This window comes from Acidovorax sp. DMC1 (assembly GCF_056314325.1).
Genome location: NZ_JBQUYO010000001.1, coordinates 392,968 through 450,270, shown reverse-complemented (window position 1 = coordinate 450,270; position 57,303 = coordinate 392,968). Strand labels below are relative to the sequence as shown.

The 57,303-nt window shown below is 67.0% G+C and carries 46 protein-coding genes and 1 pseudogene; 27 read left to right on the top strand and 20 right to left on the bottom strand.

The genetic code is table 11. The features are described 5' to 3' along the window. Positions 1–19: 19 nt before the first annotated feature. The 3 genes from ACT531_RS02075 to ACT531_RS02065 all read right to left on the bottom strand — a co-directional run bounded on the left by ACT531_RS02075 (position 20) and on the right by ACT531_RS02065 (position 2,961). Positions 20–1,156, bottom strand: a complete 1,137-nt coding sequence (locus ACT531_RS02075; RefSeq protein WP_015012255.1) for a PilT/PilU family type 4a pilus ATPase — start codon at positions 1,154–1,156, stop codon at positions 20–22. Between the two features lie 58 nt (positions 1,157–1,214). After that, positions 1,215–1,850 carry a Crp/Fnr family transcriptional regulator gene (locus ACT531_RS02070; RefSeq protein WP_015012256.1) on the bottom strand — a complete coding sequence of 212 codons (636 nt, stop codon included), beginning with the start codon at positions 1,848–1,850 and terminating at the stop codon, positions 1,215–1,217. Positions 1,851–1,917: 67 nt separating this feature from the next. Further along, positions 1,918–2,961, bottom strand: coding sequence for a type IV pilus twitching motility protein PilT (locus ACT531_RS02065; protein WP_015012257.1), 1,044 nt, complete (start codon positions 2,959–2,961; stop codon positions 1,918–1,920). Between the two features lie 37 nt (positions 2,962–2,998). Here ACT531_RS02065 and ACT531_RS02060 point away from each other — a divergent pair, with 37 nt between their 5' ends. Then, the gene (locus ACT531_RS02060) at positions 2,999–3,718 is read left to right on the top strand and encodes a YggS family pyridoxal phosphate-dependent enzyme (protein WP_476016320.1); all 720 of its coding nucleotides are present in this window, start codon (positions 2,999–3,001) and stop codon (positions 3,716–3,718) included. A gap of 6 nt (positions 3,719–3,724) precedes the next feature. On the opposite strand, the gene ltaE is transcribed toward ACT531_RS02060, so the two are convergent. From ltaE to ACT531_RS02045, 3 genes are all read right to left on the bottom strand, one after another. Further along, entirely contained in the window at positions 3,725–4,795 is a 1,071-nt protein-coding gene (gene ltaE, locus ACT531_RS02055) for a low-specificity L-threonine aldolase (protein WP_476016319.1), read from the bottom strand. A gap of 196 nt (positions 4,796–4,991) precedes the next feature. Beyond that, entirely contained in the window at positions 4,992–6,236 is a 1,245-nt protein-coding gene (locus ACT531_RS02050) for a branched-chain amino acid ABC transporter substrate-binding protein (RefSeq protein WP_110961675.1), read from the bottom strand. Positions 6,237–6,302: 66 nt separating this feature from the next. Next, positions 6,303–7,052, bottom strand: a complete 750-nt coding sequence (locus tag ACT531_RS02045) for a TetR/AcrR family transcriptional regulator (RefSeq protein ID WP_110961674.1) — start codon at positions 7,050–7,052, stop codon at positions 6,303–6,305. Positions 7,053–7,186: 134 nt separating this feature from the next. Between ACT531_RS02045 and ACT531_RS02040 the strand changes: the two genes are divergently transcribed. Next, complete coding sequence (locus ACT531_RS02040) at positions 7,187–8,797, top strand: AMP-binding protein (protein WP_476016318.1); 1,611 nt, start codon at positions 7,187–7,189, stop codon at positions 8,795–8,797. Between the two features lie 68 nt (positions 8,798–8,865). Then, positions 8,866–12,153 (top strand): acetyl-CoA carboxylase family protein, encoded by a 3,288-nt coding sequence (locus ACT531_RS02035; protein WP_476016317.1) that lies wholly within the window; start codon positions 8,866–8,868, stop codon positions 12,151–12,153. Positions 12,154–12,172: 19 nt separating this feature from the next. Here the strand turns inward: ACT531_RS02035 and ACT531_RS02030 are convergent, their stop codons facing one another. Beyond that, positions 12,173–12,784, bottom strand: coding sequence for a LysE family translocator (locus ACT531_RS02030; RefSeq protein ID WP_476016316.1), 612 nt, complete (start codon positions 12,782–12,784; stop codon positions 12,173–12,175). A gap of 99 nt (positions 12,785–12,883) precedes the next feature. After that, positions 12,884–13,693 (bottom strand): helix-turn-helix transcriptional regulator, encoded by an 810-nt coding sequence (locus tag ACT531_RS02025; protein ID WP_476016315.1) that lies wholly within the window; start codon positions 13,691–13,693, stop codon positions 12,884–12,886. An 88-nt stretch (positions 13,694–13,781) separates the two neighbouring features. Between ACT531_RS02025 and ACT531_RS02020 the strand changes: the two genes are divergently transcribed. Beyond that, positions 13,782–14,921, top strand: coding sequence for an aminotransferase class V-fold PLP-dependent enzyme (locus ACT531_RS02020; protein WP_476016314.1), 1,140 nt, complete (start codon positions 13,782–13,784; stop codon positions 14,919–14,921). A gap of 33 nt (positions 14,922–14,954) precedes the next feature. Beyond that, entirely contained in the window at positions 14,955–16,250 is a 1,296-nt protein-coding gene (locus ACT531_RS02015; RefSeq protein ID WP_476016313.1) for a DUF445 domain-containing protein, read from the top strand. 60 nt (positions 16,251–16,310) lie between these two features. Here ACT531_RS02015 and ACT531_RS02010 read toward each other — a convergent pair whose 3' ends face one another. The 5 genes from ACT531_RS02010 to purU all read right to left on the bottom strand — a co-directional run bounded on the left by ACT531_RS02010 (position 16,311) and on the right by purU (position 20,922). After that, entirely contained in the window at positions 16,311–17,036 is a 726-nt protein-coding gene (locus ACT531_RS02010; protein WP_476016312.1) for an LrgB family protein, read from the bottom strand. Continuing rightward, positions 17,020–17,379 carry a CidA/LrgA family protein gene (locus ACT531_RS02005; protein ID WP_476016311.1) on the bottom strand — a complete coding sequence of 120 codons (360 nt, stop codon included), beginning with the start codon at positions 17,377–17,379 and terminating at the stop codon, positions 17,020–17,022. Before ACT531_RS02005 ends, ACT531_RS02010 begins: the two co-directional genes overlap by 17 nt. Positions 17,380–17,384: 5 nt before the next feature. After that, the gene (locus ACT531_RS02000) at positions 17,385–18,884 is read right to left on the bottom strand and encodes an FAD-linked oxidase C-terminal domain-containing protein (protein ID WP_476016310.1); all 1,500 of its coding nucleotides are present in this window, start codon (positions 18,882–18,884) and stop codon (positions 17,385–17,387) included. A 270-nt stretch (positions 18,885–19,154) separates the two neighbouring features. Beyond that, positions 19,155–20,060, bottom strand: coding sequence for a LysR substrate-binding domain-containing protein (locus ACT531_RS01995; protein ID WP_060984772.1), 906 nt, complete (start codon positions 20,058–20,060; stop codon positions 19,155–19,157). A gap of 13 nt (positions 20,061–20,073) precedes the next feature. After that, the gene (gene purU, locus ACT531_RS01990; RefSeq protein ID WP_015012272.1) at positions 20,074–20,922 is read right to left on the bottom strand and encodes a formyltetrahydrofolate deformylase; all 849 of its coding nucleotides are present in this window, start codon (positions 20,920–20,922) and stop codon (positions 20,074–20,076) included. Between the two features lie 72 nt (positions 20,923–20,994). On the opposite strand from purU, the gene ACT531_RS01985 reads away from it, so the two are divergent. Then, positions 20,995–23,316 carry a putative bifunctional diguanylate cyclase/phosphodiesterase gene (locus ACT531_RS01985; protein ID WP_476016309.1) on the top strand — a complete coding sequence of 774 codons (2,322 nt, stop codon included), beginning with the start codon at positions 20,995–20,997 and terminating at the stop codon, positions 23,314–23,316. Positions 23,317–23,321: 5 nt separating this feature from the next. Here ACT531_RS01985 and ACT531_RS01980 read toward each other — a convergent pair. Further along, positions 23,322–24,261, bottom strand: a pseudogene (locus tag ACT531_RS01980) (ChaN family lipoprotein). 71 nt (positions 24,262–24,332) lie between these two features. Here ACT531_RS01980 and ACT531_RS01975 point away from each other — a divergent pair. From ACT531_RS01975 to ACT531_RS01905, 15 genes are all read left to right on the top strand, one after another. Next, entirely contained in the window at positions 24,333–26,288 is a 1,956-nt protein-coding gene (locus ACT531_RS01975; protein ID WP_476016308.1) for a type IV pili methyl-accepting chemotaxis transducer N-terminal domain-containing protein, read from the top strand. Continuing rightward, positions 26,285–27,007, top strand: coding sequence for a response regulator (locus tag ACT531_RS01970; protein WP_476016307.1), 723 nt, complete (start codon positions 26,285–26,287; stop codon positions 27,005–27,007). Before ACT531_RS01975 ends, ACT531_RS01970 begins: the two co-directional genes overlap by 4 nt. A gap of 186 nt (positions 27,008–27,193) precedes the next feature. Continuing rightward, positions 27,194–28,486, top strand: coding sequence for an MFS transporter (locus ACT531_RS01965; protein WP_476016306.1), 1,293 nt, complete (start codon positions 27,194–27,196; stop codon positions 28,484–28,486). 21 nt (positions 28,487–28,507) lie between these two features. Further along, the gene (locus tag ACT531_RS01960) at positions 28,508–29,917 is read left to right on the top strand and encodes a NarK family nitrate/nitrite MFS transporter (RefSeq protein ID WP_476016305.1); all 1,410 of its coding nucleotides are present in this window, start codon (positions 28,508–28,510) and stop codon (positions 29,915–29,917) included. A gap of 34 nt (positions 29,918–29,951) precedes the next feature. Further along, a complete protein-coding gene (locus ACT531_RS01955; protein WP_476016304.1) occupies positions 29,952–33,755 on the top strand; it encodes a nitrate reductase subunit alpha in 3,804 nt (1,267 codons plus the stop codon). A gap of 17 nt (positions 33,756–33,772) precedes the next feature. Further along, entirely contained in the window at positions 33,773–35,296 is a 1,524-nt protein-coding gene (narH, locus tag ACT531_RS01950) for a nitrate reductase subunit beta (RefSeq protein ID WP_476016303.1), read from the top strand. 22 nt (positions 35,297–35,318) lie between these two features. Next, a complete protein-coding gene (gene narJ, locus ACT531_RS01945) occupies positions 35,319–36,020 on the top strand; it encodes a nitrate reductase molybdenum cofactor assembly chaperone (protein ID WP_060984781.1) in 702 nt (233 codons plus the stop codon). Continuing rightward, complete coding sequence (gene narI, locus ACT531_RS01940; RefSeq protein ID WP_476016302.1) at positions 36,017–36,751, top strand: respiratory nitrate reductase subunit gamma; 735 nt, start codon at positions 36,017–36,019, stop codon at positions 36,749–36,751. Before narJ ends, narI begins: the two co-directional genes overlap by 4 nt. Before the next feature lie 27 nt (positions 36,752–36,778). Next, the gene (locus tag ACT531_RS01935) at positions 36,779–37,720 is read left to right on the top strand and encodes a peptidylprolyl isomerase (protein WP_476016301.1); all 942 of its coding nucleotides are present in this window, start codon (positions 36,779–36,781) and stop codon (positions 37,718–37,720) included. A 60-nt stretch (positions 37,721–37,780) separates the two neighbouring features. Then, positions 37,781–38,458 (top strand): carbonic anhydrase, encoded by a 678-nt coding sequence (locus ACT531_RS01930; protein WP_108626385.1) that lies wholly within the window; start codon positions 37,781–37,783, stop codon positions 38,456–38,458. A gap of 99 nt (positions 38,459–38,557) precedes the next feature. Next, positions 38,558–41,005, top strand: coding sequence for an adenosylcobalamin-dependent ribonucleoside-diphosphate reductase (locus tag ACT531_RS01925; RefSeq protein ID WP_476016300.1), 2,448 nt, complete (start codon positions 38,558–38,560; stop codon positions 41,003–41,005). 59 nt (positions 41,006–41,064) lie between these two features. Beyond that, a complete protein-coding gene (locus tag ACT531_RS01920; RefSeq protein WP_476016299.1) occupies positions 41,065–41,742 on the top strand; it encodes a nitroreductase family protein in 678 nt (225 codons plus the stop codon). Between the two features lie 46 nt (positions 41,743–41,788). Further along, entirely contained in the window at positions 41,789–42,202 is a 414-nt protein-coding gene (locus tag ACT531_RS01915) for a hypothetical protein (protein ID WP_060984223.1), read from the top strand. Between the two features lie 8 nt (positions 42,203–42,210). Further along, positions 42,211–42,795 carry a hemerythrin domain-containing protein gene (locus ACT531_RS01910; protein WP_476016298.1) on the top strand — a complete coding sequence of 195 codons (585 nt, stop codon included), beginning with the start codon at positions 42,211–42,213 and terminating at the stop codon, positions 42,793–42,795. 249 nt (positions 42,796–43,044) lie between these two features. Then, positions 43,045–44,127 carry an AbrB family transcriptional regulator gene (locus ACT531_RS01905; protein WP_476016297.1) on the top strand — a complete coding sequence of 361 codons (1,083 nt, stop codon included), beginning with the start codon at positions 43,045–43,047 and terminating at the stop codon, positions 44,125–44,127. A 27-nt stretch (positions 44,128–44,154) separates the two neighbouring features. Here ACT531_RS01905 and ACT531_RS01900 read toward each other — a convergent pair whose 3' ends face one another. The 3 genes from ACT531_RS01900 to ACT531_RS01890 all read right to left on the bottom strand — a co-directional run bounded on the left by ACT531_RS01900 (position 44,155) and on the right by ACT531_RS01890 (position 46,611). Further along, positions 44,155–44,454, bottom strand: coding sequence for a BTH_I0359 family protein (locus ACT531_RS01900; protein ID WP_476016296.1), 300 nt, complete (start codon positions 44,452–44,454; stop codon positions 44,155–44,157). 199 nt (positions 44,455–44,653) lie between these two features. After that, positions 44,654–45,805 (bottom strand): DUF3108 domain-containing protein, encoded by a 1,152-nt coding sequence (locus tag ACT531_RS01895; RefSeq protein ID WP_476016295.1) that lies wholly within the window; start codon positions 45,803–45,805, stop codon positions 44,654–44,656. A 23-nt stretch (positions 45,806–45,828) separates the two neighbouring features. After that, positions 45,829–46,611 (bottom strand): IclR family transcriptional regulator, encoded by a 783-nt coding sequence (locus ACT531_RS01890; protein WP_015012292.1) that lies wholly within the window; start codon positions 46,609–46,611, stop codon positions 45,829–45,831. Positions 46,612–46,713: 102 nt separating this feature from the next. Between ACT531_RS01890 and ACT531_RS01885 the strand changes: the two genes are divergently transcribed. Continuing rightward, positions 46,714–47,724: a fumarylacetoacetate hydrolase family protein gene (locus ACT531_RS01885; protein ID WP_476016294.1), complete on the top strand. Its 1,011-nt coding sequence runs from the start codon at positions 46,714–46,716 to the stop codon at positions 47,722–47,724. Between the two features lie 96 nt (positions 47,725–47,820). Beyond that, entirely contained in the window at positions 47,821–48,798 is a 978-nt protein-coding gene (locus ACT531_RS01880) for a Bug family tripartite tricarboxylate transporter substrate binding protein (protein ID WP_476016293.1), read from the top strand. Positions 48,799–48,917: 119 nt separating this feature from the next. On the opposite strand, the gene ACT531_RS01875 is transcribed toward ACT531_RS01880, so the two are convergent. Both ACT531_RS01875 and ACT531_RS01870 read right to left on the bottom strand, forming a co-directional pair. Continuing rightward, positions 48,918–49,331 (bottom strand): VOC family protein, encoded by a 414-nt coding sequence (locus ACT531_RS01875; protein WP_060985098.1) that lies wholly within the window; start codon positions 49,329–49,331, stop codon positions 48,918–48,920. Positions 49,332–49,459: 128 nt separating this feature from the next. After that, positions 49,460–50,482 carry a zinc-binding alcohol dehydrogenase family protein gene (locus ACT531_RS01870; RefSeq protein WP_476016292.1) on the bottom strand — a complete coding sequence of 341 codons (1,023 nt, stop codon included), beginning with the start codon at positions 50,480–50,482 and terminating at the stop codon, positions 49,460–49,462. Between the two features lie 131 nt (positions 50,483–50,613). On the opposite strand from ACT531_RS01870, the gene ACT531_RS01865 reads away from it, so the two are divergent. The 4 genes from ACT531_RS01865 (at position 50,614) to ACT531_RS01850 (ending at position 54,963) form a co-directional block, all read left to right on the top strand. Beyond that, positions 50,614–51,531: a LysR family transcriptional regulator gene (locus ACT531_RS01865; protein ID WP_476016291.1), complete on the top strand. Its 918-nt coding sequence runs from the start codon at positions 50,614–50,616 to the stop codon at positions 51,529–51,531. Positions 51,532–51,730: 199 nt separating this feature from the next. Continuing rightward, positions 51,731–52,894 carry an iron-containing alcohol dehydrogenase gene (locus ACT531_RS01860; protein ID WP_476016290.1) on the top strand — a complete coding sequence of 388 codons (1,164 nt, stop codon included), beginning with the start codon at positions 51,731–51,733 and terminating at the stop codon, positions 52,892–52,894. Positions 52,895–53,064: 170 nt separating this feature from the next. After that, positions 53,065–54,141, top strand: a complete 1,077-nt coding sequence (locus ACT531_RS01855; protein ID WP_476016289.1) for an alpha/beta hydrolase family protein — start codon at positions 53,065–53,067, stop codon at positions 54,139–54,141. Positions 54,142–54,282: 141 nt separating this feature from the next. Then, positions 54,283–54,963, top strand: a complete 681-nt coding sequence (locus ACT531_RS01850) for a type 1 glutamine amidotransferase domain-containing protein (protein ID WP_476016288.1) — start codon at positions 54,283–54,285, stop codon at positions 54,961–54,963. A 146-nt stretch (positions 54,964–55,109) separates the two neighbouring features. On the opposite strand, the gene ACT531_RS01845 is transcribed toward ACT531_RS01850, so the two are convergent. Next, complete coding sequence (locus tag ACT531_RS01845; RefSeq protein WP_476016287.1) at positions 55,110–57,230, bottom strand: molybdopterin-containing oxidoreductase family protein; 2,121 nt, start codon at positions 57,228–57,230, stop codon at positions 55,110–55,112. Between the last annotated feature and the right edge of the window lie 73 nt (positions 57,231–57,303).

The following is a 57,303-nucleotide window of genomic DNA, read 5'->3' as shown; positions in this document are numbered from 1 at the left end:
TGTGAGGCGGGCTCTGGTGTCACACGATCGCGAAATGCTCGGTGCCCTGCGCCAGGTCGGGCGACTTGGCGCGCTGGCTGTTGAGCTTGATCTGCAGGCGCAGGTCATTGAGCGAGTCGGCATTGCGCAGCGCGTCTTCGTAGCTGATGACGTTGGCCTCGTAGGCATCGAACAGAGCCTGGTCGAAGGTCTGCATGCCCAGGTTGCGGCTCTTCTTCATGATCTCCTTGATCTCGGAGACCTCGCCCTTGAAGATCAGGTCGGAGATCAGCGGGGTGTTGAGCATCACCTCCACCGCTGCGGCGCGGCCCTTGCCGTCCTGTTTGGGGATCAGGCGCTGCGAGATCATGGCGCGCAGGTTGAGCGACAGGTCCATCAGCAACTGTGCGCGGCGCTCTTCGGGGAAGAAGTTGATGATCCGGTCCAGCGCCTGGTTGGCGCTGTTGGCGTGCAGCGTGGCCAGGCACAAGTGCCCGGTCTCCGCAAACGCCACCGCATGCTCCATGGTCTCGCGGTCGCGGATTTCGCCCATCAGGATCACGTCGGGCGCCTGCCGCAACGTGTTCTTCAGGGCGGCTTCCCAGCTGTCGGTGTCCAGGCCCACTTCGCGCTGCGTGACCACGCAGTTCTTGTGCGGGTGCACAAATTCGATGGGGTCTTCCACCGTGATGATGTGGCCGAACGAGTTCTCGTTGCGCCAGTCCACCATGGCGGCCAGCGTGGTGGATTTGCCCGAGCCCGTGGCACCCACCAGGATGCACAGGCCGCGTTTGGTCATCGTCACCTCCTTGAGCACCTGCGGCACGCCCAGGCCGTCAATGGTCGGCAGTGTGAGCGGAATGGTCCGCAGCACCATGCCCACTTTGCCCTGCTGGATGAAGGCGTTGACGCGGAAGCGCCCGATGCCGGCGGGCGAGATGGCGAAGTTGCACTCTTTCGTGCGCTCGAAGTCGGCCACCTGCTTGTCGCTCATGATGGCGCGCGCCAGCGTCAGCGTGTGGTTGGGTGTGAGCGGCTGCGGCGACACCTTGGTCACCTTGCCATCGACCTTGATGGCGGGTGGAAACTCTGCCGTGATGAACAAGTCGCTGCCATTGCGGCTCACCATCAGCTTGAGCAGGTCATTGATGAATTTACTGGCCTGATCGCGTTCCATCAGAAGTTCTCCCGGGGGTGGTCGTCTGCCGGACGATCTTGTGTCGTGGATAGGTGCATCATTTCTGGTTGTCGCTCAGGCGCGCGCTCACCACACGCAGGCGCAGCGACAGTTTGCGCGCCAGCAGGGCAATCAGGCTGGCGGCCAGTTGCGGGTCCTTGGTCATCATGTCGTCCATGGCCTCGGCCGACAGCACGGCGATCTCGCAGTCGGTCAGCGTGGTGCAGGCCGAAAAGCGGATGCCGCTGTCCAGCAGCGACATTTCGCCCAGGATGTCCCCCGGGCGCGTCTCCGCCAGGCGCAGCTGCTCGCCCCAGGGCTGCACGCGGTCCACAGCGATGGTGCCGGTGAGCAGCACCACCATGAAGTTGCCGTACTCGTCCTGGCGGATCACGTCGCGGTTGGAGGGGACGGCCGCAAATTCAAAAAAGCGCTCCATGCGCTCCACGGCGTCCTTGTCGAGGTGCGCCATGTACTTGTCCTTGGCCCACAGGCCTTGCAGCAGCTTGCCGCCCCGGCTGGTGGGCAGGCGCTTGGCACCCACTTCCACAGCACGGGCCTCCCAGGGCACCAGCATGGAGTCATCCACCCCCTGGCCCGCAAACGCGGTGGAGAACAGCACGGAGTCCGTGTGGTCGTCCGATGGCTTGCCGCTGCGGGCTTTCATTTTCAGAAGGCTCAAAATGCCTTTCATATCGCGCTCCGGTATGCGGCGCCTGCAGGGGCCGCAAAGTCGTTCATGGGTGTGTGCTGTCGGGGGCTCAGCCGGGGAAGTTCTCGGGGATTTTGGCCTTGCTGCGTGCTTCGGCCGGGCTGATGATGTTGCGGCGCACCAGGTCGGTCAGGTTCTGGTCCAGCGTCTGCATGCCCACGCTGTTGCTGGTCTGGATGGTGGAATACATCTGCGCCACCTTGGCCTCGCGGATCAGGTTGCGGATGGCGCTGGTGCCCAGCATGATCTCGTGCGCAGCCACGCGGCCGGAGCCATCCTTGGTCTTGCACAGCGTCTGTGAGATCACGGCCTGCAGCGACTCAGACAACATTGCGCGGACCATTTCCTTTTCTTCGGCGGGGAACACGTCGATGATCCGGTCGATGGTCTTGGCCGCGCTGGATGTGTGCAGTGTGCCAAACACCAAGTGGCCCGTTTCCGCCGCTGTCATGGCCAGGCGGATGGTTTCCAGGTCGCGCATTTCGCCCACCAGAATGGCGTCCGGGTCTTCGCGCAGTGCAGACTTCAGGGCCGCCGCGAACGACAGCGTCATCGGGCCCACTTCACGCTGGTTGATCAGGCACTTCTTGGACTCGTGCACGAATTCGATCGGGTCTTCCACCGTAAGGATGTGGCCGTACTCGGATTCGTTGAGGTAGTTGACCATGGCCGCCAGCGTGGTGGACTTGCCCGAGCCCGTGGGGCCGGTCACCAGCACCAGGCCCCGTGGCTTCAAGGCCAGGTCGCCGAAGATCTTGGGGGCGTTGAGCTGTTCCAGCGTGAGGATCTTGCTTGGAATCGTCCGGAACACAGCGGCCGCGCCCCGGTTCTGGTTGAAGGCGTTGACGCGGAAACGGGCCAGGCCTTCGATCTCGAACGAAAAGTCCACCTCCAGGAACTCTTCATACGTCTTGCGCTGCGCGTCGCTCATGATGTCGTACACCATGGCGTGCACCGTCTTGTGGTCCAGCGCATCGACGTTGATGCGCCGCACGTCGCCGTGGACCCGGATCATGGGCGGCAGACCGGCGGAGAGGTGCAGGTCGGAGGCCTTGTTCTTCACGCTGAACGCGAGCAATTGGGTAATGTCCACGGAGTCCCTCTATCGTTTGGTACGCTTATCAAACATTATGACCACGATTGCTAACAACCTCCAACAGGTTATGGGCAGGATCGCCCAGGCGTGCCAGGCCGCCGGGCGCGACCCGGCCCAGGTGGGCCTGCTGGCCGTTTCCAAAACCTTTGGCGCCGACGCGGTGCTGGAGGCAGTTGCCGCTGGCCAGCGCGCCTTTGGCGAGAACTACATCCAGGAGGGCGTGGACAAGATCGCTGCCGTGCGGGCGGCCTTGCCCGGCGCAGCGCTGCAGTGGCACTGCATTGGCCCCATCCAGAGCAACAAGACGCGCCCGGTGGCCGAGCACTTCGACTGGGTGCACACGGTGGACCGGCTCAAGATCGCAGAGCGCCTGTCGGCCCAGCGGCCCGATCACCTGCCGCCGCTACAGATATGTATCCAGGTCAACATCGACGGAGGCCCCACCAAGTCGGGCGTGTCGCCTGCCGAGGCCCTGGACCTGGTGCGCGCTGTCGCAAAACTGCCACGGCTGGTGATGCGGGGGCTCATGAGTATTCCAGACCATGCTCCTGAATTTGAAGCGCAACTGGCTATCCACAGGAGCGCCAGAGCACTGTTTGATCAGATGGCTGCGCTGGAGGTGCCGGGCCTGGAGCACTTCGACACTCTGTCTTTGGGCATGACGGCCGACCTGGAGGCCGCCATCCAGGCAGGCAGCACCCTGGTGCGCGTGGGCACCGGGGTGTTTGGTGGACGGACCTACCCCGCCGCTTGAGCGGGTTCAGCCTGGCAGCCTGAAGCTCGCCACGCAGTCCAGCGCTGTCGTCACATCCGCCTCGCTCACATCCAGGTGCGTCACCCAACGCAGTCGGGTCGCGCCGCCATACAGGCTGCTGGTCACGCGCACGCCGTGCTGCGCCAGCCACGCGGTGAAAGCGGGCGCCACCTCAGCATGCAGGTCGGTGAAGAGGATATTGGTCTGCCACGGCAGCACGGTGATCTTGCCCTGCAGCACAGGGTGGCTCCGGTTGGCTTCGGCCAGGCCTTGGGCCAGACGGTCCAGGCGGGCGTGGTCTTCCGCCAGGCGCCGCACATGGTGCTGCAGCGCATAGTGGCCGGCAGCCGCCAGCACACCCGCCTGCCGCATGCCACCGCCCAAAATCTTGCGGGTGCGGCGCGCCTGCCGGATGAAGTCGCGCGAGCCCAGCACCAGCGAGCCCACGGGCGCGCCCAGGCCCTTGCTCAGGCACAGCGATGCGGAATCAAAGTGGCTGCACAGCGCGCGCGCTTCGTCGTACACATCGGTGCCGTTGCGTGCAGCATTGGCCGTGGCCGCGTTGAACATGCGTGCGCCGTCCAGGTGCATGGCCAGCCCCCGGCTGCGTGCCAGCTGTGCGACCTCGGCGATGTAGGCGGGCGGCAGCACCTGGCCACCGGTGGTGTTTTCCAGCACCACCAGGCGGGTGCGGGCAAAGTGCGGGTCGTCGGGCTTGATGGCGGCGGCGATGTCGGCCAGGCGCAGGGTGCCGTCCGGCTGTGTCTCCACCGGCTGGGGCTGGATGGAGCCCAGCACCGCCATGCCGCCTGCTTCCCAGCGGTAGGTGTGCCAGCTCTGGCCCACGATGGCCTCGTCGCCGCGCTGGCAGTGGCCCCACAGCGCGATCAGGTTGGTCTGCGTGCCCGAGGGGGCGAACAGCGCCGCCTCAAACCCCAGCAGCTCGGCGGCATGGTCCTGCAGTGCGTTCACCGAAGGGTCGTCGGCAAACACATCGTCGCCCAGCGGGGCCTTGAACATGGCCTCGCGCATGGCGGGCGTGGGCTGGGTGACGGTGTCGCTGCGAAAGTCGGGCATGGGCGCGGTCCTTGTGGGTCGGGTCAATGAATGCAATGGCCGACCATATTAGTCGCGTTGGCATCCCCTGCGGCTGCAATGCTCTCGGCCGGTGAAATGGGCGCTGCCTAGGTCGGGGACGCCGAGCAAGGGCCGTCCCGCAGCGAGGGCGTCGTCCCCCTGAGGGGGGAAGACGCCGAAGGCGACTCAGGGGGGGCTATGGTCTGGCCATCTTGCAGTCCGTGCCCTGTGCCAGCTCATTGCCGGTGTAGGCCGCATCGGTGCGGAAGCCGTAGTTCGTGCCTTCCCAGCCCACCTTCACGGCTTTGCCGTCCACCGGCGCAATGGTGTTGACCACCTGGGGCAGCAGCAGCTGGTGGTCCTCACCCCGCATGCGTACGGGGCCCACCACCGATTCCAGCGTCAGGTCTTCCAGCGCGTGGGCCACCTTCACCGGGTCGGTGGACTGGGCCTTGTTGATGGCGGCCGCCAGGAAGCGCGGCGTCATCTCGATACGCGGCGCGAGGAAATCCTTGCCCGTCTTGGCCTTGTAGGCCTTGGCCAGCGCATCCACCTTGGGAGTGTCGGCCTGGCCGGGGTGCCATTCGGCCACCCAGGTCAGCTGGCCTTGCTTGGCCTGCGACACCGCCAGCACCGTGCCCGGGATGGAGCCCGCGCTGTGGTTGAAGTAGCGCAGGTTGTAGCCCGCATCGCCTGCGGCCTTCAGCAGCAGCGTCATGTCCTGACCCCAGTTGCCGGTGATGACCGAGTCGGCCTCGCTGCTCTTGACCTTGGCGAGGTAGGGCGCAAAGTCTTTCACCCGGCCGATGGGGTGAAGTGCCTCGCCCACGAACTGGATATCCGGCCGCGCCAGACCCACCATCTCGCGGCCGTAGTGCGCCCACTGTTTGCCGTGCGCGTAGTCCTGGTTCAGCAGGTACACCTTCTTGATGTCCGGCTGCTTCTTGATGTAGTTGGCAATGGCCTTCATCTTCATGGCCGTGTTGGCCTCGAATTGGAAGTGCCAGAAGTTGCACGCCTTGCCAGTCAGCTCAGGGTCGATGGAGGAGTGGTTCAGCACCAGGATCTCCTTGCCCGGGTTGCGCTGGTTGTGGCGCGCCGCCGCCTGCACCAGTGCCGTGACCACGGATGAACCCGAGCCGCCCGTCACGATGGCCTTGGCGCCCTGGTCGATGGCGGCCTGCAGCGCGCTCTGGCTCTCTTGTGCCGAGAGCTTGCTGTCGAACTGCAGCAGCTGCAGCTTGGTGCCCTTGAGCACGCCGCCCTTGGCGTTGATGTCCTCGATGGCGTATTGCGTGTGGGTGAGCATCAACTCGCCCACGTTGGCAAACGGGCCGGACAGCGGGTCGATGTAGGCGACCTTGAAGGTCTCCTGCGCGCTGGCTGCGCTGACGGCGCACAAGGCGGCAGCGGCCGTGAGGGTGCGGAAGGTGGGGCTCATGCTCGGATCTCCTCGATGGGTGGGATGGTGCAAAAAAGGGGTAGCGCGCCGTCTCGCGGCGTGGGGTTAACCGCTGGCGGCAGGCTTGCGGCGCGCGCTGGCACGGCCCGCCGCCTTGGGCGCGACGGGCTGGTCCGCTGCTTCGCCCTGAGCACGCAGGCCCAGCACACGCCAGGCCAGTTGAGACAGTTCGCGCACCACCTCGGCAGGCGACAGGCGCCCGTCGGGCCGGTACCAGTGGTAGAGAAAACCCGGCAGGCTGCAGGCGGCCAGGGCCGTGAGGCGGGTCTCCTTGAAGTCCAGCGTGCCCTCGCGGCGGGCCTCTTCCATCAGCGCGCACATGCGGTCATAGAAGTGGCTGGCCAGCTTCTTCTGCATGGCCAGGTATTCCGGGCGGAAGACCTGCGGTTCGCGATACGGAAAGAACGCGGCCGGGTGGTGCTCGATGGTGGCGCGGATCAGCCGCTCCATGCCCTCGGCGACCTTGGTGTGCGCGGGGCGCAGGTCGTCCTCGGGGAAGTCCATGGCCGTGAAGCAGGCCACGGACGGGCGCCAGCACAGCGTCTCGAAGATCTCCTGCTTGTTGTGGAAGTAGTAGTAGACGTAGGGCTTGGTCACACCCAGCTGCTGAACGATCTGCTCCATCGTCGTGTTGGCGTAGCCCTGCCGGTCGAACAGCGCCTCGGCCGCCTGGAGGATGCGCTCACGCTTCTCGTCCGTGCTGAGCGTGCTGGCCTTCTGGCGGCCGCGCGCCTTCACGGGCAGCACGCCCAGTGTGGCGGGCGGAGTGGTCGGTGTCGCTTTGGTTATACCCATGGGTAGCATTGTTCTACCAAGCGGTATATATTGACAAGACGCTGGCAGGTGAGGGCACCTATCGCAAACCCTTAGAACGGGTTCTGACGCCCCCGGGAACCAGCGATTCCAGACACCTTGGAGACAACAACGCCATGCCTGCCACCGCAACGCCCCTGCCGCTGCACGAACACCTGCGCCGCCACGCGCGCGAAACGCCCGACCGCATCGCCTACCTCTGGTACGGCCAGCCCCTCACCTGGGCACAGCTCGACACAGCCAGCGATGCCTTCGCCGCGCGCCTGCAGGCGCTGGGAGTGCAGAAGGGCGAACCCGTGGCCCTGTTCATGAACAACTGCCCCCAGTACGTGATGGCGCACTACGGCATCCAGAAGATCGGCGCCATCGTCTGCCCCTGCGGGCCGCTGAACAAAGAGCACGAGCTGGAATACCAGCTCACCGACCTGCAGGCGCGGGTGATCGTCGCGGCCGATGTGCTGCTGCCTGTGGTGAACAAGGTGCGCGCCAAGACGGCGCTGCAGCATGTGTTTGTGGTGCGCTATGCCGAGCTGCTGCCGGAGGGCGCATCCAGCATTGATGTGCCCGCCGAGCTGCTGAACATGCGTACCGCCATGGGCCCGGTGCCTGCGGGCTGCGAAGACTTCCTGGCCGCCACCCGCACCGGCGCGCGGCCTGCGCCCGTGGCGCTGGCGATGGACGACGTCTCGCTGATGACCTACACCTCGGGCACCACCGGCCTGCCCAAGGGCGCGATGCTGAGCTACGGCAACGCCACCTTCAAGACCGCAGCGTCGGCCGACTGCAACGGCATGACGCCGCACGAAACGCTGCTGGCCGTGGCGCCGCTGTACCACATCGCGGGCATGGTGATGGGCGTGAACCTGCCCGTGTATACAGGCGCCACGGCCGTGCTGCTGTACCGTTTTGACCCGCTGGGCGTGGCCCAGGCGCTGGAGCGCCACCGCGTGACCTGGTGGTACAGCATCGCGCCCATGAATGGCGCGCTCATGCAGGTGCCCGGCGCACGCGAGATGGACTGGAGCGCGCTGCGCCGCAACCCAGTCACCAGCTTCGGCATCACCTTCACCGAGGCGCTGGCCCGGCAGTGGCAGCAGTTCGCGCCCAACTGCATCTCGCACGAGGCGGCCTATGGCCTGTCCGAAACCCACACGGTGGACACCGCCATGCCGGTGGACGCGATCCGCTGGGGCACGCAGGGCAAGCCCGTACCGGGCAACACGATCCGCATCGTGGACCCCGACACCGGCGCGCCGCTGACTGCCGGCGAGGTGGGCGAGATCACCATCCACGGCCCCGGCAACTTCAAGGGCTACTGGAACAAGCCCGAGGCCACGGCCAAGACGCTGCGGGACGGCTGGGTCTACACCGGCGACATGGGGCAAATCGACGCGGACGGCTACCTCACCTTCATCGGCCGCTTCAAGGAAATGATCAAGGTCTCGGGCTACAGCGTGTTCCCCGAAGAGGTCGAGACCTTGCTCATCAAACACCCTGCCGTGGCCCAGGCCGCCGTGATTGGCGTGCCCGATGCGGAAAAGGGCGAGGTGGTGTGTGCCTTCATCGTCAAGAAGCCCGGCCAGGACGTGGATGCCGCCGCCCTGGTGGCCTGGTGCCGCGAGAACATGGCGCCCTACAAGGCCCCGCGCGAGGTGCGCTTCATCGACGCGCTGCCCGCCACGGGCGCGGGCAAGGTGTTGCGCCGCCTGCTGCGTGATATTGATTGAATAACAAATTGACCGCTGGCGCTGGTTGAATATGCGCTGGTAGCTATAAAAAATAGAGCAACTGCCCCATGCCATCTTCTGTTCTGTTCACCAAAGTGCTGGTTGCCAACCGGGGCGAAATCGCACTGCGCACCGTACGCGCACTGCACGACCTCGGCATTGCCAGCGTGGCCGTGTATGCCGACGACGACGCCGCCAGCTCCCATGTGCAGGCGGCCAGTGCGGCCGTGGCGCTGGGTGCCACCGGCCCGGCCGCCTACCTGGACGGCGCGCGCCTCATCGCCATCGCCCAGGCGCAGGGCTGCGATGCCGTGCACCCGGGCTACGGCTTTTTGAGCGAGCGGGCCGACTTCGCCCGTGCCTGCGACGAAGCGGGGCTGCGCTTCATCGGGCCCACGCCTGCGCAACTGGCGCTGTTCGGCGACAAGGCGCAGGCCCGCGCACTGGCGCGGCAGCAGGGCGTGCCGCTGATGCCCGGCACGCAGGCGGCCGTGTCGCTGGAAGAGGCCCAGGCCTTCTTCGCCCAGCACGCCCATGCCGGCATCGTGATCAAGGCCATCGGGGGCGGTGGCGGGCGCGGCATGCGCGCGGTGGCCTCAGCCGATGACTTGCCCGCTGCCTACGCGCGCTGCCGTAGCGAGGCGCAGGCCGCGTTTGGTGTGGACGGCGTGTACGTCGAGCGCCTGATGAGCAACGCCCGCCACATCGAAGTGCAGGTGCTGGGCGACGGGCGCGAGGTGATCGCCCTGGGCGAGCGCGAATGCACACTGCAGCGGCGCTTTCAGAAAGTGGTGGAGATCGCGCCCAGCCCCTCGCTGCCGGGCGCATTGCGTGAGCGCATCACCACGGCTGCGCTGTCCATGGCGCGCGCCGTGGACTACCAGGGCCTGGGCACCTTCGAGTTTCTGGTGGACCTGGTCAGCGCCGACCTGCCCTTTGTGTTCATCGAATGCAACCCGCGCCTGCAGGTGGAACACACCATCACCGAAGAAGTCACTGGCGTGGACCTGGTGCAGGCGCAGATTGCGCTGGCGGCGGACCGCAGGCTGCGGGACATCGGTCTCGACCCTGCCGCACCGCCCACCGTGTCGGGCTTTGCGGTTCAGTGGCGCATCAACGCCGAAACGCTGGACGCGCAAGGCGACGCCACCCCTGGCAGTGGCACGCTGCGCCGTTTTGACCTGCCCGCAGGCCCTGGCGTGCGCGTGGACACGCATGGCGCAGCGGGTGCCACGCCATCGCCGCACTACGACACGCTGCTGGCCAAGCTCATCGTGCACACGCGCAGCCCGCGTTTTGCCGACGCGCTGCGCCGCTCGCAGCGCGCCCTGGCCGAGTGCCGCATCGAGGGCGTGGCCACCAACCTGGCGCTGCTGCAGGCGCTGGCTGCGCGGCAAGAAATGGAGAGCCAACAGGTGCACACGCGCTGGCTGGAGTCGGTACTGCCAGAGCTTCTGGCTGCTACCAAAAATATAGCTAATAAGGCTTATTCGACTGGCGCTACAGAGCAAAAAGACCCGCAGATCGCCTCTGACGCACCCGAAGGCGCCGTGCTGGCCCCCATGCCCGCCCGCCTGGTGCAGCTGAGCGTGGCCGAGGGCGATGTGGTCGCCGCAGGCGCCGAGCTGGCTGTGCTCGAAGCCATGAAGATGGAGCATGTGTTGCTGGCGCCCCATGCGGGCCGCGTGGGCGCACTGTTGGCTGTGGCTGGCGGCTACGTCGTGCAGGGCCAGCCACTGCTGGTGCTGGAGGCCGTGGACGATGCGGCCGATGTGGGCGTGCAGGGCAGCGCTGCACACGACCCCGACCACATCCGCGCCGACCTGCAACGTGTCATCGACCGCCACGCCTTCACGCTCGACGCCGCACGGCCCGAAGCCATCGCCAAGCGCCACGCGCAAGGCGGCCGCACCGCGCGCGAGAACATTGCCGACCTGTGCGACGACGGCAGCTTCATCGAATACGGCGCCCTGGCCATCGCCGCGCAGGCGCGCCGCCGCAGCAGGGAAGACCTGATTGCCAACACGCCCGCCGACGGCATGGTCACGGGCATTGGCGGCATCAACGGCGCACTGTTTGGCGACGAGAAATCCCGCGCCGTGGTCATGTCCTACGACGCCACCGTGCTCGCCGGCACCCAGGGCGCTCGCAACCACGCCAAAACCGACCGCATGCTCGGCATCGCCCTGGCGCAGAAGCTGCCGGTGGTGCTGTTCGCCGAGGGCGGCGGCGGCCGGCCGGGCGACACCGACATGCCCATCGTGGCGGGGCTGCATGTGCACACCTTCGCCAGCTACGCCGCGCTGTCGGGCCAGTTGCCGGTCATCGGCATCGCTGCGGGGCGCTGTTTTGCGGGCAATGCGGCGCTGCTGGGCTGCAGCGACGTGATCATCGCCACACGCGCCAGCAACATCGGCATGGGCGGCCCGGCCATGATCGAAGGTGGCGGCCTGGGCGTTTTCAAGCCCGAGCAGATCGGCCCCAGCCGCGTGCAGCATGCCAATGGCGTGATCGACGTGCTGGTGGAGAACGAGGCCGAGGCCGTGGCTGCAGCGCGCCACTACCTGTCGTTCTTCCAGGGCCGCACATCGCAGTGGTCTGCGCCCGACCAGCGCCTGCTGCGCGCCGTGGTGCCCGAGAATCGGCTGCGCGTGTACGACACCCGCACGGCAATGGCCGGCTTGGTGGACGAGGGCAGCTTGCTGCTGTTGCGCACCGGCTTTGGCGCGGGCATCCACACCGCGCTGGCACGCATCGAAGGCCGCCCTGTGGGCCTGCTGGCTAACAACCCGCAACACCTGGGCGGTGCCATCGATGCCGATGCGGCGGACAAGGGCGCGCGCTTCATGCAGCTGTGCAACGCGCATGGCCTGCCCATCGTGAGCCTGGTGGATACGCCCGGCTTCATGGTTGGCCCCGAGGTCGAAGCCACGGCCCAGGTGCGCCATGTGAGCCGTCTGTTCGTCACCGCCGCCAGCCTGCGCGTGCCTACCTTCAGCGTGGTGCTGCGCAAGGGCTACGGCCTGGGCGCCATGGGCATGACGGCCGGGGGCTTCCACGCGCCTGTGTTCACTGTCGCCTGGCCCACGGGCGAGTTCGGTGCCATGGGGCTCGAAGGCGCCGTGCGCCTGGGCTTTCGCAAGGAGCTGGAGGCATTGCCCGAGGGCGTGGAGCGCGACGCGCTGTTTGCCAAGCTGCTCGCCAAGTCCTACGCCAACGGCGAGGCCATGCACATGGCGGCCACGCTGGAGATCGACGCGGTGATCGACCCGGCCGACACGCGTGCCTGGCTGGCGCGCGGGCTGACGTCGGCCCAGGTGGCGCCGCTGGGGCACCGGTTCGTCGACACCTGGTGAGCAGGGGAGGGTCGCCTGGCTAGCGCTGCATCAGCGCCAGCTTTCCCCCAAGCGCCACAAACGCTGCGGCAAAGCCGCGCCTCAGCCACACCAGCACGATCGGGCGCTGCAGCACCTGGTCGCGAAACCGCGCGGCAAAGACGCCGTAGCCCAGGAACACCACCAGCGTCATGGCCATGAACACCAGTGACAGCTGCGCCATGCGCTCTGCCGGCTGCGCCTCGCCCGGTGCGATGAACTGCGGCAGAAACGTGAGGAAGAACAGCGACAGCTTGGGGTTGAGCAGGTTGACGAGCATCGCCTCGGCGATGCGTCCCCCGGTGGAGCGCGCGGGCGCGTCGGCGCGCACCTCCAGCGCGGCAGGGGAGCGCCAGGTGGCCCAGCCCATGTACAGCAGGTAGGCCACCCCCGCGTAGCGCAGGATGTCGAAGGCGGTGGCGCTGGCATGGAGCAGCGCGGCCAGGCCGGTGACTGCGGCCAGCAGGTGCGGCACGATGCCCAGCGTGCACCCCAGGGCCGTGACGGCCGCAGCCCGCGCGCCGCCCGACAGCCCGGCCGCCACGGTCAGCAGGGCGCCCGGACCGGGCGAGATGACGACGACGAGGGAAGTGATGAGGAATTCGATGCCCATGGCGCTTTGAAGCCGCACAGCGGCGGCATGCTGTGGAGTGGAGAAGTCCGCAGCATCGCCGCACGCGCGGGCCCGCGTCTTGAACAAAATTGCAGCGCCTCAGCGGTGGGCGCGCAGGTAGGCGTGGGGCGTGGTGCCGAAGCTGCGCGCGAACAGGCGCGTGAGGTGGCTCTGGTCGGCAAAGCCGCTGGCGGCGGCCACCTCGGCCAGGGGCGTGCCGGCGCGCATGAGCCGCCGCGCGTGGTGCAACCGGCGCTGCACCAGGTAGGCGTGCGGCGTGAGTCCCGTGGCCTGTGCGAACTGCCGCACCAGCTGGTAGCGGCTCAGCCCGGCCTCGCGGGCCAGATCGGCAAGGCTCCATGCCATGGTCGGGTCGTCGTCCACCATGGCGCGGGCGTTGGCAACAGACGCGGCGATGTGCCTGCCGTTGCCCGCCGGGCGCAGCAGGCCCGCCAGGATCTGGAGCAGGCATTCCTCGACCTGCAGCGGCGCGCCCGCGTGGCGGGGGTGCCGTGTGGCGGCGGCAAACAACGCACGGACCTGCGCAGCAAGCCGCGCATCGCGCAGGTTGGGCGCGTGGAATTCGAAGCCTGCGCCGGGCGTGCTGGGGCGCACCTCAGCCGCCAGACCGGCGACTAGGGCGGGCTCCAGGTACAGCATGCGCCAGGCGCGGCCGCCGTCGCCCAGGGGCTTGCCGTCGTGGACCTCGCCAGGGTTGACCGTGATGGTGTCGCCGGATAGTGACTCCACCGTGCCCCGGCCGCTGAACGATTTCTGCGCCCCCCGGTCGATCACGCCCAGGCCAAACTGCAGGTGCATGTGCCTGCCGAAGGCGAAGTGCGAGTCCGCCTGCATCGCGTCGATGCCAGGCAGTGCGGTGGGCAGAAACTGGAAGGGTTTTGGCGGCATGGCGCAGCGACCAATGGAGGTGCGGGGCCATGATAAGCTGGTCCGATCGCCTTGTTTCTTCCCCCAGTTTCACACGCGGAGACCCACCATGCCCGGCCTTTTGCCCGATATCGACCCCGATGGTCTGCTCGAATTTTCGGTGGTCTACACCGACCGCGCGCTCAACCACATGTCCAAGCGCTTTACCGGCGTGATGCAGGACATTCTGGGCACGCTCAAAGAGGTCTACCACGCCCACACCGCCGTGCTGGTGCCCGGCAGCGGCACCTTCGGCATGGAGGCTGTAGCGCGCCAGTTTGCCAACAAGGAAAAGGTGCTCATCGTGCGCAACGGCTGGTTCAGCTACCGCTGGACGCAGATTTTTGACGCCGACAAGGGCCTGGGCGGCGGCTCGGTGGTGTGCAAGGCTCGCCAGCAGGGCAGCGGCCCGCAGGCCCCCTGGGCGCCCTGCCCGGCGGAAGAGGTCGCAGCCACCATCCGCGCCGAAAAGCCCAAGGTGGTGTTCGCCCCGCATGTGGAAACGGCCAGCGGCATCATCCTCTCTGACGACTACCTCCGCACGCTGACAGCCGCTGCCCACGAGGTGGGCGCGCTGTTTGTGCTGGACTGCGTAGCTTCGGGCGCCATGTGGGTGGACATGCAGGCCACAGGAGTAGATGTGCTCATCAGTGCCCCGCAAAAGGGCTGGAGCGGCTCGCCCTGCTGCGCAATGGTGATGCTGAGCGAACGCGCACGCCAGACCATTGAGGGCACGACGAGCAGCAGCTTCTCGTGCGACCTCAAGAAGTGGATGCAGATCGCCGAGGGCTACGAAAAGGGCCAGCACGCGTACCACACCACCATGCCCACGGATGCGCTGGTGCGCCTGCGCGACGTGATGGCAGAGACCCGCGCCTATGGCTTTGCCAAGGTGCGCGAAGAGCAGATCGAACTGGGCGCCAAGGTGCGCGCGCTGCTGGAGTCGCGTGGCTTCCCCAGCGTGGCCGCGGATGGCTTCAAGGCGCCCGGCGTGGTCGTGAGCTACACCACCGACCCCGGCATCCAGAACGGCAAGAAGTTCCTCGAAGTCGGTTTGCAGACCGCTGCGGGTGTGCCGCTGCAGTGTGATGAAGGGCCGGACTTCAAGACCTTCCGCATCGGCCTGTTTGGCCTGGAGAAGTGGCACAACGTGGACCGCACAGTGGGCCATTTGTCGAAGGCGCTGGACCAGATTGCGGCGGCTGCCTGACGGGGTGCACGCAAGGGCCGTGGGCTTGCCCGGATGACGCCAAAGGCTGACAGCGCAACCCTCGCCCTGCGCCGTGCCAAACGGCAGGCGCTGGGCCTGCTGTTGCTGGTCACGGCCGTGTTCATTGCCACCAGCGTGGCCGAGCGCGGCCCGTGGCTCAACGCCGTGAAAGCCATGGCTGAGGCCGCCATGGTGGGCGCGTTGGCCGACTGGTTTGCGGTGGTGGCGCTGTTTCGCCGACCGCTCGGCCTGCCCATTCCGCACACGGCGGTCATCGCGCGCAACCAGGCGCGCATCGGCCGCAACCTCGCCACCTTTGTGCGCGACAAGTTTCTGGATGTGCCCTCGCTCGTGTCGCTGATCCGCAGGCACGACCCGGCCGAGCGGCTGGCGCACTGGCTCACGGCGCCCGGCAACGCCGCCCTGCTGGGGCACCAGGCTACGCGCCTGGCATCGGCCGCGCTGGAGACGGTGCAGGACGCGCAGGTGGAGCGTTTCATCCAGAAGGCCGCGCGCGCTTTGATCGGACAGGTGGACATGTCGCGTGCTCTGGCGGCGGTGCTCGACACCCTGACGCACAAAGGTCGCCACCAGGCGCTGCTGGACGACGTGCTGGCCAAGCTCATCGAGCTGCTGCAGAACGAGCAGACCCGCACCTGGGTCGCACAGTCCATCGTGGCCTGGCTCAAGAAGGACCACCCGCGCACCGAGAAATTGCTGCCCAGCGACTGGCTGGGCGACAAGGGCTCGGCGCTGCTGGCCCGCGCTCTGGAGAGCCTGATGGCCGATGTGGCCGCCAACCCGCAGCATGCCTTGCGCGCGCAGTTTGATACCGCTGTGCAGCGCTTTATCGAGCGCCTGCGCAGTGACCCGGAATGGGCGCGCAAGGGCGAGGAGATCCGCACCTGGCTGCAGACTGATGCCACCGTGGGTGGCTATGTGCAGACCTTGTGGCTGGATCTGCGCGGCGCGTTGCAGCGCGATCTGGCCGATGCTGACTCCGTGCTGGCGCGGCAGGTGGGCAAGCTGGGCTTGTGGTTGGGCGAGTCGCTGGCAGGGGATGCCGCGCTCAGGCAGTCGTTCAATGACCGGCTGGAGCGCTGGGTGGAGGGGCTGGCGCCGGATGTGTCGGCGTTCATTGCGCAGCACATCGAGGACACGGTGCGGCGGTGGGATGCGGAGGAGATGACGCAGCTGATAGAGCTCAACATCGGCAAGGACCTGCAGTACATCCGCATCAATGGCACGGTGGTGGGCGGGCTCATCGGGCTGCTGCTGTTCGGCGTGTCGCATGTGGGAGCCATGGGGCGGGCTTTGTGGGGTGGGTGAGGGCCGCTGAGCGCTGCGCTGCGTAGCGCGGGACGAGAGGCGATGCCCCCGCCACACCCCTCACAACAACCGGAACACCAACGGCATCAGCACCGCCGCCAGCACCACCTGCAACCCCAGCGCCAGCCCTGCATACGCTCCGGCCTCGGCATGCACCTGCAGCGCATGTGCCGCCCCAATGCCGTGCGACGCAGTGCCCAGTGCAAAGCCTCGCAGCGCCATGCCTTGTGCGTCGGTGGGCAGGCGCATCAAGCCAAACAGCCAGCGTGCCGACAGCGCTCCCACCATGCCCGTCAGTGCCGCGAACACGGCGGCCAGGGCGGGCACGCCGCCAATCTGCGCGGCAATGCCCATCGCGACCGGGGCGGTGACAGATTTGGGGGCCAGCGACATCAGCACATCACCGGGCAGGCCCAGCACCCAGCCCAGGCCCACAGCACTGGCGGCCGCTGCGCTGCCACCCGCCAGCGAGGCCAGCACCAGCCGGCCCCAACGTGAGCGCAGGGCCGCACGGCGCTGCCACAGGGGCCAGCCCAGTGCCACCACCGCAGGGCCCAGCAGGAAGTGGATGAACTGCGCACCCGCAAAGTACGTGGGGTAGGCCGTGCCCGTGGCCAGCATCACACTGGCCAGAATGGCCACCGACACCATCACCGGATTGGCCCAGGGTGCGTGCCCGGAGCGCACCGACAGTGCCTGCGCCAGCACATACACCGCCAGCGTGGCCGTCAGCCCGAACAGCGGGGCCGAGGCCAGGTACACCCACAGCTCAACGAAGTTCGCCATGGTTCTCCTTGGGCTGTAGAAGACGCAACACCTGCGCCGTCACCGCCATGCCCATCCAGGTGGACAGTACGATCACCGCCACCAACTGCAGGCCATAGCTGCTCAGCAACGCCAGGTGGGTCATCACCCCCACGCCCACTGGCACAAACAGCAGCGAAAGGTGCTGGAGCAAGAAGCCCGCCGCTGGGGCCACGGCATCCTGCACCGGCTGCCAGCGCAGCGCGAGCAAGAGCAGCACCATGCCGACGACCGGCCCAGGCACCGGGAGCTTTAAAAAGTGGGACATTGCCTCGCCCCCTGACTGCATGAGCAGAAGAAAAGCCAGTCCTTGCAGCGCCTTCATGGCGGTCAGAAACGCGGCAGGTCGGGGTGCTTGATCTGCCCCCCGCGCACCAGCATCTTCCCGTACTCCGCACACCGGTTCAGCGTCGGAATCACCTTGCCGGGGTTCAACAACCCCGCCGGATCAAACGCGTGCTTGAGCCCGAACATCTGCGCGTTTTCTGCCGCAGAAAACTGCACGCACATGCTGTTGAGCTTCTCCACGCCCACGCCATGTTCGCCCGTCACCGTGCCGCCCATGGCGACGCTGGTCTCCAGGATGTCGGCGCCAAACAGCTCGCAGCGGTGCAGCTGGTCGGCATCGTTCGCATCGAACAGGATCAGCGGGTGCAGGTTGCCGTCGCCCGCGTGGAACACGTTGGCGCAGCGCAGCTTGTATTTCTTTTCCATCTCCTGGATGGCGAGCAGGATGTCGGCCAGGCGCTTGCGCGGGATGGTCGAGTCCATGCACATGTAGTCGGGGCTGATGCGGCCGCTGGCGGGGAAGGCGTTCTTGCGGCCGCTCCAGAAGCGCAGGCGCTCGGCCTCGTCGCGGCTCACGCTGATGGCGGTGGCGCCTGCGGCGCGCAATACCTCGCTCATGCGGCCGATTTCTTCTTCCACCTCTTCGGGCGTGCCGTCGCTTTCGCACAGCAGGATGGCTTCGGCGGTGAGGTCGTAGCCTGCGTGCACAAAGTCTTCGACGGCGGCGGTCATGGGCTTGTCCATCATCTCCAGGCCGGCAGGGATGATGCCGGCGGCGATGACGGCGGCCACCGCGTCGCCCGCTTTGCGCACGTCGTCAAAGCTGGCCATGATGCAGCGCGCCAGCTGAGGCTTGGGGATGAGCTTGACGGTCACTTCGGTGGTCACGGCCAGCATGCCCTCGCTGCCGATGACAGCGGCCAGCAGGTCATAGCCGGGGACGTCCAGCGCCTCGCTGCCGAACTCGACGGGCTCGCCTTCCACCGTGAAGCCTTTCACCTTGAGCACGTTGTGCACCGTCAGCCCGTATTTCAGGCAGTGCACGCCGCCCGAGTTCTCGGCCACGTTGCCGCCGATGGTGCAGGCGATCTGGCTGCTGGGGTCGGGGGCGTAGTAGAGGTTGTAGGGCGCCGCCGCCTCGCTGATGGCCAGGTTGCGCACGCCACACTGCACTACGGCCGTGCGGCTTTCGGGGTTGACGTCGAGGATGCGGTTGAACTTGGCCAGTGACAGCGTCACGCCCAAGGCGTGCGGCATGGCGCCGCCCGACAGTCCCGTGCCCGCACCGCGCGCCACCACGGGCACCTGCAGTCGGTGGCACACCTGCAGCACGGCCTGCACCTCGTCGTAGGTCTCGGGCAGGCACACCACCAGCGGGCGCTGGCGGTAGGCGGTGAGGCCGTCGCATTCGTAGGGCGTGGTGTCCTCGTTGTGCCAGAGCAGTGCGTGGGCGGGCAGCACGCGGCCCAGGGCCTGGACAACCTCGGCCTGGCGCGCGACGCGTTCGGACAGGGCTACGGTGGGGTCGGCGGCAGTGTTCATGGCTGTCACTGTAGGGGATGGCTGGGTGCCTGGGCTTGAGCTTTTCTGCAGGGGATTGTGAAAAACACCTGAATGCTCATCAATTGATAGCTGCTAGCGCTTTTGGGAAAAGCGCTAGAGGCAAATTTTGTCTGAATCTGGTGGAGGAGGGCGGGGCTCGGGCGAGGGCAGCCGAGCAAGGGCCGCCCCGCAGCGAGGGCTGCGTCCCCCTTCCCGGCGCAGCCGAGAGAAGGGGGAAGGCGCCAAAGGCGACTCAGGGGGATGCCTCTGCTACGCCATCGTTTTGCGCAGCCACTCGGCAAAGGCCGCGCATTCCCACCGGTCCATGGTGCCGGTGCGCCAGCACAGGTAGTGGGCGTGGGGGCTGGCGGTGTCGGTGGCAAACAGGCGCACCAGCGTGCCGTTCTCCAGCCAGGGCGCGCCCAGCTTCAGGCGCACCAGCGCCACGCCCATGCCGGCAGCGGCGCCGTCGCACATCAGGCCGATGTCGTTGAACTGCGAGCCCTCGCTGGGCTCCGCCCAGTCGAGGCCCGTGGCGGCAAACCAGGTGCGCCAGGGCTCCAGCGGGCTGCGCAGCAGGGGCACGCCCTCCAGGTCCTCGGGGCGATCAAAGGGGCCGTGTTCGCGCACAAACGCGGGTGAGGCCAGGGGCGTGACCACGTCGCGGGCCAGCTCCACATGCTCCACATCGGCATAGTGGCCGGGGCCAAAGCGCACCATCAGGTCGGCGTCCTCGGCCACCACGTCCAGCAGCGGGATGGAGACCTGCAGCGCCAGGTCGATCTCGGGATACGCCTCGGTGAATTGCCGCAGGCGGGGGATGAGGATGGTGCGCGCAAACGTGGGTGTGACGGCCAGCTTGAGCCGCCGCCGCCCGGGCGCAGCCGCCTGGCCCGGAAAGCGCTGCAGTGCGCCCAGCCCCTCGCGCACATGGGCCAGGTAGGCGCTGCCCTCGGTGGTCAGCGAAAAATCGGCCCGCCCAAACAGCCGCACGCCCAGGATCTGCTCCAGTTGCTTGACGCGGTGGCTCACGGCGCTGGGCGTCACGCACAGCTCGTCGGCCGTCTGCGTCACGCTGCGCAGGCGGGCCAGGGCCTCGAACGTCAGCAGGCACTGGATGGGCGGAATGCGCCGTGCGGCGCTGCTGAGGAAAGAGGACGGAGCTGCCGTGGCCATGGGACGGAACGGTTTAGCGGAAGATCACCGTCTTGTGACCATTCAGGATCACGCGGTGCTCGCTGTGCCACTTCACGGCGCGGGCCAGCACCTGGCTTTCGGTGTCGCGGCCACGGGCGGTGAGGTCTTCCACCGTGTCAGTGTGGTCCGCGCGGGCCACGTCCTGCTCGATGATCGGGCCTTCGTCCAGGTCGGCCGTCACGTAGTGGGCCGTGGCGCCGATCAGCTTCACGCCCCGGTCATGCGCCTGGTAGTAAGGCTTGGCGCCCTTGAAGCTGGGCAGGAAGCTGTGGTGGATGTTGATCGCCCGACCGGCCAACTTTTGACATAGGTCAAGAGAAAGTATCTGCATGTAACGGGCCAATACCACCAACTCGGCCCCTTCGCCCTCGATAATCTCAAACTGTTTGGCTTCGGCCTGGGCTTTGGTGCTGCCGGTCACCGGTATATGGTGGAAGGGCACGTTGTAGCTGGCCGCCAGCTGGTAGAAGTCGCGGTGGTTGCTGATGATGGCGCGGATGTCGATGGGCAGCAGGCCACTCTTCCAGCGGAACAGCAGGTCGTTGAGGCAGTGGCCTTCCTTGCTGACCATGAGCACGGTTTTCATGGGGGCTGCCGTGGCGTGCAGGCTCCAGTGCATGTTGTAGGGCTCGGCAAAGCTGGCCAGGCGCGCTTTGAGGGTGGGGTGGTCGTGCTGGTCGCAGGCAAACTGCACCCGCATGAAGAACAGGCCCGTGGCGTGGTCGTTGTACTGCGCGGCTTCTTCGATGTTGCCGCCGTGCTCCAGCAAGAAGCCCGAGACGGCGTGCACCAGCCCCAGGCGGTCGGGGCAGGACAGGGTAAGGATGTAGGCGTTGGTCATAGCTGTGCAATTGTCGCAGCAAGGGCCAGGGACCGTGAAACAGTGGACTGAACAAGGAGCGCAAGAAGCGCAATGGGCAACGAGGGCTATGCCTCATCACTGGTCCCCTGGCGGGGCATGCTGCTGTACCTGGTGCTGGGGGTGGCCTGGGTGTTTGCGGGCGATGTGTTGCTGGCCCACTGGGTGACCGACCCGGCCCTGCTGACCCGTTTTCAGACCTGGAAGGGCTGGGGCTATGTGGCGCTGACCAGCGGTCTGGCCTGGTGGCTGCTGCGGCGCATGCGCCGCGCCGAAAAGGTGCGCATGGCCATGGCGCAGGAGCTGACGCAGATCGTGCGCCATGCGCCCGCCGGTTTTGCGCGGGTGGCGCTGGATGGCAGATTCTTATGGGCCAACACCCGCCTGTGTGACCTGCTGGGCGCTGAGCCCGTGCAGACGCTGAGCCTCAATTTCCGCGATGTGATGATCGCCCAGGACCCCGACTGGGCCGCGTCGCAACTGGAGCGCCTGCTGGCCGGCGAGATCGACCACTACGTGGGCGAGCGCCACTGCCTGAGGCTGGACAACGGCCGCCGGGTGCCCGTGCTGTGCACCGTGACGCTGGCGCCCGAAGTGGGCGATGAGCCCGCGCACCTGGTGTGTGTGGTGCAGGACCTCGACGAGATCAAGGCCGCACGCGCTGCGCTGCAGCGCAGCGAGGCCCGCCAGCGCCTGGCCGCCACGGTGGTGGACAACACCATGGAGGGCGTGGTGGTGACCGATGCCCACAGCCGCATCCTGTCTGTCAACGCTGCGTTCACCCGGCTGCTGGGCTATACCGAAGAAGAGCTGCTGGGCAAGACCCCGCGCGTCTTCAAGTCCGGCCGCCACGACAAGGCCTTTTATGAGGCGATGTGGTCGTCCCTGACCGAGACCGGGTACTGGCAGGGCGAGATCTGGAACCGCCGCAAGAACGGCGAAATCTTTCCGGAGCACATGTCGCTGTCGGCCGTGCGCGACCCGGCGGGCGAGATCACGCACTACGTGTGCATGTTCACCGACATCTCCGAAGAAAAGGCCCAGCAGCGGCAGCTGGAATACCTGGCGCACAACGATCCGCTCACGGGCCTGTCCAACCGCACCTGGTTCGGGCACCAGTTGGAGCTGGCGGTGCGGGAGGCCCAGGGCAGCGGCGAGCACATTGCGGTGCTGCTGCTCAACCTGGACCGCTTCAAGGATGTGAATGACAGCTACGGGCATGCCACGGGCGATGAGGTGCTCAAGCACATTGCGCAGCGGGTGCAGTTCGCCTTGCGTCCGGGGGACGTGCTGGGGCGCATGGCGGGGGACGAGCTGGCCGTGGTCGCGCGCAACCTGCGCCACGCCGATGGCGCTGCGGCCGTGGCGCGCCACCTGATCAGCGCCGTGGCCGAGCCCTGGCGCTCACCCGACGGGCTGGAGGTGGTCGCCGGCGCCAGTGTGGGCATCTGCATGTTTCCCGAACATGCCCACACGGCCGAGTTGCTGCTGCAGGGCGCGCATGCTGCGGTCTATGGCGCCAAGGCGCGGGGGCGGGGGGCCTGGTGCTTCTTCCACGAGGCCATGACCCATGCCGCCCGCGAGCGGCTGGAGCTGGAATCGCGCCTGAGACTGGCCCTGACCCAGGGCCATCTGCAGATGTACTACCAGCCCCAGATCGACATCGCCACCGGGCGCATCCAGGGCGCCGAGGCGCTGGTGCGCTGGAACGACCCGCAGGAGGGACTGATCTCGCCCGCGCGCTTCATCCCGGTGGCGGAGACCTCGGGTGTGATCGGTCCGCTGGGCGAATGGGTGGTGCGCGAGGTTTGCCGTCAGGGCCAGCAGTGGCGCGATGCAGGCCTGCCCGAATTGACCCTGGCGCTGAATGTGTCGCCGCGCCAGTTCCACCTGACCGATTTGGCCGGTTGCACAGCGGCGGCGTTGCAGACCAGCGGCTTCCCGGCGGCGCTGCTGGAGCTGGAGATCACTGAAAGTGCGCTGGCCGAGCGTACCGAAGAGGCCCGCCAGGTGCTGGTGCGCCTGCGCGAGCTGGGGGTGCGCATCGCGGTGGACGACTTTGGCACCGGCTATTCGTCGCTCGCACAGCTCAAGCGGTTTCCCATCGATGTGCTCAAGATCGACCAGGGATTCATCCGCGACATCCCGCAGAGCGAGGACGACATGGCCATCAGCGCCGCCATCATCGCCATGGGGCACAGCATGGGCCTGTCGGTACTGGCCGAGGGGGTGGAGACCGAGGGCCAGCTGGCCTTCCTGCGGGAGCGGGGCTGCGACGCCTACCAGGGCTACCTGTGCAGCCGTCCTGTGCCTGCGGACGCGTTCGTGGCGTTGCTGCGGGCACAGGGCGAGCCCGCCGCTACCGTGCAGGGCTGACAGGCTCAGACCTTCTTGCCCGGCGGCGCAGGGCGCCATTGCTCGCGCAACTCGGCACACACATCGCGCGGGGGCAGCGCCGGGGTCTGGACCACAGCATCCGCCTCTGCACCTGATTTGATAGCTGCGGGCGCATGTTCCGCCTGCGCTACCACCACTTTTGACACCAAACTGGCCGGCCAATGTGTGGGCACGCCCAGGTGGCGCAGCACATGGCCGCCACCGGCCACCAGCAGCACCGTCTGGCCCGATCGCAACGCCTCCTGGGCCGTCTGGGCCATGCTGGCCTCGCGGGCGATCTGGATGCGGGCCATGGGCGCGATTTGCGACTCGGGCAGCAGGCCACAGTGGCCGTCCCGCATGGCCTGCTGCTGCTCGGCCAGCGCCGGGGCGGGCAGGTGCTGGTCGAGGGAGGCGTCGGCCATGGCGGCGCGCATGCGCGTGCGGGGCAGGTTGCCGCCCAGCACCGGCACCCCTGCGCTCACGGCCGCCATGACCACCGGACCATAGGCCTTCCAGGGCCAGGCCGCGTCGTCCCACTGCAGGGCGGCCCGCGCCTGGGCCTCGCTGGCATCGCGGGGCAAGCCCTGGGTGTTGCGCCCGCGCTCGGCCATTTCCATCACCAGGGCTGCCTAGCTGGCCCCGGCTGGCGAGCCAGGCCACCGTCTCGCGCTGCAGGCGCTGGTGGTCCGGCGCGTCATGCTGCTCGCCCAATAGCAGCACGTCGGCGGGCAGCCATTGCTGCAGGCGCTCCGGCCAGGCTGCAGCGGGCACCACAGCGACAGACTGTGTGGACGGGGACGGCGTGGCCTTGAGGGCTGGGCCCGCGCAGCCTGCCAGGGTGGCCAGGCAGGCCACGGTCAGGATTGCAGAGACAGGGCGCCAGAGGGGCGCACGGCGGGTGCGGTGGGCAGACTGGAGAACAGGGCGGCTGGGCGTATGCATCCGGCCATGCTAGCGGGCGCGCACTTGACGCAGGTCAAGAACCGCACAAAACCCCTTGCCTACACTGCGCCATGCGCTCGCGGCCCACCCTTTCCACCAAGCTCCTGGCCATGGGCGCCGGATTTCTGCTAGTGGCCCTGGCTTCCATCGGGCTCACCTTGTGGGTGACCTGGAAGCTGGAAGGCGGCGCGGCGGCCGTCAACGAGGCGGGCCGCCTGCGCATGAACATGCTGCGCATGGTGCTGGTGCTGCAGACCGAACCTCCCGAGGCCGTGCAGGAGCGCGCGCGCCAGTTCGACGCCAGCCTGGCGTTGCTGCGCACGGGCGATCCGTCGCGCCCTCTGTTTGTGCCGTGGAGCGACGAGACGCGCACGCGGTTCGACGGCATCCGCGCCCGCTGGGCCGAGGCCCGCACCGGGTGGGTCAGCGCCTTGCCCCCCGACCGTGCCCGGAACCTGGCCGAGGCCGATGCCTTTGTGCAGCAGGTGGACGGCTTTGTGGATGCCATCGAAATCCAGATCGCAGGCTGGACCGCCGCGCTGCACCTGTTCCAACTGTTCATGATGGCGCTGGCCATCGTGGCGGCCGTCACTTTCATGGCCGTGAGCTACCTGCTGGTCATCAACCCCGTGGCGCGCCTTCAGCAGGCCCAGGCCCGGCTGCGCCAGGGCGAGCTGAGCACGCGCCTGCCGGTGGACACAGACGATGAGTTCGGCCAGCTCTCGGCCGGCTTCAACCTGATGGCGCACGCGCTGCAGGCCTCGCACGACGAGCTGGAGCACAAGGTGCGCGAAAAGACCGCCAGCATCGCCGTACAGAACCAGCGGCTGGCAGCGTTGTACGAGGTCAGTGCGCTGGCCAGCACCGCCAGCAGCCTGGAGCTGCTGGCCCAGGGGTTTGTGCAGCAGATCCGTCGCGTGGCGGGGGCCGATGCCGCCGCCGTGCGCTGGTCCAACGAGGCGAATGAGCGCTACGTGCTGCTGGCCGGCGATGGCCTGCCCGTGGCCATGGCCGAGGGCGAGCATTGCCTGCACACCGGCAGCTGCCTGTGCGGCCAGCCGCAGGAGCAGGCGCGCACCCGGGTCATCCCCATCACGCCATCGACTGAGGTCGCCTTGCCGCACTGCCGCGATGCAGGGTTTGAAACCATGGTCACCATCCCCGTCAAGATGCAGATGCGCATGCTGGGCGAGGTCAACCTGTTCTTCCGCTCCCCCGTCGAGATGACTGACGAGCTGCGCGACCTGCTCGAAGCCATGACCCGCCACCTGGCCAGCGCCATGGAGGGCCTGCGTGCCACCGCGCTGGAGCGCGAGGCGGCCGTGGCCGAGGAGCGCGGCCTGCTCGCGCGCGAGCTGCACGACTCCATCGCCCAGTCGCTGGCCTTCCTCAAGATCCAGACCCAGCTGCTGCGCGACGCCGTGGCGCGCGGCGACGAGGCCAAGCGCGACCGCAGCATCGGCGAGCTGGATGTGGGCGTGCGCGAGTGCTATTCGGATGTGCGCGAACTGCTGGTGCACTTTCGCACCCGCACCAGCGAGGAAGACATTGAATCGGCGCTGCGCGCCACCTTGTCCAAGTTCGAGCACCAGACCGGCATGGTCACCACGCTGGGCATGGTGGGCCATGGCCTGCCACTGGCGCAGGACGTGCAGATCCAGGTGCTGCACATGGTGCAGGAGGCGCTGTCGAACGTGCGCAAGCACTCGGGCGCCACGCGGGTCGATGTGCTCGTGCACCGCCACCCCCGCTGGCGTTTTGAGGTGCAGGACAACGGCACGGGTTTTGACGTGACCGCCGTGCCGCCCGATTCGCTGCACGTGGGCATGGGCATCATGCGCGAGCGGGCCCAGCGCATTGGCGCCGTGGTCCAGGTGGAGTCCGCGCCAGGGCAGGGCACCCGGGTGTGCATCGAGCTGCCTTCGGTCGTGCCCGCCCAGACCGTGGCCGTTGCGTCTGAGGGGCCATTGGCTCAAGCTGCCTACGCTGCCCAGGCCGACATTCCCCACACCGCCACCACTCCATGACGAACCACGCTGCCTCCGCCACCGCATCCTCTCCCCTGGTCACGCTGCTGGTGGTAGACGATCACACGCTGTTCCGGCGCGGTTTGATCGCGCTGCTGAGCCAGTACGAGGGCCTGTCCGTGGTGGGCGAGGCGGGGGATGCCGCGCAGGCCCTGCGGCTTGCGCCTCAGCTGCGGCCGCAGGTCATCCTGCTCGACAACCACTTGCCCGGCGTGATGGGCGTGGATGCGATCCAGGGGCTGCGCGAGGTGTCGCCCACCTCGCGTGTGCTCATGCTCACCGTGAGCGAGGACGCGCAGGACCTGGCGACCGCGCTGCGTAACGGCGCGCAGGGCTACCTGCTCAAGACCATCGACGGCGAGCTGCTGGCCCAGGCCATTCACCGCGCTGCCCGGGGCGAGCCTGTAGTCAGCCCTGAGCTGATGGGCAAGCTGGTGGCGGCGTTCCAGTCGCAGGGCGCCCCCGAGGCGCCCCCCGCGTCGATGGCACCTGCCGACGCAGCGGCGACTGCCCCCAACGGTTTCACCCCCCTGTCGCCGCGCGAGGAAGACGTGCTGCGCGAGATCGCCCGGGGTGCGAGCAACAAGGAGATCGCCCGCACGCTCGACATCGCCGAGACCACGGTGAAGATCCACGTGCAGCACATCCTGCGCAAGCTGGGCCTCAGCTCGCGCGTGCAGGCAGCGGTGTACGCGTCGGACCGGCAGCGCGCGGAATAGCGCGGGCTCCTGCGCGCGGCGTGCAGGCGCTGCTGCCGTGCAACACATACTCCATAGTTCTTTCGGACGATGCCCTGTACCGGGCGACTAGTCCCTCTGCCGCGCTGCACACCCTCTAGCGAAGGATGTGCAAAAGCCTCTGCGCACGCGACCATTCCTCTCATGCAAAAAGAGAGGAATCGCGCAATGGCCAACGCAACTTTGCCCCCGGGCGACAGCCCGCAGCGCACCCGTCAGGCGTGGTCGGTGCTCATCGTCAGCACCTTCGCCTTCACCGTCTGCTTCATGGTCTGGATGATGTTCGGCGTCATCGGCATCCCCATCAAGAAGATGCTCAACCTGAACTCCACGCAGTTCGGGCTGCTCATGTCCATGCCCGTGCTCACCGGCTCGCTGGTGCGGGTGCCGCTGGGCATCTGGACGGACAAGTTCGGCGGCCGCATCGTGATGGCCGCCGTGATGGCCACCACCGTGCCCGCCATCTGGATGATGGGCTACGCCACCGAGTACTGGCACTTCCTCACCATCGGCCTGTTCGTGGGTTTGGCGGGGGGCTCGTTCTCGGTGGGCACGCCCTACGTGGCCCGTTGGTTCCCCAAGGAGCGCCAGGGCACGGCCATGGGCGTGTACGGCGCGGGCAATTCGGGCGCAGCCGTCAACAAGTTCGTGGCGCCCGTGATCCTGGTGGCCTTCGGCTGGACCATGGTGCCGCAGGTGTACGCCGCCATCATGCTCGGCACGCTGGTGCTGTTCTGGCTTTTCAGCTACAGCGACCCGGCCCACCTGGTGCCCAGCAACGTCAAGTTCACCGACCAGCTCAAGGCGCTCAAGGATCCCAAGGTGCTCAAGTACTGCCAGTACTACAGCATTGTGTTTGGCGGCTACGTGGCGCTGTCGCTGTGGATGGTGCAGTACTACGTGGGCGAATACGGCCTGGACATCCGTGTGGCCGCATTGCTGGCCGCCTGCTTCTCGTTGCCTGGCGGCGTGCTGCGCGCCATCGGCGGCATGTTGAGTGACAAGTACGGCGCCCACAGCGTGACCTGGTGGGTGATGTGGGTGAGCTGGATCTGCCTGTTCCTGCTGAGCTACCCGCAGACCGACTTCACCATCCTCACGGTCAACGGCCCGCAGACCTTCCACATCGGCCTGAATGTGTACCTGTTCACTGGCCTCATGTTCCTGCTGGGCATTTGCTGGGCCTTCGGCAAGGCCAGTGTCTTCAAGTACATCAGCGACGACTACCCCCACAACATCGGCGCCATCAGCGGCATCGTGGGTCTGGCCGGCGGCATGGGCGGCTTCGTCCTGCCCATCCTGTTCGGTGCACTGATGGACCTGACCGGCATCCGTTCCAGCGCTTTCATGCTGATGTATGGCGTGGTGTGGGTTTCGCTCATCTGGATGTACTTCACCGAAGTGCGCAACACCCGTCTCATGGGTTCGCAAAGCGCCGTCGCACAGACGGCCGCCCGCTGATTTTTTCCAAGGACTCTCACCATGTCTGCCACCACCACTAGCGGGCGCCAGGGGCGTCTGCTCACCCTCTGGGCTCCGGAGGACAAATCGTTCTGGGAGCGCGAAGGCGAAGCCATTGCCAAGCTCAACCTCTGGATCTCGGTGCCCGCGCTGTTCCTGGCCTTTGCCATCTGGCAGGTCTGGAGCGTGGTTGCCGTGAGCCTGCCTGGCCTCGGCTTCAAGTATTCGACCAACCAGCTGTTCTGGCTGGCGGCCGCGCCCGCACTGTCGGGCGCCACGCTGCGCATCTTCTACTCCTTCATGGTGCCGCTGGTCGGTGGCCGCCGCTGGACGGCGATCTCCACCGCCTCGCTGCTGATTCCTGCGCTGGGCATCGGCTTTGCGGTGCAGGACAACACCACGGCCTATCCCACCATGCTCATCCTGGCGCTGCTGTGCGGCCTGGGCGGCGGCAACTTCAGCTCCAGCATGGCCAACATCAGCTTCTTCTTTCCGAAGGAGCGCAAGGGGTCGGCGTTGGGTGTGAACGCGGGCCTGGGCAACCTGGGGGTTTCGGTGGTGCAGTTCCTGAGCCCTCTGGTCGTCACGGCCGGTATCTTTGGAGTTTTTGGGGGTGATGCCCAGACCATCGTCAAGAACGGCCAGACTGCACAGGTCTGGACGCAGAACGCCGCTTTCATCTGGGTGCCATGGATTGCGCTGACCGCGCTGGCGGCCTGGTTTGGGATGAACGATATTGCCGACGCGCGCGCTTCGTTCGCTGCGCAGGCCGCCATTTTCAAGCGCAAGCACAACTGGCTGATGTGCGTGCTGTACCTCGGCACCTTCGGCTCGTTCATCGGCTATGCCGCAGGTTTTCCGCTGCTCATCAAGAGCCAGTTTCCCAGCATCAACCCCCTGGCCTACGCCTGGCTGGGACCCCTGGTGGGTGCGATGGTGCGGCCCTTTGGGGGCTGGCTGGCCGACAAGCTCGGCGGTGCCCGCGTCACGCTGTGGAACTTCATCGTGATGGCCATCGCCGTGGTCGGTGTGACGGTGTTCCTGCCATCGGGCGGTAACGAGGGCCAGTTCGCCGGCTTCTTCGTGTGCTTCCTGGTGCTGTTCCTCACCACCGGTATCGGCAACGGCTCCACCTTCCGCATGATCCCCGTGATCTTCCTGACCGAAGCCATGCGCGGTGTGGACCCCCGCAACGCGGCGGCTGTGGCCCAGGCCAACAAGGAAGGCAACACCTTGGGTGCCGCCACGCTGGGCTTTACCGCTGCCATGGCGGCCTACGGCGGGTTCTTCATTCCCAAGAGCTACGGCAGCTCCATCGCGCTGACCGGCAGCCCCCACGCCGCGCTGTGGACGTTCTTCGCCTTCTACCTCGTGTGCATCGTGATCACCTGGTGGCACTACGCGCGCAAGAACGCCGCCATGCCTTGCTGATGACCCCTGAACAGAACAGAACAAGGAGCCCCCGATGAGCCATTTCCTCGATCGCCTTTCGTACTTCTCGCAGCCCCGCGAGACCTTTGCCCAGGGCCATGGCCAGACCAACGGTGAAGACCGCACCTGGGAAGACGCCTACCGCGACCGCTGGGCGCACGACAAGATCGTGCGCAGCACGCACGGCGTGAACTGCACCGGCAGCTGCAGCTGGAAGATCTACGTCAAGGGCGGCATCGTCACCTGGGAAACCCAGCAGACCGACTACCCCCGCACCCGCCCCGACCTGCCCAACCACGAGCCCCGTGGCTGCGCGCGCGGCGCCAGCTACAGCTGGTACCTATACAGCGCCAACCGCGTGAAGTACCCCATGGTGCGCGGCCGCCTGCTCAAGCACTGGCGTGCCGCCATTGCGCTGGCCAAGAGCCCGGTCGATGCCTGGGCCAGCATTGTCGAGAACGATGCCTCGCGCAGCGAATGGCAGAAGCAGCGCGGCCTGGGCGGATTTGTGCGCAGCACCTGGGACGAAGTCAACCAGATGATCGCTGCGGCCAACGTCTACACCATCAAGAAGCACGGACCCGACCGCATCATCGGCTTCTCGCCCATCCCGGCCATGTCCATGATTTCGTACGCAGCCGGTTCGCGCTATCTGAGCCTCATTGGCGGCGTGTGCATGAGCTTCTACGACTGGTACTGCGACCTGCCCCCCAGCAGCCCGCAAACCTGGGGCGAGCAAACCGACGTGCCCGAGTCGGCAGACTGGTACAACAGTTCGTACATCATTGCCTGGGGCTCCAACGTGCCTCAGACGCGCACGCCCGACGCGCACTTCTTGACCGAGGTGCGCTACAAGGGCACCAAGGTCGTGTCCATCACGCCCGACTATTCCGAAGTCGCCAAGCTGGGCGACTTGTGGATGCACCCCAAGCAGGGCACTGATGCCGCCGTGGCCATGGCCATGGGCCATGTGATCCTGAAAGAGTTCTACTTCAAGGACGGCGGCAAGGGCCGCAGCGCCTACTTTGATGACTACGCACGCCGCTACACCGACCTGCCGCTGCTGGTGGTGCTCAAGGAAAAGACGCTGCCCGATGGCCGCACGGTGATGGTGCCCGACCGCTATGTGCGCGCCAGCGACTTCCCCCATCAGCTCGACCAGTCCAACAACCCCGACTGGAAGACCGTGGGCTACGACGAGCTGGGCCAGGTCACGCTGCCCAACGGCTCCATCGGCTTCCGCTGGGGCGCCGACGGCCGCACCGACCAGGGCCTGTGGAACCTGGAAAACAAGGACGCACGCACCGCCAATACCGTCAAGCTCAAGCTGTCGGTGATCGAGGACGGCGCGCAGGCCCATGACGTGGCCGATGTCGCCTTCCCATATTTCGGCGGCGTGGCAACGCCCAACTTCACGGCCAATGAGCAGGGCAGTGACGTGATGGTGCGCCGCGTGCCCGTGTCCCACCTGGAACTGGCCGGGCACGAAGCCCAGGGCCGCGTGATGGTGGCCACGGTGTTCGACCTGCTGGCCGCCAACTACGGCATTGACCGGGGCCTGCCTGGCGAAGAGCAAGGCGTTACCTACGACAGCGACCGCCCCTACACCCCCGCATGGCAAGAGAAGATCACCGGCGTGCCGCGCGACCAGGTCATCACCGTGGCCCGCCAGTTTGCCGACAACGCGCACAAGACCCACGGCAAGTCCATGGTCATCATCGGTGCGGCCATGAACCACTGGTACCACAGTGACATGAACTACCGGGGCATCATCAACATGCTGATGCTGTGCGGCTGCATTGGCCAAAGCGGCGGCGGCTGGGCGCACTATGTGGGACAGGAAAAGCTGCGGCCCCAAACCGGCTGGACGGCCCTGGCTTTTGCGCTGGACTGGATCCGCCCGCCCCGCCAGATGAACAGCACGAGCTTCTTCTACGCCCACACCGACCAGTGGCGCTACGAGAAGCTTGACATGGAAGAAATCCTCTCGCCCCTGGCCGACAAGAAGGCCTACCACGGCGCACAGATCGACTACAACGTTCGCGCCGAACGCATGGGCTGGCTGCCATCGGCACCCCAGCTCAAGACCAGCCCGCTGCAGGTGGCCAAGGACGCCGCTGCGAAGGGCATGGACACCAAGGACTATGTGGTGCAGTCGCTCAAGAACGGCAACCTGCAAATGAGCTGCGAGGACCCGGACCACCCTTCCAACTGGCCGCGCAACATGTTCGTGTGGCGCTCCAACATCCTGGGCTCGTCGGGCAAGGGGCATGAGTACTTCCTCAAGCACTTGCTGGGCACCACCCACGGCGTGCAGGGCAAGGACCTGGGCCAGGACGAAGCCAAGCCCGAGGAAGTGCAGTGGCACGCCAAGGCCCCGGAAGGCAAGCTGGACCTGCTGGTCACGCTGGACTTCCGCATGAGCACGACCTGTTTGTATTCGGACATCGTGTTGCCCACGGCCACCTGGTATGAGAAGAACGACCTCAACACCAGCGACATGCACCCCTTCATCCACCCGCTGTCCACCGCCGTGGACCCTGCCTGGCAGGCCAAGAGCGACTGGGAGATCTACAAGGGTTTCGCCAAGGCCGTGAGCGAGGTCAGCGTGGGCCACCTGGGCGTCGAAAAAGACGTGGTGCTCACACCCATCATGCACGACACGGCGGGCGAAATGGCCCAGCCTTACGGCGTGCGCGACTGGAAGCACGGCGACTGCGATCTCATTCCCGGAAAGACCGCACCGCAGGTCACGGTGGTGGAGCGTGACTACCCCAACCTGTACAAGCGCTTCACGGCCCTGGGCCCGCTGATGGACAAGGTGGGCAACGGCGGCAAGGGCATTGGCTGGAACACGCAAACCGAAGTGGGCCAGCTGGGCGACCTGAACGGCCGCGTGAAGGAAGAGGGCGTGACGCAAGGCATGCCCCGCATCGTGAGCGACATCGACGCCACCGAGGTGGTGATGATGCTCGCGCCTGAAACCAACGGACACGTGGCCTGCAAGGCCTGGGAGGCCCTGGGCAAGCAAACGGGCCGCGACCACGTGCACCTGGCACTGCACCGCGAGGACGAGAAGATCCGCTTCCGCGACATCCAGGCGCAGCCGCGCAAGATCATTAGCTCGCCCACATGGTCGGGCCTGGAGAGCGAAAAGGTCAGCTACAACGCGGGCTACACCAACGTGCACGAGCTGATCCCATGGCGCACCCTCACGGGCCGCCAGCAGTTCTACCAGGACCACCCCTGGATGCGCGACTTCGGCGAAGGCTTTGTGAGCTACCGCCCGCCCGTGCACCTCAAGACGCTGGAAGAAGTCGAAGGCAAGAAGCCCAACGGCCACCGCGAGATCGCGCTGAACTTCATCACGCCGCACCAGAAGTGGGGCATCCACAGCACGTACAGCGACAACCTGATGATGCTCACGCTGAACCGGGGCGGCTCGGTGGTGTGGCTGAGCGAAGACGACGCCAGGAGCGCCGGCATTGTGGACAACGACTGGGTGGAGCTGTTCAACGCCAACGGCGCCATTGCGGCCCGTGCGGTGGTGAGCCAGCGCGTGAACCCCGGCATGGTGATGATGTACCACTCGCAAGAGAAGATCATCAACACCCCCGGCTCCGAGATCACCGGCACACGCGGTGGCATCCACAACTCGGTCACCCGCATCGTGCTCAAGCCCACCCACATGATTGGTGGCTACGCGCAGTACAGCTACGGCTTCAACTACTACGGAACCATCGGCACCAACCGCGACGAGTTCGTGCTGGTGCGCAAGATGGACCGCGTGGATTGGCTTGATGACGAGCCTGCTTCCAGCACCGCAGCCCACGCCTGAAGCCAAGGAGAAACACGATGAAAATTCGCGCACAAATCGGCATGGTGCTGAACCTGGACAAGTGCATCGGTTGCCACACCTGTTCCGTCACCTGCAAGAACGTCTGGACCAGCCGCCCCGGCGTGGAATACGCCTGGTTCAACAATGTCGAAACCAAGCCCGGCATCGGCTACCCCAAGGAATGGGAAAACCAGGACCGCTGGAATGGCGGCTGGGTGCGCAACCCCGACGGCTCCATCGCGCCCCGCCAGGGCGGCAAGTGGAAGCTGCTCATGCGCATCTTCGCCAACCCCAACCTGCCGCAGATCGACGACTACTACGAGCCCTTCACGTTCGACTACGACCACCTGCAGTCGGCGCCTGAAAGCAAGGCAGCCCCCACGGCCCGGCCGCGCAGCCTGATCACGGGCAAGCGCATGGAGAAGATCGAGTGGGGCCCGAACTGGGAAGAAATCCTGGGCGGCGAGTTCAGCAAGCGCAGCCAGGACAAGAACTTCGACGAGGTGCAAAAGGACATCTACGGCCAGTTCGAAAACACCTTCATGATGTACCTGCCGCGCCTGTGTGAGCACTGCCTGAACCCGGCGTGCGTGGCATCGTGCCCCAGTGGCTCGATCTACAAGCGCGAGGAAGACGGCATCGTGCTGATCGACCAGGACAAGTGCCGTGGCTGGCGCATGTGCGTGAGCGGTTGCCCCTACAAGAAGATCTACTACAACTGGCAGTCGGGCAAGGCCGAGAAGTGCATCTTCTGCTACCCCCGCATCGAAGCGGGCCAGCCGACCGTGTGCTCGGAAACCTGTGTGGGCCGCATCCGGTATCTCGGGGTGCTGCTGTACGACGCGGACCGCATCCAGGAAGCCGCCAGCGTGGAGCGCGACCGCGACCTGTACCAGGCGCAGCTCGACATCTTCTTGAACCCGAACGACCCGGATGTCATCAAGCAGGCGCGCATCGACGGCATTCCCGACAGCTGGATGGAAGCCGCCCGCAGCAGCCCCGTCTACAAGATGGCCGTGGACTGGAAGGTGGCCCTGCCGTTGCATCCTGAGTACCGCACGCTGCCCATGGTCTGGTACGTACCGCCCCTGTCGCCCATCACGGCTGCCGCCAACGCGGGCCATGTGGGCGTGAATGGCGAGATTCCGGATGTGTCGCAGCTGCGCATCCCCGTGCAGTACCTGGCCAACCTGCTCACCGCCGGTGACACCGGCCCCGTGGTGCGGGCGCTGGAGCGCATGCTGGCCATGCGCACCTACCAGCGCGACAAGCATGTGGAACAGCGCCAGAACCTGTCGGTGCTCAAGCAGGCGGGCCTGTCGATGGCCGAGGTCGAAGAGATGTACCAGGTGATGGCAATTGCCAATTACGAAGACCGCTTCGTGATTCCATCGGCCCACCGCGAGTACGCCGAGAACGCATTCGACATCCGGGGCGGCTGCGGCTTCTCGTTTGGCAATGGGTGCTCGGACGGCGCGACGGAAGTCAGCATGTTCGGCGGCAAGAAGCCCCGCACGATCCCGATCAAGGCCACGGTCTGATCGCACACAGGAAGGAACCACCATGTTCAAGAAGAACCCGACCTCTGTGCGCCTGACCCTGCGCGCCCTGGGCTACCTGCTGAGTTACCCCGATGCGCAGCTGCGCAGCGTGATGCCGCAGCTCATCGACGCACTCCAGGCCGAGCAGGCCCTCAGCGCCGAGCGTATGGACGAGCTGAAGGCCGTGTGCCAGCACCTCGCCGCGCTGGACCCGCTGGAAGCCGAGGCCCGCTACGTGGACAACTTCGATCGCGGCCGCCAGACCTCGCTGCACCTGTTCGAGCATGTGCACGGCGACTCGCGCGACCGGGGCCCGGCGCTTATCGACCTGCTGCAGACCTACGAAAAGGCCGGCCTGCAGTTTGAGGCCGACGAGCTGCCCGACCACCTGCCGGTGGTGCTGGAGTTTGCCTCCACCCAGCCGCCCGCCGTGGCCAAGGAGTTCCTGGGCGAAATGGCCCACATCCTCAACGCCTTGTTCAGCGCCTTGGTGGCACGCAATAGCCCCTACGCCAGCGTGATCGCTGCGGTGCTCGAAGTCTCAGGCCAGCGCGTGCAGTCGGTGGCGCTCACACCCGAGCCGCCCATGGACGAGGTCTGGGCCGAGCCCGAAGCGTTTGGTGGTTGCAGCACCCAGGGCCAATCCAAGCCTGACCAGCCGCAACCCCTGCATTTTGTCCGTACCCCCCGCGCCGAGCGGGCCCCCGAAGGAGTCTCAGCATGACTACCCCCTGGCTCGATACCCTGATGTTTGGCATCTATCCCTACATCTGCCTGGCCGTATTCTTCATCGGCAGCTGGGCGCGGTTTGACCGTGACCAGTACACTTGGAAGAGCGACTCGTCGCAGCTGTTGCGCACCGGCAGCTTGCGCTGGGGCAGCAACCTGTTCCACGTGGGCGTGCTGTTCCTGTTCTTCGGGCACACCTTTGGCATGCTGACGCCGCACTTTGTGTATGAGCATTTCATCAGCGCGGGCAACAAGCAGCTGATGGCCATGGTGACCGGGGGCATTGCGGGCCTGCTGGCCTTCGTGGGCATCTCCATCCTGCTGCACCGCCGCCTGTCGGACGCGCGCATCCGCGCCACGTCTAAGACCAGCGACATCGTGCTGCTGATCCTGCTCTGGCTGCAGCTGGCACTGGGCCTGGCCACCATTCCGCTGTCGGCGCAGCATCTGGATGGCTCCATGATGATGAAGCTGGCCGAGTGGGGCCAGCGCGTGGTCACCTTCCGCAGCGGTGGTGTGGAGCTGCTGGCTGAGGCGGGCTGGATCTTCAAGGCCCACATGTTCCTGGGCATGAGCATCTTCCTGATCTTCCCGTTCACCCGCCTGGTGCATGTGTGGAGCGGCTTTGGCACGCTGGCCTATGTGCTGCGCCCCTACCAGGTGGTGCGTGCGCGCCGCCTGAACCTGCCCGCTGGCCATCTGCAGTCGCAAGACCGCCGCGCCTGAAATCCACCGACCATCCAGGAGCACACCATGAGCGGATGTGGAACCGGGAGCTGCGGATGCGGCTCCACCGACAGCAGCTTTGCAGCAACCCCTGCCAGCACGCTGACCCCTACGCAGACTGCGGCCTACGAGGCCCTGGTGGCAACGATGTCCGATGCGCCCGTGCAGGCGATGCCCGCGCCTGCAGCAAGCGGGCCAGGGGCCGTGGCTGACATCGCACGCATCAACGGCGTGGCCCTCAACGCCCCGCACGAGTTGCTGGACGAAGAGGCCCTGCGTCAACGCGCCTGCACCGAGCTGCTGCGCCAGGCGGCCCAGCAGGCGGGGTTGCTGTCGGCCGACGATGTGCCGGGCGCCTTGGGTGCTATCAGCACCGAGGCCTCTGACGCCATCGAGCAGTTGCTGGACCGGGAGCTACCGATCCCCGATCCGTCGGAAGAAGCCTGCCGCCGCTACCACGAGGCCCATCCTGCGGCGCACGCCCAGGGCGAGCGCGCGCAATTGCGCCACGTACTCTTTGCCGTGACGCCGGGCGTGGATGTGAAAAAGCTGCGCCTGCGCGCCGAGGCGCTGTTGATCGACTTGCGCTGCGCCGATGATGGGGGTGCGAAGTTTGCCGAAGCCGCTGCCCAGTGGTCCAACTGCCCCAGCGGCCAGCAAGGCGGCGACCTGGGCTGGTTGACCCGCGCCGACTGCGCGCCAGAGTTCGCCCGCGAGGTATTTGGCAGCGCCGAGATCGGTGTGCTGGCACGCTTGGTGCACAGCCGCTTTGGCCTGCATGTGGTGGAAGTGGTAGCGCGTGGAGCGGGGCAACAGCCCGCGTTCGAGGACGCGCGCCAGGCCATTGCGCTCACCCTGCGCCAGCAGGCCTGGGTGAATGCGCTGCGCCAGTACCTGCAACTGCTGGCAGGTGCTGCGGTGGTCGAAGGGGTGGCGCTGGACGCAGCCGAATCGCCGCTGGTGCAGTAATCGCGCCGCACACCCAGTTAGCCCTATTGCTTCATCCCTTCATCGCCTCATTGCCCGCCCATGCCCGACGAGTTGCTGGACCGTTTGCGCCGCTTTCATGACGACGCCTTTCCCCAGTACCGCCAGCAGTTTCAGGCGCTGGTGGACGAGGGGCAGCACCCAACCACCTTGTTCATTGGTTGCTCTGACTCCCGCCTGGTGCCCTACCTGCTGACCGGCGCGGGGCCGGGCGAGCTGTTTCTGGTGCGCAATGTGGGGGCCTTCATCCCGCCCTACGATGGATCGCACGGCCACCATGGCACCACGGCGGCCATCGAATTTGCAGTGCTCAACCTGAAGGTGCGCCGCATCGTGGTGTGCGGCCACAGTCACTGTGGGGCTATCAAGGCGATGTATGGTGAGGTCTCGCCCGAGGCCCCCAACCTCAACCACTGGCTGGACCTGGGGCGCGAGGCCCTGCTGCCCATGCAGCCGGGCCCCGAGGTGTTGCGCCGTACCGAGCAGCGTGCGGTGGTGCTGCAGCTGGAGCGCCTTATGGAGTACCCCATGGTGCGCAGCCGGGTGCAGTCGGGCCAGATCAGCCTGCACGGATGGCACTATGTGATCGAGGATGGCGAGGTGCATGTGTTTGATGTGCAGACCGGCGGGTTCGTGCCCGCCTCGCAGTCGGACCACAGCGGTACCGGCCCCTACCAGCCCTATGTGGAGCATGACGGCCAAGTGCTGGTGGACGAGTGATCGGTCCCTGCTTGCCAGGAGCCGGCATTCGGAGTGGAATGAGCGCTCCTTGACCGAACGCAACCCCGTTTCAGCCCGCAACCCAAATCATCGGCCCCCATGAAACGCGAACCCCAGCCCCCTCTCAACCCCACCGCTTCCCTGCAGCCCATCAGCCTGGATGTGCTGAGCGAGAAATACCTCAAACCCGGCGAAACCACGGCCGACGAGCTGTACCAGCGCGTGGCGCGGGCCTTGGCCTCGATCGAAAAGCCGGAGTTGCGCGTCAAGTACGAAGCCCTATTCCTCGCCAATCTGAAGGCGGGCGCCATCGGCGCGGGCCGCATCATGAGCGCGGCGGGCACCGACATCCAGGCCACCCTCATCAACTGCTTTGTGCAGCCCGTGGGCGACTGCATCCAGGGCGTGGACGACGAAGGCTTTCCGGGCATCTACGAAGCCCTGCGCGAGGCGGCCGAGACCATGCGGCGCGGCGGTGGCGTGGGCTACGACTTCTCGCGCATCCGCCCCAAGGGCGCGCAGGTCAAGGCCACGGCCTCCATGGCGTCGGGGCCCTGCAGCTACATGAACGTGTTCGACCAGTCCTGCTCCACGGTGGAGAGCGCGGGCGCACGCCGGGGCGCGCAGATGGGCGTGCTGCGCATCGACCACCCGGATGTGCACGAGTTCATCACCGCCAAGCGCACGCCGGGCCGCTGGAACAACTTCAATGTGTCGGTCGGCGTGTCGGACCCGTTCATCCAGGCCGTGCAGAACAACGCACCGTGGGAGCTGGTGCACAAGGCCCGCCCCGGCGCCGCCCTGCTGGCCCAGGGCGCCCACCAGCGCGCCGACGGCCTGTGGGTCTATGCCACCGTGCCCGCGCGCGAGTTGTGGGACACGATCATGAAGTCGGCCTACGACTTTGCCGAGCCGGGCATCCTGTTCCTGGGCCGCATCAACGAAGACAACAACCTGCACTACTGCGAAGACATTGCGGCGACCAACCCGTGCGGCGAACAGCCGCTGCCGTCGTATGGTTGCTGTGACCTGGGGCCCATCATCCTCACCCGCTTTGTGCGCCACCCCTTTGGCTTTGGGGGCGTGGCCGCGTTTGACTTTGACGCCTTCACCCAGGCCGTGGCGCTGCAGGTGCGGGCACTCGACAACGTGCTGGATGTGACCTACTGGCCGCTGCCGCAGCAGCGTGACGAGGCCATGGCCAAACGCCGCATTGGCGTGGGCTTTACCGGCATGGGCAACACGCTGGCCATGCTGTGCCTGCGCTACGACCTGCCCGAGGGCCGCACCATGGCCGCGCGCATTGCCGAGTGCATGCGCGATGCGGCCTACGCTGCGTCGGTGGACCTGGCGCGCGAGAAGGGCGTGTTCCCCAAGTTCGACGCCACCGGCTATCTGGCCGCAGGCACCTTCGCCAGCCGCTTGCCCGAGTCACTGCAGGCGGCCATCCGCGCGCACGGTATCCGCAACAGCCACCTGCTGTCGATTGCCCCCACGGGCACGGTGAGCCTGGCCTTTGCCGACAACGCCTCCAACGGCATCGAGCCGCCGTTCTCGTGGATGTACAAGCGCAAGAAGCGCGAGTCGGACGGCAGCACCACCGAATACGCAGTGGAAGACCACGCCTGGCGCCTGTACCGCGAGCTGGGCGGCGATGTGAACGCGCTGCCCGACTACTTTGTCTCGGCCCTGGCCATGTCCGCGCAGGACCACATCGCGATGATGGAAGCCGTGCAGCCCTTTGTGGACACGGCCATCTCCAAGACCGTGAACATCCCGGCGGACTACCCCTACGAGGACTTCAAGGACCTGTACCTGCAGGCCTGGCGTGCGCGGCTCAAAGGCCTGGCCACCTACCGGCCCAACAGCATCCTGGGCTCGGTGCTCGAAACGCATGCAGAACCTGCACCAGCGCCTGCCGCCGTGGCAGCGCCTGCGCCCGCTGCGCCGCCCGTGGACCCGATGCGCACCGTGATCGAGAGCCGCCCGCAAGGCGGCCTATCCGCCGTGGCCGAAAAGCTCGAATACTGGACGCAGGAAGGCCACAAGACGCTGTACCTCATCGTGTCCTTCCTGCCCGTGCCTACGGGGGTGGGCAACCGTACTGTGGACCGTGCCATTGAGTTCTTCATGCCTGTGGGCCAGAGCGGCGAGTCGCAGCAGTGGATCACCTCCAGCATGCGCCTGCTGTCGCTGGCCGCGCGGGGCGGTTTTCTGGAGCGGGCGCTGTCGGACATGCGCAAGGTCGCCTGGGACCGGGGCCCCGTGCGCCTGGGCACCCACCGTAAGGACGACGGCACGCTGGTGCCCATGTGGCATGACTCTGAAGTGGCGGCCATGGCCTACGCCATCCAGAACATCCTGGCGCGCCGCGTGGCCGACCCGGTGCAGCAGCAACTGCCGCTGGACGAGCCCACGCCACCGCCCGTGGCCGTGCCCCAGGCCATGGCGGGCAAGAAGTGCAGTGAGTGCGGAGCCCATGCGGTCATCCGCAAGGACGGCTGCGACTACTGCACGCAGTGCGGGCACCTGGGGAGCTGTGGATGAATGGTCGGGTCCCGCATCGGCCTTCCCGGGACACACGGTAAGCATTGGAAGGATTCCCCATGTCTGTCATTCCCTGGCCGTTGAACCCTTCGTCTCGCGCGCAGCCTGCTGCGGCGCGGGCCAGTGCGCCTGACGATGTGGCCGGGCTGGCGGCGGCGTTGATCCAGTCACGCCAGACCATTCTGCCCAAGCGCCTGGGCGGGCCAGGCCCCGATGCGGCCGAGCTGGCGCAGATCCTCCAGGCCGCAGCCCACGCGCCAGACCATGGCCAGCTGCTGCCCTGGCGCTTCATCCTGGTGCCGCAGGCCGCGCGTCCGCCGCTGGCCGATGTGTTTGCGCAGGCCCTGCTGGAGCGCGACTCTGCCGCCACCCCCGAGCAGGCCGAGCAGGCACGCGAGAAGGCGTACCGCTCCCCGGTGTTGCTGTTGGCGGTGGTGGATGCCGAGCGGGGCGACGCCGAGATTGATCTGGTCGAGCGCACCGTCTCTGCCGGCTGTGCCGTGCAGAACATGCTGCTGATGGCCACCGCGCAGGGCTACGGCTCCGCGCTGACCAGCGGCAAGGCGCTGAAGGCGCCCAGCCTGCGGGCCTTGTTCCAGCTGGCGGCCTCCGAGCAGGCCCTGTGCTTCATCAGCATTGGCACCGTGCTGTCGCGCAAGGCGGTGCGTGCACGCCCGGCGGCCGGTGCCTATGTGAGCACGCTGGACGCCGAGCGGGGCGTGGTGCCCGGTTTTTGAGGCGCGCTGGTGGGCCCCAACCTTTCATTGATTGCGAGACCTTTGCATGGATATTTCCAGTTTTGACGACCTGCTGCAGGCTGCACGCATGCAGCCCGAGCCACAGCGCCTGCTGTTCGTCTTCGCGGCGGTGGAACTGCCCGACGACGCCACCCCGGCGCAGCGCGCGCGCTTCGAGGCCGGGCAGGGCGGTGCCCTGGTACCGCTGATGTGCGTGGACAAGACACCGCAGGAGCTGGCATCGTTTGACGCGCTGGTGGCCGAGGCCCGCCAGTTCACCGCCCCGGGCCACGACTGGGCCATCGTGTTTGCGGCGGCGATGTCCGGCACGCTGAACAAGCCGCCCACCAGTGCCGACGCCGAGGCGCCCTTGCAGCGCATGGTGGATGCCATCAAGGGCGGTGCGCATGGGGCGTTCATTCCGTTCGACCGCCAGGGCCACCCTGTGCGGTTTGGCTGAATCGGGCCATGACACAGACTTCCGTACCTGCGTCCGCACCCGCATCTGCTGCTGCGCCACGGCATCTGCCCGGCTTCAGCGCGCCCGCCGTGGGCTTTGAGCAGCCCTTTGCCATGCTGGAGGCCTGCCATGAGCGCGTGCAGCGCACGCTGGGGTTGCTGGGCCGCTTGCGGGAGCATGTGCGGCGGCAGGGCGTGGACCACGACGCCCGCCAGGCCGCGCGCGATGTGCTCCGCTACTTCGATATCGCGGCGCCGCTGCACCACCAGGACGAAGAGCTGCATGTGTTCCCCCTGTTGTTGGCCCAGGCCACGCCCGAGGTCCGGGCGCTGGTCACGCGCCTGCAGCACGACCACGTGGCCATGACCACCGACTGGGCAGCGGCCCGGGCCGGGCTGCAAGCGTTGCTGGATGAAAGCGCCACCGGCTTCACGCCCCAGGACGAGGCCGCGCTGGACCGTTTTGCCATGCGGTATGACGCCCACATCGCCGCCGAAGAAGGCGTGGCCTACCCTGCTGCTGCCACTTTGCTGCCGCCCGCGTCCCTTGCGGCGATGGGGCAGGAGATGGCTGCGCGGCGGGGTGCTATCTGATTGCTATCAAAATATAGCTTCAAGCACATATTCGACTGGCGCAAGAGGCCGCTAGGGCTGAAATTTGGGCGCCAGCTGCCCCAGGGGCTGCTTGGCGCCCGGTGCCACGCGGCCGTTGCCCGGTGGCGATGCCAGCCGTTCCGTCTGGGCAGCGCCTTGGCGGCTGCAGGGCCAGCGGCTCGCGCGATACTGCGGGGTTGCGCGCGCGCCCCGCCGCGCCTGTTTGCCTGCCTGCCTGCCGTTTCCCGTATGCGCCCCCTCTTTATTGTTCGCACCCTGGCCACCCTGGCATTGGCGTGGGCCGCTGCCGCCGCCTGTGTGGCCCTGCAGACCCCGCTGCCCTGGATGATCGGCCCACTGCTGGCCACTTCTGTCGTGTCGATGGCCGGCGGCCCCACCGAAAGCTGGGGCCCGCTGCGCAACGCCGGGCAATGGACCATTGGCGCCGCGCTGGGCCTGTATTTCACGCCCCAGGTGGTCGCGCTGATCGGCGGCCTGTGGTGGGCCATCGTGCTGGGCATTGCGTGGGCGCTGTTCCTGGGCTGGCTGTTTGGTGCGTGGCTTTACCACGTGCATGCGCCCCGCATGCACGGTGTTCCAGCACCGATGCTGCGCGCCACCAGCTACTTTGCCGGCGCGATTGGGGCGGCGTCCGAGATGACCTTGTTGTCCGAGCGCGAAAACGCACGCACCGACCTGGTGGCCGCCAGCCACAGCCTGCGGCTGCTGATCGTTACGGTGACCATTCCGTTCGCACTGCAGTTCAGCGGCCTGCACGGCCTCGATATCCTGCCGCCCACGCTGCGGGTGGTGAACTGGCCGGGGCTGGCGCTGATGGCGCTGCTGACCGGGGCCGGGGCGCTGCTGATGGACCGGCTGGGCCGCGCCAACCCGTGGTTCATGGGGGCGATGCTCGTGTCCATGGGCTTGACCATGGCCGGCCAGAGCCTGTCGGCCGTGCCCCAGGGCATGGTCAACGCCGCGCAGCTCGTGATCGGGGTGAGCCTGGGTGTGCGGTTTCGCGCGGAGTTCTTGCACACTGCGCCGCGTTGGCTGGCGTCGGTGGCGCTGGGCACCGTGGGGCTGATGGGCGTGTGCGCCCTGTTCGCCGGTGCCCTGGCCTGGGCCACGGGGCTGCCCTGGGTCACCTTGCTGCTGGGCACCTCGCCCGGCGGCATCACGGAAATGGCCATCACGGCCAAGGTGCTGCAACTGGGCGTACCGGTGGTGACTGCGTTCCAGGTGTGCCGGCTGATTGCTGTGCTGATGCTGGTGGACCCGCTGTACCGGCGGATTTATCCGCGCGGAGCATCCGAGGGTGCGGCGGGCTGACCTGAGGCACGGGCCTTGGTCGTGGCGTCAGTGCACCACCACCGGGTGTTGTGCCAGGCCCGCATAGCGGTCCAGCGCGTCTTCCACTTCTTCCTGGGTCGGCGTGTCGCGCTGCCAGGCCAGGATCTGTTCCTGGAACATCTCGGCCCAGGAGCCGTCCAGGTACACCTCCTTGCCGGAGCGCTTGTCCACGATTTCGAAGCCGTGGCGTGCAAGCTGGGGAACGGCAGGGGCAGTGTCGTTGAGCACCTGGGTGCTCTTTTTCTCCACGGCGTCGGGCAGCATATGGACCACCACGAAGGATTCTGAGTCGTAGAGCATGTGCATCGTGTTCCCCTTGTCGATATAGATGTCAGATGACAGCGGGTGCGCAGAGTTCAAGGCCCCGGGATAAGCCACGGTTTTTGTTCCCTGCTGCGTTGCAGTATTTCATGAAAAACGGAGCACGCCGGGTTCGTGGGGCTTTTTTGCCCGGATGGCGTGTGGGCGCAACACTCCGTGCAGCGCAAGCGATCGCAGGCAATGCTCAGGGCGGGCCGCTGGCACGCAGCAGCAGGTCGGCGAAATCGCCATTGGCCTGGGTGAGCTTGATGCGCACGGGCAGGTAGCCCAGCCCCGGGGCCACCCAGAGTTCGGCCTTCTGGTCGTAGTCCTTGCGGGGCAGGCGCAGCAGCTTGAGGGCGGGCGTGGGCCCGGCGGGCAGGTCCAGGGTTTCGGGGCCTTCCACGGTGAAGGTCCAGCGGTCGGCACTGCGGGCGCTCACCGTGGTCAGCGTGATCTGGGTGCCGGGCACAAATCGGCTCGGGTCTGCGGCCAGCATCGCGCCCAACTGGATGAACAGGCTCAGCCGGTCCTGCACGCCGGGGCCTGCCGCCGCGTCGGGCGTGTTGGCGCTGAAGGTGACGCGGCCCTTGGCGTAGTCAAAATGCGCGGCCTGCTCGCTGCGGGATTTGTCGGAGAACTTCTCGGGCAGCAGTCCTTGCTCCGTGACCGTGCCAACGCTGCGCTGCGTGCGTGTGCCGACCAGGAAGGCGCTGATCTCCTGGCGCGCCTCGTAGCGGTTGCCGTCGTGCTGCCACAGCAGCTCGGCCCGGGCGCTGTAGGCGAATTTTTTGGCCTGGCCGCTCACATCAAACGCGAGGCGCGTGGGGGCAGGCATGCGCACGGGGGGCGGTGGGGCGCTGGCACTGCGGCCGGTGCCTCCGGGCGGGCGGATGTCCACGCCCGTGCCGGTTTGTGTGTCCTCGGTGGCCGGCTCTGCAGGGGCGGCTGGAGCCGAAGCTGCAGGTGCGGGCGCCGGAGCGGTATCGGTGGCAGGCGTCTCAGGGGGGGCACTGGCCACGGTGGTTGCGGCACCAGTGTCTGCAGGCGCCTCGGCCTCTGCGACGGGAGCCGCTGTCGGTGCGGGTTCGGGACGGTCCAGGGCCGCAGGGGCTGGGGGGCGCTTGGGGGAAGGCGCCTTTTTTCGGGGCGCAGGTTGCGGTGCGGCAACCGGCACGGCGGTCACGCCGGGAGGCGCCACGGTTGGTGGGGGCGGCGCGGGTGCGATGCTGCGTGTGCTGAACACCTGGCTGGACGGCTGCGCGGGGCTGTCCCAGGCCAGGGGCACGCCGCTGAGCACCAGCCAGTGCAGGGCCAGCACCAGGGCCGTGATGAAAACCAGCGCGCGCCGTGGCATTTTGTCCGTGCGTGGCGGGGCCGTCAGGCGCTGCCCGCGCCCAGGTCGCTGGACAGCTGGGCCGCCGCCGCGCGCAGCGGCGCATCAATGGCGCCGCCCCATTCAGGGTCGAAGGTTGCGATGGAGCCCAGCGTGGTGATGCCCAGCTCCAGGTGGCCGTCGGCGTCGAACACCGGGGCGCAGAAGGCGACGATGCCGGGCAGCAGCGTGTCCACCACGCGGGCGGCGCCGCGCTCGCGCACCTCGGCCAGCAGGGTATTCACTTCGGCCATGGTGGCTGGCAGGTCGGTGCGGCGCATCTTGACGGCGCGGGCCAGTTCTTCTTTCAGCAGCGGCGCCACCACCTCGGGCGACATGAAGGCTGCAAAACACCGGCCCGTGGCCGACGACAGCAGCGGCATCACGTCGCCCAGGCGCAGGTTGGCGGTGACGGCCTGGGGTGATTCCTCCCAGTGCACGATGGTGGGGCCGTGGTTACCCCACACGGCCAGTGCCAGGGTGTGGCCGATGGTTTCCATCAGCGCGGGCATGCGCTCGCGGGCCAGGCGCACGCCATCGAGCCGCGTCAGCGACGCCAGCCCCAGCTTGAGCGCGGCGGGGCCCAGGTCATAGCGCGCGGTGCGCGGGTCTTGCGTGACCAGGCCCAGACGCTGAAAGCTCACCAGATACCGGTGCGCCTTGGCCGCGCTCATGCCCGCCGAGGCGGCCACATCCTTGAGCATCAGCGGCCCGCGCGAGCGGGTCAGCCCCTCCAGCAGGGCAAAACCCACCTCGACCGATTGAATTCCTGCACGTTCTTTGTCCATGTGCACTAAAATTTGCGAGTTTTGTTTAGTTAAATCAATTTACCCAAGCGTAATTCGTGTTGGGTGAAACCTTCAACCCCTTGAGACAAAGGTCCTGCCACCATGAAACTCGCTACCTACAAAGACGGCTCGCGCGACGGCCAACTGGTTGTCGTCTCCCGCGACCTGGGAACGGCCCATTATGCGACCGGCATTGCCAGCAAGATGCAGCAGGTGCTGGACGACTGGGGCTTCATCTCGCCCCAGCTGCAGGACCTGTACGACCAGCTCAACAGCGGCCGCGCGCGCCATGCCTTCCCGTTTGACCCCGCCCAGTGCATGGCCCCGCTGCCCCGCGCCTACCAGTGGGCCGACGGCTCGGCTTACATCAACCACGTTGAACTGGTGCGAAAAGCGCGCAACTCCGAAGTGCCCGAGAGCTTCTACACCGACCCCCTGATGTACCAGGGCGGCAGCGACGACTTCATCGGCCCCTGCGACGATGTCGTGGTGCCCAGCGAAGCCATGGGCATCGACTTCGAGGCCGAGATCGCCGTCATCACTGGCGACGTGAAGATGGGCACCAACGCCGACCAGGCGCTGGACGGCATCCGCCTGGTGATGATTGCCAACGACGTGAGCCTGCGCAACCTGATCCCGGCCGAGCTGGCCAAGGGTTTTGGTTTCTTCCAGAGCAAGCCCGCCACCGCCTTCGGCCCCGTGGCCGTCACACTGGACGAGCTGGGCGACGCCTGGGACCACGGCCGCGTCAACCTCACCGTGCAGTCCACCTGGAACGGCCGCAAGGTCGGCATGTGCGACGCGGGCCCCGAAATGACCTTCCACTTCGGCCAGCTCGTTGCCCACATCGCCAAGACGCGCAACGTGCGCGCCGGCTCCATCGTGGGCAGCGGCACCGTCAGCAACAAGGGCGTGGAGCAGAACGGCCGCATGGAGTGGCCCAAGGGCTACAGCTGCATCGCCGAAAAGCGCTGCATCGAAACCATCCAGGACGGCAAGCCCAGCACCGACTTCATGAAGTTTGGCGACACCATCCGCATCGAGGTGAAAGGCAAGGACGGCACCAGCATTTTTGGCGCCATCGACCAGACCATTGCCGCACCGGCCGCCTGAGGCCCCGCAGAGCAAATTTTGAATAAAAACGGCTGCATGCGCTAGAGGAATATGCGCTTGCAGCTATCAAATTCATAGTATCAAGGAGACAACCCCATGCAACGCCGTACCCTCTTGTCCGCCCTGGCCGCCGCAGGCGCCACCACCGCCGCGCCCTGGGCCGCCGCCCAGTCCGCCTGGCCCGACCAGCCCCTGCGCTGGGTGGTGCCGTACCCCGCCGGTGGCGGCACCGACGTGCTGGCCCGCACCGTGGCTGAGGCCATGCGCCAGACGCTGGGCCAGCAGATCGTGGTGGACAACCGCCCTGGCGCATCCACCAACATCGGCGGCCAGATGGTGGCCACGGCCAAGCCCGATGGCAACACCTTCATGTCGGCCGACAACGCCATCCTGGCCTACAACGAACACCTGTTCACCAAGCTGCCGTTCAACCCTGAAAAGGACTTCACCTACGTGGGCGGCATCAGCCGCTTTCCGCTGGCGCTGGTGGTGCACCCGGCGTTTGAAGCCAAGACGGTGAAGGAATTCCTCGCCTACGCGCGCGCCAACCCTGGCAAGCTCAACTACGCATCGCCCGGCAATGGTTCGCCACACCACCTGGCGATGGAGATGTTCAAGAACCGCACCAAGACCTTCCTCACCCACATCCCCTACCGCGGCGCCGCGCCTGCGCTGCAGGATGTGATGGGCGGCCAGGTGCCCTGCATGTTCCTGGACCTGGCCGCCGGCCTGCCCGTGATCACCTCGGGCAAGGTGCGCGCGCTGGCCATCGGCTCGGCCAAGCGCGTGGCCGCGTTGCCCGACGTGCCCACGCTGGCCGAAGCCGGTGTGCCCAACACCGAGGTGTTCGCGTTCCAGGGCATCCTGGCGCCCGCCGGGCTGCCCGCCGCCATCACCACACGTTTGAACACCGACCTCAACAAGGCCTTGCTCAACCCCGCCGTGGTCAAGCGCATGAACGACTTTGGCATGGAAGCCCTGCCCGGCACGCCCGAGCAGTTCCGCGCCATGGCGCGCGCCGAGTCCAAGCGCTGGGGCGAGATCATCAAGGCGGCAGGCGTCAAACTCGACTGACCCCCTGGGCGGCTGCGCCGCTTCCCCCCACGGGGACGCACCCGGTGGCCTGGCAAAGTCAGTTCCACGGGTGCACTCGCCTGGCGACGCGCCCTCTGCGGAGGGTACAGCGGTGTTTCTTACTCCGGCAGGTGGCACACCGCTTCGATGTTGTTGCCCTCGGGGTCGATGACAAACGCGCCGTAGTAGTTCTCGTGGTAATCGGGCCGCAGGCCCGGGGCTCCGTTGTCTTTGCCCCCGGCTTCCATGGCGGCGCGGTAGAAGGCATCGACCTGGGCCCGCGTGGTGGCCCGCCACGCCAGGTGGCAGCCCGTGGTGGCGGGCGGGCCACCGTAGGGCGAGGGGCCGTCAATGAACCATACATCGGCCTTCTTGCCGTCGGGCTCGGACGGCGCCGGGTAGGCAAAGCCCAGCATGTTCGAGCCGTAGTTGCCCTCAAAACACAGGCTGTAGCCCAAAGGCGCAAGGGCGGCGGTGTAGAACGCCTTGGTGCGGGCGATGTCGGTGACGCGGAAGGTCATGTGGTCCAGCATGGGAGGTCTCCTCGGGTTGTGAGCCCCGTTTTATACCCAAATACTGTTTATAAATACAGTATTTTTGCAACCTGACACACCATCCACCGCGTTGATGGCGCTGCACCCCTTGCGTGGCCCGCAGTTCGTCAGTTCCACCCTTCCTGCACCAGCTTGCCCCGCGCCTTGCCGCTCTCGATGAGCGCATGTGCGCGCTTGAGATTCTCGGCATTGATGGTGCCAAAGCGTTGGTCCAGCGTGGTGCGGATCAGCCCGGCGTCCACCAGCTGCGCTACCTCGGTCAGCAGGCGGTGCTGGCCGATCATGTCGGCGGTGCCGAACAACGCACGCGTGAACATCAGCTCCCAGTGCACCGACACCGACTTGCGCTTGAACTTCGTCACGTCGAGCGACACCGGGTCGTCGATCAGTGCGAACTGGCCCTGGGGCGCGATGGCCTCCACGATCTGGTCGAAGTGTGCTTCGGTCTGCGTGAGGCTCACGATGATGTCCACCGTAGGGTGGCCGATGCGGGCCAGCTCCTCGGTCAGTGGCTTGCTGTGGTCGATGACGTGGTGGGCGCCCAGGTCGCGCACCCACTGCTGCGTTTCGGGGCGCGATGCGGTGCCGATGATCGTGAGGCTGGTCAGCCGCGCTGCCAGCTGCGTGAGGATGGAGCCCACGCCGCCGCTCGCGCCGATGATGAGCAGGGTCTTGTTCGTGGGCTGCTTGCCGGGGGCCACGCCCAGGCGGTCGAACAGCAGCTCCCATGCGGTGATGGTGGTCAGCGGCAACGCGGCGGCCTCGGCAAAGTCCAGAGACTTCGGCGCGTGGCCCACGATGCGCTCGTCCACCAGGTGCAGTTCGCTGTTGGTGCCGGGGCGGGCGATGGAGCCTGCGTACCAGACGCGGTCGCCGGGCTGGAACAGCGTCACCTCGGGCCCCACGGCGCGCACGATGCCGCTGGCGTCCCAGCCCAGCACCTTGTAGTCGGGGCCGTCACCGCTGCGTGAGCTGCTTTTGCGCACCTTGGTGTCTACGGGGTTCACTGAGACGGCATGCACTTCCACCAACAGATCGTGGCTCGTGGCCACCGGGTCGGGCAGGGTGATGTCGAGCAGCGACTCGGGGTGGTCGATGGGGTGAGCGGTTTGGTAGCCAACGGCTTTCATGGGGAGGTCCTGATTGTCAAAGAAGGGTGCCCCGATGATGGGTTTTGCGAAATTGTTTTTAAATGGGGTGCTGATTGAATCCATCTTCAATCATTGTTTGTAAATAAACCCATCCGCACTCAAGGCACGCCATGAAAAGCCTGCAAGACCTCGACATCTTTGTGCGCACCGTGGACAGCGGCAGCCTCTCGGCCACGGCGCGTGCGCTGGACCTCACGCCCGCCGCTGCGAGCGCCGCGCTCAAGCGGCTGGAGGCCGAGCTGGGCGTGGCGTTGTTCGTGCGCTCTACGCGCAGCCTGCGGCTCACGCAGGAGGGCGCTCTGTTCCTGGAGCATTGCCGCCCCGCGCTGGCCGCGCTGCAGCAGGTGCAAGGCCAGCTAGCAGGCGGGCGCGCCGGTGGCTTGCGCGGCACGCTGCAGCTGGCGGCGCCGTCTGACCTGGGGCGCAATGTGCTGCTGCCCTGGCTCGATGCCTTCCAGGCCGAGCACCCCGGCATTGACCTCCGCCTGCAGCTGGCCGACCGCGTGGCCAACGTGTACAGCGAGCCGGTGGACGCAGCCTTTCGCTACGGCAAGCCGCAGGATTCGAGCCTGGTCGCACTGCCGCTGGCCGCCGACCACCGGCGTGTGCTCTGCGCGGCGCCCGCCTACCTGGCAGCGCACGGCATGCCCGACACGCCCCACGCACTGGCCGCACACGAGGGCCTGTGCTTCATGCTGGGCGAGGACGTGCACGACCGCTGGCGCTTCTGGGACGCCGCTGGTCAGGAGGTCGTGGTGCGCGTGCGCAGCCGCAACGTGGCCAACGATGGCGATGTGGTGCGCCGCTGGGCCGTGCTGGGCCGGGGCATTGCGTACAAGTCGTACTTTGATGTGGCTGATGATCTGGCCGCCGGGCGGCTGGTGCCGCTGTGCCCTGGCTGGACCACCGAGGCCGTGCCGCTCTTTCTGGTTGCCCCCAGCCGCCGCCAGTTCACGCCGCTGGTGCGGGCACTGCGCGACTTCGTGGCCGGGCGCCTGCAGGCGCTCATGGAGCGGGCGCCACGCTGAGCGCTAGCAGCAACCGCATGCGCTGCGCCGACCTGCTGCACGAGGCTCTGCCAGCAGCAGGGCTATCGCACACGCGACCGGCGCCGCCCACCCGTGCGCCGCACAATCGCGCCTTTGCTGCCGCCACCGAGAGCGGCGCACCCGCTGCGCAGCCAAATGCCCGGTGCTGCGGCAACGCCATTGACGGAGAAAGACGATCATGCTGAATTTCGACTTCCACAACCCCACCCACATCGCCTTCGGCCAGGGGCGCATTGCCGACTTGGCCAAGCTCGTGCCCGCTGCCGCCAAGGTGCTGATCCTGGTGGGCGGCGCCAGCGCCGAAAAGACCGGTACGCTGGCCGAAGTGCGCGCCGCGCTGGGCGAGCGCCAGCACGCCACCTTCAGTGGCATCGAGCCCAACCCGAGCTACGAAACCTCCATGAAGGCCGTGGCGCAGATCCGCGAAGGCGGTTTTGACTTCTTGCTGGCCGTGGGCGGAGGCTCGGTGATCGACGCCACCAAGTTCATCGCCGCCGCCGTGCGTTTTGAGGGCGCCGACCCCTGGGCCATCCTCGAAAAACACGGCCGCAATATCCAGGGGGCGATGCCATTCGGCTCGGTGCTCACGCTGCCCGCCACGGGCTCGGAGATGAACAACGGCGGCGTCATCACCCACCGTGCCAAAGGCGCCAAGCTGTCGTTTGGCAGCGTGCACACCTACCCGGTGTTCTCGGTGCTCGACCCCACTAAGACCTACACCCTGCCGCCGCAGCAACTGGCCAATGGCGTGGTGGATGCGTTTGTGCACACGGTGGAGCAGTACCTGACCTACCCGGTCAACGCGCCCGTGCAGGACCGATTTGCCGAGGGCATCCTGCAGACGCTGATCGAGGTGGGCCCGCGCCTGCTGACAGCGCAAGAGCCCGTGTATGACGACCGTGCCAACCTCATGTGGGCCGCCACCATGGCGCTCAACGGCCTGATTGGCGCGGGCGTGCCGCAGGACTGGGCCACGCACATGATCGGCCACGAGCTGACGGCCCTGCACGGCATCGACCACGCGCGCACCCTGGCCATCGTGCTGCCCGCGCTGCTGAACGAGCGCCGGGTGGCCAAGCGCGCCAAGCTGTTGCAGTACGGCGAGCGCGTGTGGGGCATCACCACCGGCACGGATGACGAGCGCATCACCGCCGCCATCGAGCGCACGCGCGACTTCTTTGAAAGCATGGGCATCGCCACGCGCCTGTCGGGCTACGGCCTGGGCGGCGACACGGTGACCGCCGTGGTGGCGCAGCTCGAAGCGCATGGCATGGTGACCCTGGGCGAGCAGCGCGAGATCACGCCCGCCGTCAGCCGCCGCATCCTGGAAGCCGCGCTGTAATCGGCTGCGGGCTGTGGTGGGGAGGGGGGGCGCACATGCGCTCGCCCTCTCCACAACGCATTTCACGCCGCACAGCCGCGTTTCGTCGCAGGGCGCTGGAGCCCGCCGGTTGCGCCACCTACAGTGCCGTCAAGCCGCCCCTTAGGGTGGCATTTGACGAAAGGCGCACCGTGACCCTCATCCTCCTCCTGGCACTCCGCTCTGCATGGCGCAACGCCCGTGCCCCGCTGTTGGCGGCTTTCATGACGCTGCTGGCCTGGGCCACGCCGGCATCGGCCCAGTACGCCGGGCTGCGCACCCTGGTGGTCCCGGGCGCCGAGCCGGTGACCGTGGCCCTGTTCTACCCCACGCCTGCCGTGGCGCGCACCCAGCCCATGGGCCCATGGCGGCCCGTGGTTACGCCGGGGGCGCCGGTGGCAACCACGTCCCTCAAGGGCCTGATCCTCATCTCGCACGGCACCGGCGGCCATGAGCTGGGCCACCACAACCTGGCCACGCGCCTAGCGGCCGACGGCTATCTGGTGGCGGCGCTGCGCCACCCGGGCGACAACTGGGAAGACCGGTCGATGATCACCTCGGGCCGCTACTTCAGCGAACGCCCCCGCCAGGCGAGCCGCGTGTTGGATGCCCTGCTGGCCAGCCCTGAATGGGGCCCCCGTATACCGGCCGGGCGCATTGGCGCCGTGGGCCACTCGGCGGGTGGCTATACCGTGCTGGCACTGGCCGGTGCCCAGGCCGAGCCCGCCCGTGCGGCGCAGCACTGCCGCAGCGTGTCGGACGACCCCGGCTTTTGCAGCCTGGGCAAGCTCCCGAGCCGTGCCCAGTCTGTTCAGGCCGCACCGGCTGCTGCAGCGTCCGCGCAGGTCCCCGCCGCCGCGCAGGATGGTCCGCTGGTCTCCGTGGCAGACCCCCGCATCCGTGCCGTGGTGGCCATGGCACCCATGGCCGTGGTGTTCACGCCGGGCAGCCTGAAGGCCATCAGCGTGCCCGTGCGGCTCATGGTGGCCGAGCGCGATGCCGTGCTCACCGGCAAGTACCACGGCGGCTACGTGGCGGCGAATTTGCCTGCTGCACAGGCCAGCACGGTGCCGGGCGCGGGCCACTTTGCCTTCATGGCCCAGTCCGTCTGGCCGCTGGCATCTGAGGCGGGAGACGCTGCCGCCAACCCCGAGGGCTTTGATCGCGTGGCCTACCACGCCACGCTGGAGAACGAGGTAGCGGAGTTTCTGGACCGGCAGCTGCGTTGAAGGGCGAAGGCGTGGCACGCACGGCCGCGCCGCGTTGTAAGCCAATGCCGCAAACCTGCCCGCATAGCGGGACAAGATGCGCGACGGCTGCTACGGTGGTGGTTTGGTTTTCCGATTCACCCCCTACAGAAAGCGACCTCCATGGCACACATCCTCATGGTTCTCACATCTCACGACCAACTGGGCGATACCGGCAAAAAGACGGGCTTCTGGCTGGAAGAGTTTGCCGCCCCGTACTACGTGTTCAAAGACGCAGGCGCGCAGATCACCCTGGCATCGCCCCACGGCGGCCAGCCGCCGCTGGACCCCAAGAGCGACGACGAAAACGCCCAGACCGACGCCACGCGCCGCTTCAAGGCCGATGCCGAAGCGCAAAAGCAACTGGCCAGCACCGTGCCTTTGTCCAGCGTGAAGGCCGGGGACTTTGATGCCGTGTTCTATCCCGGCGGCCACGGCCCGCTGTGGGACCTGGCGGAAGATGCGCAGTCCATCGCCCTCATCGAAAAGACCTTTGCCGCAGGCAAGCCGCTGGCGCTGGTGTGCCACGCACCGGGCGTGCTGCGCCACACCAAGGCGCCCGACGGCTCGCCGCTGGTCAAGGGCAAGAAGGTCACGGGGTTTACCAACAGCGAAGAGGACGCGGTGCAGTTGACCCAGATCGTGCCCTTCCTGGTGGAAGACATGCTCAAGGCCAATGGCGGCGTGTATTCCAAAGGGCCTGACTGGGCGCCCTATGTGCTGACCGATGACACACTGATCACGGGGCAGAACCCGGCATCGTCCGAGCAGGGCGCACACGCGTTGCTGAAGCTGTTGGGGTAAGGGGCCGCGAAGGAGCCCTGCATGGCCGCAGATCCTGCGCAGAACGGGTGTTTGCGCAGGTTAAGGACCAAAATGGCTGCAAGCGCTAGTAGATATTGTGCTGGCAGCTATTAAATGGATAGCAAGCCGAGCATCTCAAGCCACCCTCAGGCCGTGGTGCTGGCGCGGGCCCCGGCATCCATGCCGGCATCGGCGGCGCTTGCTGCCTCCACCTCCACCAGGCAGTCATAAAACGTCGGCGCACGGCCCAGGTCGGTCAGCGCCTGGCTGGTCACCTCGTTCACGTTGGTGCCGTTCAGCCCCAGTTTCCGCCACCAGATCCCCAGGCCGTTGACCACGCCCGGCCGCGCGCGGCGGGACACGTTGGCGTGGCACAGGTAGCTGCCCCGGTCGTTGAACACGCGCACCACGGCGTCGTTGGCAATGCCGCGCGCTTCGGCGTCGTCGGGGTGGATTTCCAGGAGGGGCCGGCCCTCAATATTGCGCAAGCTTGTCACGTTGACGAACGTGGAGTTCAAGAAGTTGCGCGCGGGCGGCGAGATCATCGCCAGCGGGTAGCGGGTGTTGGTGCCCTGCAGTTCGTAGTTGGGCAGGTGGTCGGGCAGGCCGTCCAGTCCCTGCGCGGCCAGGCGGGCGCTGTAGAGCTCGCACTTGCCCGAAGGCGATGGGAAGTTGCCCTCGGCAAACGGCGCATCGGGCAGCGCCAGCGTGGCAAAGCCCTGGCTTTCGAGCAGTGCGTAGTCCACGGCGTCGCCAAAGGCCTGGCGGCACAGCGCCTCATCAGTGTCGGCAAAACACGGCTCGGTGAAGCCCATGCGCGCGGCCAGGTCGCGGAAGATCTGCGCATTGCTGCGCGCCTGGCCCTGCGGCGCAATGGCGGGGCGGTTGAGCAGCACGTCGGTGTGGCCGTAGCTCAGGTGGATGTCCCAGTGCTCCAGCTGCGTGGTGGCGGGCAGGATGTAGTCGGCGTAGTCGGCCGTGTCGGTTTTGAAATGCTCCAGCACCACGGTGAACAGGTCCTCGCGCGCAAAGCCTTGCACCACCTTGCTGGAGTCGGGCGCCACGGCCACGGGGTTGCTGTTGTAGACCACGATGGCCTCGACCTTGGGGCCGAACGCGGGCGATGCCTCGCGCAGCAGGTCGTCGCCAATGGTGGACATGTTGATGGTGCGCGGTGTCTTGGCGGGCATCAGGTCGGGCCGCTGCAGCACGCCGCGCTGCGCCGGGAACTGGCCCGAGCTGGACAGCAGGACGCCGCCCGCGCGGTGGCGCCACGCGCCGGTGAGCGCAGGCAGGCAGGCCACGGCGCGCACCGCATTGCCGCCGCCGCGCACACGCTGCATGCCGTAGTTCAGGCGGATGGCGGCGGGCTTCGTCGTGCCGTAGTCCTGGGCGAGCTGGCGGATCTGCTCCTGCGGAATGCCGCACACCTCTGCCGCGCGCTCGGGCGGCCACTGCAGCGCGCGTTCGCGCAGCTGGTCCCAGCCCAGCGTGTGGCGGGCGATGTAGTCGTGGTCCAGCCAGTCGTTCTGGATCAGCTCGTGCATCAGCGCCAGGGCCAGCGCGGCGTCGGTGCCGGGGCGTAGCTGAATGTGCTCGTGGCATTTGTCAGCCGTCTCGCTCTTGCGCGGGTCGATGCACACCAGCTTGGCGCCACTGCGCTTGGCCTGCTGCGCATAGCGCCAGAAGTGCAGGTTGCTGCCGATGGAGTTGCTGCCCCAGATCAGGATGAGCTGCGACTCGGCAAAAAACTCCACCTTCATGCCCACCTTGCCGCCGAGGGTCTGCGTGAGCGCCTCGGCACCGGCCGATGCGCAGATGGTGCGGTCGAGCTGCGAGGCGCCCAGCTTGTGAAAGAAGCGGCGGTCCATGCTCTCGCCCTGCACCATGCCCATGGTGCCCGCGTAGCTGTAGGGCAGGACGGCCTCGGGCGCACGCGCGGCGATGGACTGCAGGCGCTGGGCAATGTCAGCCAGGGCTTCGTCCCAGGTCACGGTGGCGAACTGGCCGCTGCCTTTGGGGCCGATGCGCTTGAGCGGCGTGAGCACGCGCTCGGGGTGGTAGCTGCGCTCGGTGTATTTGCTCACCTTGGCGCACAGCGCGCCGTCGGTGTGGCGGTGGTCGGGGTTGCCTTGCACGCGGGTGGCCACGCCGTGTTCGTCCACGGTGGTGAGCAGGGCGCAGGTGTCGGGGCAGTCGTGGGGGCAAGCGCCGCGCACCTGAATCAGTGCCGATGGAGGGGAATTAGCGTCAGAAGGCGTGGGCATTCGGGGGCTGGATCGTTAAACTGGCTGTCAGGGTTGGAACGGGCGTGCATATGGGTCCCCCGTTTCCAAGGGG

What these genes read in the sequence shown, in the direction of transcription:
- ACT531_RS02075 (WP_015012255.1), bottom strand. Translation starts at nt 1,156, where the DNA reads ATGGAACGCGATCAGGCCAGTAAATTCATCAATGACCTGCTCAAGCTG.
- ACT531_RS02070 (WP_015012256.1), bottom strand. Translation starts at nt 1,850, where the DNA reads ATGAAAGGCATTTTGAGCCTTCTGAAAATGAAAGCCCGCAGCGGCAAG.
- ACT531_RS02060 (WP_476016320.1), top strand. Translation starts at nt 2,999, where the DNA reads ATGACCACGATTGCTAACAACCTCCAACAGGTTATGGGCAGGATCGCC.
- ltaE (WP_476016319.1), bottom strand. Translation starts at nt 4,795, where the DNA reads ATGCCCGACTTTCGCAGCGACACCGTCACCCAGCCCACGCCCGCCATG.
- ACT531_RS02050 (WP_110961675.1), bottom strand. Translation starts at nt 6,236, where the DNA reads ATGAGCCCCACCTTCCGCACCCTCACGGCCGCTGCCGCCTTGTGCGCC.
- ACT531_RS02045 (WP_110961674.1), bottom strand. Translation starts at nt 7,052, where the DNA reads ATGGGTATAACCAAAGCGACACCGACCACTCCGCCCGCCACACTGGGC.
- ACT531_RS02040 (WP_476016318.1), top strand. Translation starts at nt 7,187, where the DNA reads ATGCCTGCCACCGCAACGCCCCTGCCGCTGCACGAACACCTGCGCCGC.
- ACT531_RS02035 (WP_476016317.1), top strand. Translation starts at nt 8,866, where the DNA reads ATGCCATCTTCTGTTCTGTTCACCAAAGTGCTGGTTGCCAACCGGGGC.
- ACT531_RS02030 (WP_476016316.1), bottom strand. Translation starts at nt 12,784, where the DNA reads ATGGGCATCGAATTCCTCATCACTTCCCTCGTCGTCGTCATCTCGCCC.
- ACT531_RS02025 (WP_476016315.1), bottom strand. Translation starts at nt 13,693, where the DNA reads ATGCCGCCAAAACCCTTCCAGTTTCTGCCCACCGCACTGCCTGGCATC.
- ACT531_RS02020 (WP_476016314.1), top strand. Translation starts at nt 13,782, where the DNA reads ATGCCCGGCCTTTTGCCCGATATCGACCCCGATGGTCTGCTCGAATTT.
- ACT531_RS02015 (WP_476016313.1), top strand. Translation starts at nt 14,955, where the DNA reads ATGACGCCAAAGGCTGACAGCGCAACCCTCGCCCTGCGCCGTGCCAAA.
- ACT531_RS02010 (WP_476016312.1), bottom strand. Translation starts at nt 17,036, where the DNA reads ATGGCGAACTTCGTTGAGCTGTGGGTGTACCTGGCCTCGGCCCCGCTG.
- ACT531_RS02005 (WP_476016311.1), bottom strand. Translation starts at nt 17,379, where the DNA reads ATGAAGGCGCTGCAAGGACTGGCTTTTCTTCTGCTCATGCAGTCAGGG.
- ACT531_RS02000 (WP_476016310.1), bottom strand. Translation starts at nt 18,884, where the DNA reads ATGAACACTGCCGCCGACCCCACCGTAGCCCTGTCCGAACGCGTCGCG.
- ACT531_RS01995 (WP_060984772.1), bottom strand. Translation starts at nt 20,060, where the DNA reads ATGGCCACGGCAGCTCCGTCCTCTTTCCTCAGCAGCGCCGCACGGCGC.
- purU (WP_015012272.1), bottom strand. Translation starts at nt 20,922, where the DNA reads ATGACCAACGCCTACATCCTTACCCTGTCCTGCCCCGACCGCCTGGGG.
- ACT531_RS01985 (WP_476016309.1), top strand. Translation starts at nt 20,995, where the DNA reads ATGGGCAACGAGGGCTATGCCTCATCACTGGTCCCCTGGCGGGGCATG.
- ACT531_RS01975 (WP_476016308.1), top strand. Translation starts at nt 24,333, where the DNA reads ATGCGCTCGCGGCCCACCCTTTCCACCAAGCTCCTGGCCATGGGCGCC.
- ACT531_RS01970 (WP_476016307.1), top strand. Translation starts at nt 26,285, where the DNA reads ATGACGAACCACGCTGCCTCCGCCACCGCATCCTCTCCCCTGGTCACG.
- ACT531_RS01965 (WP_476016306.1), top strand. Translation starts at nt 27,194, where the DNA reads ATGGCCAACGCAACTTTGCCCCCGGGCGACAGCCCGCAGCGCACCCGT.
- ACT531_RS01960 (WP_476016305.1), top strand. Translation starts at nt 28,508, where the DNA reads ATGTCTGCCACCACCACTAGCGGGCGCCAGGGGCGTCTGCTCACCCTC.
- ACT531_RS01955 (WP_476016304.1), top strand. Translation starts at nt 29,952, where the DNA reads ATGAGCCATTTCCTCGATCGCCTTTCGTACTTCTCGCAGCCCCGCGAG.
- narH (WP_476016303.1), top strand. Translation starts at nt 33,773, where the DNA reads ATGAAAATTCGCGCACAAATCGGCATGGTGCTGAACCTGGACAAGTGC.
- narJ (WP_060984781.1), top strand. Translation starts at nt 35,319, where the DNA reads ATGTTCAAGAAGAACCCGACCTCTGTGCGCCTGACCCTGCGCGCCCTG.
- narI (WP_476016302.1), top strand. Translation starts at nt 36,017, where the DNA reads ATGACTACCCCCTGGCTCGATACCCTGATGTTTGGCATCTATCCCTAC.
- ACT531_RS01935 (WP_476016301.1), top strand. Translation starts at nt 36,779, where the DNA reads ATGAGCGGATGTGGAACCGGGAGCTGCGGATGCGGCTCCACCGACAGC.
- ACT531_RS01930 (WP_108626385.1), top strand. Translation starts at nt 37,781, where the DNA reads ATGCCCGACGAGTTGCTGGACCGTTTGCGCCGCTTTCATGACGACGCC.
- ACT531_RS01925 (WP_476016300.1), top strand. Translation starts at nt 38,558, where the DNA reads ATGAAACGCGAACCCCAGCCCCCTCTCAACCCCACCGCTTCCCTGCAG.
- ACT531_RS01920 (WP_476016299.1), top strand. Translation starts at nt 41,065, where the DNA reads ATGTCTGTCATTCCCTGGCCGTTGAACCCTTCGTCTCGCGCGCAGCCT.
- ACT531_RS01915 (WP_060984223.1), top strand. Translation starts at nt 41,789, where the DNA reads ATGGATATTTCCAGTTTTGACGACCTGCTGCAGGCTGCACGCATGCAG.
- ACT531_RS01910 (WP_476016298.1), top strand. Translation starts at nt 42,211, where the DNA reads ATGACACAGACTTCCGTACCTGCGTCCGCACCCGCATCTGCTGCTGCG.
- ACT531_RS01905 (WP_476016297.1), top strand. Translation starts at nt 43,045, where the DNA reads ATGCGCCCCCTCTTTATTGTTCGCACCCTGGCCACCCTGGCATTGGCG.
- ACT531_RS01900 (WP_476016296.1), bottom strand. Translation starts at nt 44,454, where the DNA reads ATGCACATGCTCTACGACTCAGAATCCTTCGTGGTGGTCCATATGCTG.
- ACT531_RS01895 (WP_476016295.1), bottom strand. Translation starts at nt 45,805, where the DNA reads ATGCCACGGCGCGCGCTGGTTTTCATCACGGCCCTGGTGCTGGCCCTG.
- ACT531_RS01890 (WP_015012292.1), bottom strand. Translation starts at nt 46,611, where the DNA reads ATGGACAAAGAACGTGCAGGAATTCAATCGGTCGAGGTGGGTTTTGCC.
- ACT531_RS01885 (WP_476016294.1), top strand. Translation starts at nt 46,714, where the DNA reads ATGAAACTCGCTACCTACAAAGACGGCTCGCGCGACGGCCAACTGGTT.
- ACT531_RS01880 (WP_476016293.1), top strand. Translation starts at nt 47,821, where the DNA reads ATGCAACGCCGTACCCTCTTGTCCGCCCTGGCCGCCGCAGGCGCCACC.
- ACT531_RS01875 (WP_060985098.1), bottom strand. Translation starts at nt 49,331, where the DNA reads ATGCTGGACCACATGACCTTCCGCGTCACCGACATCGCCCGCACCAAG.
- ACT531_RS01870 (WP_476016292.1), bottom strand. Translation starts at nt 50,482, where the DNA reads ATGAAAGCCGTTGGCTACCAAACCGCTCACCCCATCGACCACCCCGAG.
- ACT531_RS01865 (WP_476016291.1), top strand. Translation starts at nt 50,614, where the DNA reads ATGAAAAGCCTGCAAGACCTCGACATCTTTGTGCGCACCGTGGACAGC.
- ACT531_RS01860 (WP_476016290.1), top strand. Translation starts at nt 51,731, where the DNA reads ATGCTGAATTTCGACTTCCACAACCCCACCCACATCGCCTTCGGCCAG.
- ACT531_RS01850 (WP_476016288.1), top strand. Translation starts at nt 54,283, where the DNA reads ATGGCACACATCCTCATGGTTCTCACATCTCACGACCAACTGGGCGAT.
- ACT531_RS01845 (WP_476016287.1), bottom strand. Translation starts at nt 57,230, where the DNA reads ATGCCCACGCCTTCTGACGCTAATTCCCCTCCATCGGCACTGATTCAG.